The organism is Vibrio sp. 10N.261.51.F11 (assembly GCF_041471665.1).
Taxonomy (GTDB): domain Bacteria; phylum Pseudomonadota; class Gammaproteobacteria; order Enterobacterales; family Vibrionaceae; genus Vibrio; species Vibrio crassostreae_C.
The window spans coordinates 57186-114856 of record NZ_JBFROW010000031.1 but is presented as its reverse complement, the minus strand read 5'-3'; the positions used below and the strand labels follow the sequence as shown (position 1 = coordinate 114856).

The window sequence follows — 57671 nt, the reverse complement described above, 5'->3', positions numbered from 1 at the left end:
AACACATAGCCAAGCAACACCACAACCGCAGACATCGGATTAACAAATTGAAACAGCAGCGCCGTGCCTGCCAGCAACATAACTAACGCATAGATAAATGCGACGTCTGTGTTGATATTGCCCTGAACCAATTCACGGTTCTGGGTACGTTTCATTTTCTGGTCGATATCTCGATCAAAGATGTTGTTCACCACGCAACCTGATGCAATCACAAGCCCTACACCCGCTAAAGTCATCAGTAACAACATCGCACTGGCTGGTTCTGTTTTTGCAGCGAGGAAGAACCCCGCCGCAACAGAAATCAGGTTGCCGAAAATGATGCCCGGTTTGGTAATAGACAAATATTTTTTCAGCATACCTTGGCCTACAACTTCATGTTGACGTTCATGTTGTAGATGATCCATACCGAGCCAGCGATAAGAATCAATACAACAATGGCGGTAAACATCAATGACACCAAGTTCCAACGCCCATCGGGAGATTTCGCTTCCATGTGCAAGAAGTACTTAAAGTGGACAAAGATTTGCACCAGCGCACAGCCGAACAAGATCACGTAAGTTTCCGTACTTGGTAGCGCATGTGCCCACACAATGTAGAACGGAATAATGGTGAGAATTAGTGAAGCAATAAAGCCTTTCACGTAATCCGTTGCACCGCTGTCTAGATGCTGTTCCATTACATCACCCCCATTAAGTACACGATGGTAAATACACAAATCCAAACGATATCAAGGAAATGCCAGAACAAACTTAAGCACTGGAAACGCATCGACATGTTGTCGTTCAAGCCTTTGGTTGAAAGTTGGTGATACGCCACCGCCATCCAGATAAGACCGAACGTTACGTGCAAACCGTGTGTACCAACCAAGGTAAAGAACGCTGAAAGGAACGCACTCTCTTGAGGACCATAACCTTCTGCAATCAAGTGGTGGAACTCATACACTTCCATACAGATAAAGGCTAAGCCCAATACGAAAGTCACTTTGATCCAGCGCTTCAGTCCGGTCACGTCTTTGCGCTTCATCGCAATCATGCCAAAACCGAAGGTGATACTACTGAACAGCAGCATCATGGTTTCGACAAACACGAACGGCAGTTCAAAGATGTCTTTACCTGTTGGCCCTGCGATAGACCCACTCTCAAGCACGGCATACGTCGCGAAAAGCGTGGCAAACAGGACACAGTCACTCATCAAGTAAACCCAGAAGCCAAACAACTTATTCCCCGCAGCTTCGTGGTGATGATCATGCGAGTGTGCAAGATCATAAGTGTGTGACGGAGTATTAGCTTGCATACGTCGTCTCCAAGTCATCTTTATTGTCGTTGTTATCACTATCAGCATCACCGTCAGCGCTGTTACCACGACCAGAGTTGTCGCCTTTCACTGACTGTTTCTTTGCTTCTTCAAGCTGCGCACGTCGAGCCGCTTCAATCGCTTTGATCTCTTCAACTTCCACGTAGTAGTCCACATCGTCGTTGTAGCTGTGTTGAATACACGTCACCACGATGCCTACTAAGCTTGCAGCCGCTAGCCACCAGATGTACCAGATCATTGCGAAGCCAAATGCCAACGCCCATGCAGACACATAAATGCCTGTCGGTGTGTTCTTCGGCATGTGAATACGTTCGTATTCTTCTTCCTGAGTTGGATCAAACTCACCACTTTGCTTTTGATACCAGAACGAATCGATCTCATCGCCCTTAGGCAGTTTTGCAAAGTTGTAGAACGGTGGTGGTGACGATGTTGCCCATTCGAAGGTACGTCCGCCCCACGGGTCACCGGTTAGATCTCGGTTTTGGTCGCGGTCACGAACACTCACGTAAATCTGAACAAACTGACACACCACACCCATCGCAATCACGCCCGTACCTGCAGCCGCAACCGCCAGTAGAGGGAAAAACTCAGGGTTAATGTCTTGGCTCAAACGACGCGTCATGCCCATAAAACCAAGAGCGTAAAGCGGCAAGAACGCCATCAAGAAACCGATGATCCAGCAATAGAATGCGCGTTTTCCCCAAAGCTCGTTCAGAGTGAAGCCGGTCGCTTTCGGGAACCAGTAACCAATCGCAGCAAAACAACCGAAGACGACGCCACCGATGATCACGTTGTGGAAGTGAGCAATCAGGAATACAGAGTTATGCAGAATGAAATCTGCGCCCGGAACCGCCATCAATACGCCCGTCATACCACCAACGGTGAAGGTGATAAGGAAACCGACCGTCCACATCATTGGTGTGGTGAAGCGGATACGTCCTTTGTACATGGTGAATAACCAGTTGAAGATCTTAACCCCGGTTGGGATAGAGATAATCATGGTAGCGATGCCGAAGAAGGCATTCACATTGGCGCCTGAACCCATGGTGAAGAAGTGATGCAGCCAAACCACAAACGCTAAAATAGTGATAGCCACCGTCGCCCATACCAGTGAGGTATAACCAAACAGTTTTTTACGTGAGAAAGTCGCAGTAACTTCAGAGAACACTCCGAAAATAGGCAAGATTAGGATGTACACCTCAGGGTGTCCCCATGCCCAAATCAGGTTCACATACATCATCACGTTGCCACCAAGGTCATTGGTGAAGAAGTGCGTGCCGATGTATCTATCCAAAGTCAGTAACGCAATGGTCACAGTTAGGATCGGGAAAGAGATGATGATCAGGATGTTGGCACACAGAGATGCCCATGTGAACACTGGCATCTTCATCATTGGCATAGACGGAGTACGCATGCGCAAAATGGTCGCAAAGAAGTTCACACCCGTTAGTGTGGTACCCACACCGGATATTTGCAGTGCCCATATCCAATAATCGACACCTACTCCCGGGCTCGCCTCAATGCCAGACAACGGCGGATACGCCAACCAACCCGTACGGCCAAACTCACCCAAGCCAAGCGACATGTTGGTTAGGATAATACCCACCACAAACAGCCAGAAGCTCAAGTTATTCAGATATGGGAATGCAACATCACGAGCGCCAATTTGCAGCGGTACGATGATGTTCATCAAACCGATAACCAGTGGCATCGCGACGAAGAAAATCATGATCACGCCGTGAGCCGTGAAGATTTGGTCGTAGTGATGTGGCGGTAAATAGCCAGTTTCACCAGCTGCAGAAAGCAATTGCTGGCTACGCATCATGACCGCATCGGCGAAGCCACGAACTAACATCACCATCGCGACCGCAATGTACATGAAGCCTAGTTTTTTGTGGTCTACAGACGTAAACCATTCATTCCATAGGTATTGCCACTTACCGGCTTTTGTTACCGCATACACCACTAAACTACCTACTAAAGCGATCATGGTTAAGGTGATCAAAATAATGGGTTCGTGGTAGGGAATTGAGTCTAGAGTTAATCTTCCAAACATGACGATTATCCTTGGGTTTCCGGCAGACAGTTCATTGAACCAGGGTGCTGGGTCACGACATCAGTGAATAAAAATGGTGGGATACTAGAAAACAGCGTCACAGGCTCAGCCACACTTGGCGCGGCCAATGAACGGAACTGCTCCCAATCTTCAATACGATCAGGACTTGCTTTCACTTTCTCCACCCAGTTTAAAAACGCCACTTGATCAGGCATGGCCGATGCGGTGAATTTCATCTGAGAGAACCCTTTCCCACTGTAGTTCGATGCAAAGCCTTTGAAGTCACCTTCGTGGTTTGCAATCAAATTCAACTTGGTCACCATTCCCGGCATCGCGTAGATCTGCGAACCAAGACGCGGGATAAAGAATGCGTTCATGATGTTGTCTGAAGTTAGCTTAAACGTCACCGGTACATCTTTCGGGAACGCAACATAGTTAACCGTCGCAATGTTTTGCTCCGGATAGATGAACAGCCACTTCCAGTCCAGAGAGACCACTTCGATCACCATAGGCTTAACGTCACTCACCAGAGGCTTTGATGGCTCTAATTCGTGTGTTGTTCGCCAAGTGATGGTGGCTAGAATCGCGATGATGATGATTGGAATCGTCCATACCACCACTTCGATCTTGGTTGAGTGCGCCCAGTCAGGTGCATACTCTTCTGTGGTATTACTTTCGCGGTATCTATAGGCAAAGTAGATGGTCATCAGGATCACGGGGATGACGACAATCAGCATCAGCAACAGAGCCGTAATAATCAGCTCCTTTTCCTGAACGCCAACGCTACCTTTTGGGTCGAGCAATGCGGAGTTACATCCTTCGAGCATCAGGACGGTTCCCACCAAACCAATCCTCGACAGATTTGTCCTCGATAAAATGCGTTTATATCTTGAAGCTTCCATTAACTTTCTCGATGGTTATCCAGCCTCAGAACGAACGCCTAAGTACTGGTTGTCATGATCATTAGAATATTTATGTGTTGAGCATGTGAAACGCCACATCTCAAAAAGCAATGCAATAAAGCCCGTTACTGCCGGGTTAAAACCACACAGAAAACATGACTTAATTGTTACACTTTGAAATACATTGTTACATTTGGCGCATTATGAAGAGTTGAATTTGAAAGCTCACCAAACAAACTTGGAAACTAACCTTCCATTTATGAAGACGAAAACTAAGAAGCAGTAAGCGATTAAGACACACATCAATAGCGTGCTACACAGATGGAGCAGTACTGACAAGGGATTTAGAAAAAGTAGATAAACACTCGCGCGTCACCACTGCTCAGGGCAAGTTCAAGGTACATTAGAAAGAGCGAATAAATAGAAGTGTGACGCCCATCAAGATTGTGAATTCACATACCATTTACAAGGTATTCACTGGTTAGATTATTCAAAATACCCACTCATTCACCAGCAAGATAACCAAGCATTCATCGATGTACTACTGTGACGAATTGAAAGAATATTATGACTAACAGAAAGGATAATTTGACTAATTGAGGGCGTAATAGCGGTAAAAAGCACAACAAAATGGTAGGAATTGGGGTGAATTTATCGAGAATAACAACACCATAATCGAGCCAGATACGGCTCGATTATGGGCAATTAAAGAGTAGCCAAATTGAAGAGACGTTAAATCGAAAAACAGTTATGCCGCTTGAGTAGTCATGGATTTTCGCTGATTTCGAGTCATCAAATGATAAACCACAGGCACAAAGTAGAATGAAATAAGCGTGGTTAATACGGTACCGCCCACAATCGCGACCGCAAACGGAGGCCAGAAACCGCCTCCAGCAATAATCAACGGCATAAAGCCCCCAACGGTTGTAATCGTGGTCGAGCTGATATGGCGAGTACACGACATCACCGCCTCAACGACCGCATCAACATTCCCAGAGGAAGCCTCCTTGTCTAGCTTCAATTCGGTCAGAATGACAATGGCAGCGTTAATCGCTAAGCCCGCAATGCCGAGCATGGCGATGATCACCGTAAAGCCAAACGGATAACCGAAAGTCCACACCGACAACAGCCCTAGTCCACCAGCCAATCCTGCTACCATGAAGATGATGCTACTCATTCGGAACGAGTTGAACGACATCACCACCACCAACACCATCAATACCACCACGACTGCGACATTCGAAATGAGACTGTTGACTGAATTATCTCGTTCAGCGGATTCACCACCAAAACCAATCGTGTAGCCTGATGGCATCTGATAGTTTTCTAGGCGTTTTTGGAATTCATTGAGCACGGTTTGAGGCAAGACACCCGCTTCAATGTAGCCCTCAATGGTATTCACACGTTGCCCATTTCGGCGGGTTATCGCGCCGCGACTGGTCGTCAATTCCAGTTCTGCCAGAGTCGAAACATTGATCCCCGTTGAGTAGACATCAGAACTGATTGGCAAACGAATATTGCTTAAATGCGCTAAGTTCTCACGCGCCTCATCTGCGACACGAACACGGATTGGTACCGACTCACTGCCTTCAATCACAGAACCACTTTCACGACCTGTCAGCGTAGTTTGCAGCATACCTGCGAACTGGTTCAATGAAATACCGTTGAGTTTCGCGGTATCTTCATCGACCTTCAACCACACCTTCGGCGTACCCGGTTGCAGCGTTTCCCTTGTGTGCGTCACATGAGGAACACCCGCCAAAATCAATCGCACATCCTCACCAATCGCTTTCAACGTATCGAGGTTTTCACCATACACTCGCAGTTCAACGGGCGCGGTAAATGGAGGCCCTTGGTTAAGCTTACGTACCAAGATTTGTGCTTCCGGCACCTCTTCATCCAACACCTTTTGCAACTGTGGAATTAGCGCATTGGCTTGGTCAAAGTTCTCTGTTTTCACCATGGCTTGCGAGAAGTATGGCGCATTATTTTGCCTTGCTTGCAGGTTGTAATAGAAGGATGGGAAGTTTGCACCCACGAGCCAATCGATACGCTCCACTTCAGGGTAACGATGAATGATATCGTCGATTTTTTCAGAGGTGTTTTTAGTGGCATAAATGCTCGCTTGCGGCGGCATGTACACCTGGATCTCAAACATGTCTCGGTCTGATGGCGGGAAGAATTGCTCAGTCAGCTGAGACATACTCCAGTAACCGGTAAACGGAACCAACAACACCAAAGCAATCGTGATAATTGGATGCGTGACACCAAAGCGGACAGAAGACGAGAACCAGCGCGTCAAAGCCGGGATTCTTAAGCCGGTCATGTACCAATGGTGCTGTCCTTTCTTGTCGACATCACTGAGTTGTTTCGGCAGTAGCTTAGTCGCTAAGCCTGCGATTAAGGTGTGCGAGATGATGTAAGAGCCGATCAATGAGAAAGAAACGGTAATCGCAATACCACCGACGAACTCACCCGATGCACCCGGCATCAAGATAATCGGGGCAAACGCCAACACGGTAGTTAAAGTTGAGCCTAATAACGGCACCCATAAATGCTTCAATGCATTCATGGTCGCTTCTGCTCGTTGTTGCCCTTTCAAACGATAAGCTTGAATGGTATCGACCATCACCACCGCGTTATCAACCATGATCCCGAGCGCCACAATTAGGCCTGTCACCGACATTTGGTTAATCGGCACACCGGTCATTTTCATGATCGACAAGGTCAATAATGAGGTTAACGGCAGAGAAATGGCGACTAAGATCGCGGCACGCACGCCTAAAGTGACAAACAGCACAATCAAAATCAGACCGAAACCGATCATCAAGCTTTTGCCTAAATCGTCTAAGCGAGTCTCGGTATAACCTTGCTGATTAAAGAGCACGGTCACCTTAACGTTACTTGGTAACTCTTGCTCAAATTTACCAATCAGAGCATTAGCTCGCGACGTCCAGTTATCAACTCGCAGATCAGGGTGCATTCTTGCCGCGACAATCACACCCGGCTCACCATCAACAATAGCAATCTGGTCTTGTGGGGTTTTCTCACCACGTTTCACCGAAGCAATGTCTTCCATACGGATGATGTGACCTTTGCTATCAGTGGCTATTGGCACTTGCTTAATGCGTTCAATGGAATCAAGTTCAGATTTAATTTCTAAGCCAAAGCGAGAATAAGCACTGACCAGTTCACCCGCCGAGTTCTTGGCGTCTGCCCCTTCGAGCGATTCAGCGATATTGGCGCTTGAACGCCCTAGAGCAGCGGCATCGGCCGTACGTAAACTGATTTGAATCTCTTCTTGCGGCATCCCGTATTCATCAACGAATTCAGTACCCGACAAAGTTCTTAGTCGCTTGGCGAGCTCTTTGGCATAACGGCCCAGCGTTAACCTATCAGGCTCGCCTGCACCAGACCAAGTTAGAGATGCGATGGTCGTGAAAGCATAGGTATGGTCGCTATCGAGATCAGGCGATTGAGCACCCGCAGGCAAAATGGATTCGATATCAGATAACTTGTCGCGAGCTTGGGACCAGACGGGTTCTGGCTCGGTGATGGTGTCATTCAATTCTAAGGTGACAATAGACACGCCCGGCCTTGACGTCGAGCTCACGAGTTTAACTTCACTCAGCTCACGCAGCTTGTTCTCGATAACTTCTGTTACCAAGGTTTCAACACGCTCGGCACTGGCGCCGGGGAAACTGGTAGTAATGTTCGCGTAACGGTTGATGATCACCGGATCTTCTGCACGCGGCAACGTCATGAACGCCGAAATACCACTCACCATCAGCAGTGCGGTCATCAAGATAAGCAGTCGAGTGTTGGAAATAGTCTCTATTATTTTCATACTATTACCTACTCAGCCGCACTGACTGGTTTCACGATTTGGCCCGGAACTAAGCGATGTAAACCACTGGCGATGACCTGTTCACCGTCTTCAATCGCCCCACTCACATACGCTTGTTGATTGTTGGCAAACAACACCTGAACACTTCTACGTTCAACCTTATTGTCTTCACCAATCACAAAGATGTTCCACACACCGCGCAATCCATCAATCAAACCCGTTAATGGCACCCAGTAACCTGAGTCATCAATCTGCTCATCAAATTTAAGGTAGGCAAGTTGCCCTTCCAATACCGATGATTGTTCAGGGAATAGGTAACGCAAACCGACACTGCGAGATTGGGTGTCGACCATTGCGCCGGGATTCAATAGCTCCACGGCATAATCTGTTCTCCCAACTCGGATGTTAGGCGAAGAAAGTGAGGTGACTTTTTGCATTTGGTGAGCAGGAATACCGATGAAGGCTTCCTTCCCTTCAGAGGCAAGCAGTGTAAGAGTAGGATTACCGACATTCACCACATCACCCAACGACACAAAACGCGTTGCGATAGTGCCCGAATAAGGCGCACGAACCGTCGACTTAACCAACTTCAATTCATTGCCTTTTACCGAGGCATCAATACGCAATAAGTTCGCCTGCAACACGCGCTGTTCACTGGTTAACGAATCAATTTCCGCCTCAGCACTGAAGCCTTTTGCTTTCAATGAGCGCTGACGCTTTAAGTTCGCGGCCACAAGACTCAGTTGAGCTTTCACTTCTTCGGCTTGTGCTTTCAATTGGCTAGATTCAGTCTGCAGCAATTGAGTATCTAACCGGATTAACGGTTGACCTTCGGTTACTGTGTCACCGACATCCACTAAAATCGCATTTACTTTTCCGGCCAACTCGAAACCTAAATTGGCCTGCTGACCCGCCTTAACCACACCCACATATTCACGCTGCACTGCATAAGAGGAAGACAGCGCCAAGGCCATCGTTTCTACAGTTAAAATGGTTTGGACGCTCGAAGCCGTTTCAGCGGTTGAATCAACCGACTCTTGGGCTTGTTCCTTTTCGCCACATCCAACAAGAAAAGCCGATAGAGACAACGCCACCGCACTTCCCTTCATCAATTTATACATACTCACTGTTCCTATGCAGTACTCAATCATGTTCTTTTTTTAGACTAACCAAACCAAACTAGACTGTCTAGTTTGATTATGTTAAAAGTAAGTTTCATCGTTAATGATTGATAAAACCATCACAAAAAGCATAATGCTTAGCGCAGAACGAAATGCATTGAACTGAGCAAAGCCAAGTACCAAGCAAGTAACGAGAAACAGCACGTGACAAAAATCATCAAGAGTGAACAGAAGAGATCGCAGATCTTAACCGCAGCCAGCCAACTTTTCTCTGAACATGGCTTCAAGATCAATATGGATCAAATAGCCAAAGCAGCGAACGTTTCCAAGCAAACGGTCTACTCTCACTTTAAAAACAAAGACGAGCTTTTCGAAACCTGCATGCAAACTAAGTGTGCCGAGCGCGAACTCAGCCCTTCTGCTTTTGATATGAATGCCACTTTGGAAGACGAATTGGTGAAGTTTGGTGTGAAGTTTCAAGATTTGTTACTTGATGAGCAGTCCAGACAGACCTTTCAAAATGCTGTGAGCCAATCCAACACGCACCCAGAGATCGCCTCTATCTATTTAGAAACTGGGCCTCAGAAAACCACCAAATTACTTGCTGATTATTTGCAGTCGAAAATAGACTCTGGTGATCTCACACTGTCGACATCAAGCTCGCCAGTCATTGCAGCACGCCAACTGTTGCTGATGTTTCACGGCAAATCGGCGTATTGGTCATTCTTCGGTCACGATAGCGGAGAATCCGAAGAAGAAAGGCTTCACTACACTCGCGAATGTGTCGCGCTATTCTTGAACGGCAACCAGCCTCGTTAATTGTAGCTCTATCTTTGAATAAAAAAGGCACAGAGAAATTCATCCTCTGTGCCTTATCAATCTTCAGTCACTCTCAGCAATAACAGCGATCGGTTTATTGGGTATGTTCCACAACGATCAGCTCATCGGTATTGAAGCCACGCTCTTTCGACATGGCTTTAAACTTCTCCATCACTTCTGGTGCGACTTCAGGCGTTCTTGCGAGTAGCCATAAGTAATCAGTGTCGGGCCCAGAAACAAACGCGTATTGGTAGCCCTCTTTGTCTAATTCAAACACGACATAAGCGCCGTAGAAAGGGCCAAAGAAAGACACTTTCAAATAGCCTTGTTCAGAGCCCTCAACGAAGTACGCTTTTCCTTCCGCTTCGTTCCACTCACCTTCTTCCGCCGAATAACCACGGTTAATCACCTTCACGCCGCCATCATCACGAAGGCTGTATTCAGCGCTGATGTTGTCTAAGCCACGCTCAAACGAGTGATCCAAACGAGCCACTTCGTACCATTTCCCTAGGTATCGTTCCAACTCAAACTGTTGAACAGGCTTTACCGTTTCGGGCATGCCAACACAACCACCCAATAAGATCACGCTAAGCAGCAATAATATTTTTTTCATCCTAACCTCGACTTGTTTTTATTAGTAATGCGAGTAAGTCTCTTGAAAACATAAACTTACATCCTTGGTAATACGTTAAATCCATTTTTATAGCTCACTTAACTGTAATTTATTCAGAACCTTATGTGAATTGTTTAGTCTGCGAATGGATTCGCAATCCTTTATTGACGAGCTGTATTCCCACAACCACCTCAAAAGGCACTGGAATTACATTCAAACAAGAGAGCAACCAAGGACACTTTATTATTAAAAATTCACGATATGATTCTCGCCACTCGCTTTCTATACTTACTAAACCGTGGAACATGGAAGACATAATAATGAATAACAAGCTCACTCTGCCACGTACTGCATGGATAGCATCACTCACAAGCTTATCGGCCGTAGCGCCGGTGCTTGCACAAGCCAACACTATTGTTCAAACACAAACACCAGTTCAAGCGCAAACATCTGTTCATAACCAAAGTGCTGACCAGATCTTTATCAATGCTGATATATACGGGCATCGTGAGTCGGACTCGATCGTTACCCACAAAGGCAAGATCATCTTCATTGGTAACCAATCACAGGCGCAAACTTTTCAAGGGCAAAGCACTGATGTCATTGATTTAGACAATGCCTTTGTCCTTCCGGGATTTATTGATAACCATAACCATGTGTTTGAAGCCGCCTCAGAGCTGGGTGGCAATTGTGAACTCGACTCTGAAGCAACGTTAGAAGAGCAAATCCCCTACTTAGAAGCGTGTAAGATCAATGCTGATACCGATGGCAGAGGTTGGCTTATGGGCTATGGTTTTTCTTTGGAAGCGACGCTCGATAGCGACTCTGACTACACGCCACTAGAGATCATCGACAGTGTCTTCCCTAATCGCCCCGTGGTGCTTATGGAGCAGACTTCACACTCGATGTGGGTCAACTCAAAAGCACTAAAAATCGCTCGAATCAGCCAACAATCTCCAGCCCCACAAGGCGGTGTTTATTTAAAAGACCAAGACAGCAGCAAGCTCAATGGCATCTTGCTAGACAATGCTGGCGATCAAGTGATGGAGATGGCTTGGAATAGCCAAAGTGAACTGTTTGAGCAAAGCTACCAAGGCTTAATGTTCGGGCTTGAGGAAGCGGCAACCCACGGCATCACCACCATTGGCGACGGTCGCATGTATTGGAAACGAGGTTGGTATGACGTTTGGCTAGAGGCCGAGCAAAATCAAGACTTAACGGCGCGAGTATCGCTACGCCCTTGGGTGTACCCATCGATGGTGATGTCTTCTCAATTAGAAGTCTTTGAGAAAATGCATTCCGACGATAAAAGCCATCTGTTACTTGTCGATCAGGTGAAAATGTACAGTGATGGCATCTTTATCAATGGCACCGCCAAAACACTCGCGCCCTACTTAGATACTTATCTACCCCAGTCTCCTAATGGCTTGAACTATATTCCGCCAGAACAAATGAAAGAATGGTTAACTGCGCTCGAGAAAATCGGCTTTAGCGCCCACATTCATGCGATTGGTGATGGAGCGGTTCGTGAATCTCTTGATGCGATAGAAAGTATTCGCAAACAAGGTTCAACCAAACCCTACACCCTAACCCATGTCGAATTAATCAATGATGAAGATGTGCCACGCTTTCGCCAGTTAGATGTAACTGCAGATTTCCAAGTTGGCTCTGATTACGTTGCAAGGCATCAACACCAATGGGCTGAAGCTTTCCTAGGTGCTCGCCGTGCTAAAGCCATGATGAACCTCGATGCAATACTCAAGACCGACGCGAATATCACCTTAAGCAGTGACTGGAACGTACACGACATCAACCCTTTAGTCGGCATCGCGAACAGCTTAATCATGGGCCAAACCGGCCTAACCGATATCTACACAGCCATCGACGCTTACACGCTCAATGCCGCCAAAAGTCTTGGAATTGAAGATGTAACAGGTTCTATTGAGGTAGGCAAATCCGCTGACTTCGCCATTCTCGACCGCGACATCACCACAGTATCAGCAAGACAAATCGCTAAGACTCAAGTGTTGATGACGGTGTTACGCGGGGATGTGGTTTACGAAAAATAAAGCCAATTCGCGTATCGAATTGGTTATCGCAACTCAAACGAAAACGAGCCAGCTTATTCAGCTGGCTCGTCTGTTATTCACATCTGTATTTTATGTTGTGTTACGCGTTGGTGTCTTTAAGCGCGTTCACATTTGAATCTTGCTTTTCATCCAGAGCAAAGTAGATCTTCGATACAATCACTTCAGCAACCAGAATCGTAAATACCACAGCGAAGAACGCTACTACACCGCCCCAAGGGCCTGTGAAGCTCACCTTGTCACCGAACATAAGGTTTATCGCTTCTAGCATGACGAATTTTGAGCCAACAAGAATAATGTATGTCGACAGCGCTCGATACACCTTAGGTGCCGTTCCAGATTTCTGTTTGAAGTAATCCGCTACCTTGTGTTCTAAGCCAATAGAGAGCTTCAACAATAACTGCAGCAACAACGCCGCTATCAAAGAAATAGTGAAAGATTCAATGTTGACGAAGTCCCAGTACTCATCGAAAAAGTTAAGTACTACTAAGTCCACCAGCACGGCTAACGTGTAACCTACGAATAGACGTTGTGGTGTGTTGAACCCGTAAACTTTGTCTGATTTAGTCATTCTGTCTCTCTCTAATTTGATAAGTAGCCTTGATTTGAAATACATCTTAGCGTTCGAATCGAAGCAAAACTTACCATTTCATGACACCACTCAAAATCATTCACGACATTAATGAATCGCCATGGTGTCCTCGCGCCTCCACCTTTAATAATCCTGATCGCCCACGTATCACTGTAAAGTACAATGGCACTATCGAGTAAAGTGCCACTATCGAGTGATCTGCTACTACCAAGTAACCTGCCACTACCAACTAAGGAAAGAATAAAAACGCTAAATGGATGACCCTTATTTAGGCAATGAGTGTGTTAATTGAAATCTTGCGTCCAATAAGACATCTTCGATGCATCTGACTTACTGGCTTTGTATCCAATCCCCATCTTTGTGTGTCGGCTATTCATCACGTTTTGGCAGTGACCTTCGTGACCAGCCCAACTATTAAGACCAGCATTGTTAACTTGCCCATCACTTCGCGGGCTGGTGTAACCAAAAATAGGAATCACAACAGAATTGGATGAGAGGACAAACGCATTCTGACCAGAACTGTTCACAACAAAGGACCTTGAGCATCTCTTCGGTACTGCTCATCTGAGTTCAACTGAGCATTACTCGCCGTGTTATTGTCCCAAGCGATAGGAGCTGCTGGTGGGTAGTTACCACTCGAAAACGATGAACCAAAGGCATCACAATAACGTTGTGTCGACCTCGCACAATTTGTCGAGATAACAGATTGGTACTTGATACTGTTCTGACTTAGATCTTCTGGAATATTCACAATTCGGCACCATTTATCATCGGCAACGCCTTGACCGGGCATCCCCCAAATCGCACCGTTCAATAATTGATTTGTATCTAGTGAAGCGAAATCGATGAGAGTGTCGCTATTAAGCTGACCTAGATCCAAATCGATCTTTCCAGATGAAGTGTTCAACTCAAAGATCGAGGCCCCAACCTCCTTAGCTGCTGCGTTAATTTTGTCGCGCTGTAATAATTCCCAAGAATCACCAAACCGCTCTTTTGACTGCTCTCCATAAGCTTGAGCGATAAAATCGTAAGTAGGTAAATTAGACTCTATCCCGCTCCCATCTTTGGAAACTACGCTGCCAACGGTTTTAAATTCCAACGAACTGTCGAACACCGCATCGTTAAACACATACGATCCCAATTGCTCACTAGAACAAGAGTTACTTTGCATATCGTATCGATATTCAGAAATTGTACCGTCCACAAGTAACTGATGATTCTTCCTTTGCGCGCTTAATCCTGTGGTTTCGTAACAGTGCCAATCGTTAACAAAGTTGCTGCCATTATCGATAACGATTGTTGGTACAGCGATAGTCACATCAACCTTCTGAGTATCTCCACTCTTGAACGCAGGCAGCTCGTTTTTGACGGTAATAGATGAGAAATTTCTGATTGGATCCGTTTCTTCGATAAAACCTTCGATCGCAAAAATCATATTGTTGCTAAGAGCTTTAATGTCAGGCTGCTGAGAGGTAGATGATGAGCCGGTATTACTTGGATTACTTGGATTACTTGGATTACTTGGAACATTAGCGTTATTAGACGTTGTGCTGTCACCTCCTGATGAACTTTCTCCGCCACAACCTGTAATAATCAGTGCTAAAAGGGCGACTGCCGAGATATTTTGTTTTTTCATGAGTTAATCCTTAACCATATATTTTTCTTGATGTAAGGATGTTGCCTCATAGAACGAACTTAAATTTCAGACCAATGTCAGAGCCCCTAAATACTGACACCGATTTAACATTTTATAAGATCTTGTCAATTTAACGTTCGACCTATAAGCAGATGAACTCATTCAGTATTTTCCTTAGGCCTTCCGTTTTAGAGCCAGTTACAGTTCGGTAAATTGATTCTCAACACAAGGTGACGACGATTTGAAATACACCTTAACGTTCGAATAGGAAAAACTTAGAAATATAGAAAAGCACCAAAAGATAAGTCTCGTCATTGCTTGTCACCAAATGGCCATTCTTCAAATGCTGCGCCCCATAAGATGACTCCATCAGCGACACACACTCATTTCCAAAAGGTGCAGACTATGAAAAAGCTAATCACTAACGCGAACGTATTTAACGGTGTTGATAACAACTTAATCGAGAACGTATCAATCTTCATCGAAGATAACTTGATCACTCAGATTGGAGAGATTGACCCAACGATTGCCGATGAAACGATTGATGCTCAAGGCGGTACGGTCATGCCAGGCCTGATTGATGCGCACGTTCATATCACGCTCTCTGCCTCTTTTAATGTGATTGATACCATGACGCGTGAAGAAGTGGCGATTCGCTCAGCGAAGATTTCAGAAGAGATGTTAATGCGCGGTTTTACTACCATTCGCGACGTGGCGGGTAATACGCTTGGCCTTAAAAACAGCATCGACAAAGGCTATGCCACTGGCCCACGTATTCTTCCTTCAATGGCGGCTATCTCGCAAACTTGTGGTCACTCCGATTACCGTCAAAACCAAGCACAAGAGCGTTTAGCTAACGGGCATGAAGATTCACCTATGATGAAGCTTGGCGCAATGAAAGTGGCAGATGGTCGTTCAGAAGTATTAAAAGCTGTGCGTGAACAACTGTTTATGGGCGCTTCTCAAATCAAGATCATGGCGGGTGGTGGTGCATCTTCAACGTTCGACCCACTAGACACGTTGCAATTCACATCAGAAGAAATGAAAGCCGCGGTTGATGCCGCTTCTGATTACGGCACTTATGTTGCCGCGCACATCCACACCTCTGATGCAATGCGCCGAGCCGCTGAAGCGGGCGTGATGTCTTTCGAACACGCAACTATCATGGACGACGACATTGCAGAAATCATTAAAGAGAAAGGCATTTGGGTTATTCCTTCTTACTTTACCTCTTCATTGATTGCAGAGCGTAAGATCCCGCTGCCAAATGAAGAGACATACCGCAAGACAGAACGCGTAGGCAAAGCGATGTTCAAGTCAGCAGAACTGATTAAGAAATACGACATCCAGAACATCGCTTTTGGCACTGACTGTGTGGGTGAGACCAACGTTCATGCGACACAATTGAATGAGCTTGGTGCGATTGAGCAAGTATTCGATACCATCACCGCACTTCGCATGGCGACATCAAACTGTGGACGCTTGTTCGAGATGTCGACCTATCAACACCCATACCAAGAAGGCAAGTTAGGTCAGATCGTTGAAGGCGCGTATGCCGACCTATTGATCATCGATGGCAACCCACTGGAAAGTGTTGCTTGTGTCGCTAACACAGAGACACAAAAATTGATCATGAAAGACGGTAAGGTGTACAAAAACACGCTTTAACCTCGAAAAGCGCTCGTCCATTCACCATAAAAGCAACAAATCTAAAGCAAATAACCGAGATGACTAACTTGGTTGTTTGCTTTTCTTTGAATCGCCTAAAACTGATCTCGCTTTCGACCAACAAACTCTGACAACAACTCGATTCTATTTTAGAACAGCATAAACTGTGGTTGGAAAACCAAGGCGGCGAACGGGCACAATTAGGTAATACCGATCTAAGTAATCTAGCGCTTCAAGATGTTGACCTTCGTTGCGCCAACCTGATACGTACCGATTTTAGTGGCGCCAATTTATCAGGCTCCAACATGAATGAGGCTGACATCACCTACGCCAATTTCAGCCATGCGAACCTCAACAATACAAGCTTCCGCGATGCTGACCTACGTAACTCCAACATGAGTCACGTCCAAATGCTCAACGTCGATTTACTGCGTGCCGACTTGTTTCGCACTGACTTCAGCAATGCTCAAGTTAATGACTCTGCTTTCAAACGAAAAGACACAGGCAATACCATTATTGAGTTGCGCGATCCTACCCGACAGTGTCTCTCTGCCAAGTAGGCTCAAACAGCGATGATCTCCAATGCGCTGATGTTGTTGCATATTTATTCGATTGTTCAATAAATACCGAATTGGACTGGGCACTCTCCTACTGAACTCAGGTCGTAACAGCAAATCTCGCACCCCATATAAGTAAGCATCGAACGACATTCTTCTTACTTGGTTTTTGTTCTTACATATTTTCGATTCTCATGTATTATGTGCGCCCATAATTGTATGACAAATATGTAGCACTGTTTCTGTATGACCAAAGCCACCAACCACGCGATTTTGCTCTTAGTATTCGCAAACCTGCTCGCCTCCTTTTCAGACGTCTCACTCAAAGTGCTGAACGGTGAAGTGCCCACGTTCCAATATGTGTTTATCCGCCAGCTATTGAGCGTGATGTTGCTGCTTCCTTTTTGGCTAAAGCTACCCAAAGAGACGCGCATGCAAGGTGGTTGTCGCATCAATTTCTTGCGGGCTCAATTCATCCTAGTGGGCAGCGGCTGCGCAATGATTGCCATCACACACCTCACCTTGGCGACTGCAAATGCGATGTTCTATGTTGGGCCCATTCTTATGCTCCCGCTTTCTATTGTTTTACTGAAAGAGAAGCCGACATCATCAAAAGTGGTGGCGACACTGATTGGTTTCGTGGGTGTGTTAATCGTGTTGCGTCCAGAGCAATTTCACTGGGCCGCTATTGCAGGCTTAGGCAGTGCGCTCGCGATGGGTGTCGGCAATATTTTGATTAAACGTCTTCACGCAGAACAACACATTATCTCGACACTATTTTGGACCAGTGTGATGACTCTACCGCTGGCGTTGGCTCTTGCTCTTGCTCTGCCTGCATGGGCGGCGATTGAATGGCGTCATGTTGGGTGGATTATGGCAATCAACCTATTCGTTCTGGGATACCATGCCCTTGTGGTGGTCGCTTATAAAAAAGCGCCAGCAAACCAAATTGCTCTCGCGGAATACTCGGGGTTGGTGTTCGTGACCCTATTTGGCGTGATGTGGTTTGACGAGATTCCAGACATGTTGACCCTTGTCGGCATCAGCCTAATCGTCATTCCTATGATGCCAATAAAATGGAAGAAGTATTTCAGTAGGTCAAATCAAACGGCGCTTGATGTAGAAACCAATCAGCCTAAGCCTTAATCGTCGGCAGCATCATTACTGCGCATCGAGCTAATCCACTTTCGACCTATTCAAATGAGAAAAGGGACCGGTATTTCTACCCGTCCTTTTTTATTTTCGTTTGTGTAAGGTGTTACTTAAGCTTGAACACCAACACTTTGTTGTATGCCGTTACCATCAGTAAATCTTGCTGTTTCCCGCCAATTTCTAGATTGCTGATATGGCCCGCATCGATAGCAATGAAGTCTATTTGCTTACCGTCTTTATCGAACACACCCACGCCACCATGCGCTGCAACAAAGAGGTTGTCATCGGCATCAACAGCAACGCCATCAACCATAGGTTCAGAGCCAGACTCCGCCTTCACCTGGGCAAACTGCGTCTTGTTGCTGAGTGACTGTCCATCAACATCAAATCGGTATACCCAGCCATCAGATGTGTCGGCAACGTATAACGAAGATTCATCAGAAGAAAAAGCGATGCCGTTTGGTAGCTTGAACTCTCCAGAGATCAACTTTAGATCACCATCTAGGTAACGATAAACGCCGTTAACCGGTTGCTCTGGTTCTGCCTTTGCTGGGCCGTAACCTTGGATACCAAACGGAGGATCGGTAAACCACACGCTGCCATCGCTGTTAACGGTTAAATCGTTCGGGCTATTGAGCAGCTTGCCGTTATACGTTGCAGCGACAATCACTTTCTCTCCGTTACCCTGACGGTACGACAGCTTTCTATCATGGCGGGCCGCCCAAAGGTTGCCTTTCGCATCGATATCGAGACCATTGGCATAGCCAGAATTGTCATCAAAAACGCTCAGCTTGCCGTTAAGATCGTAAGAATAGGTTGTGTTATTTGGTATATCGCTAAACAAGAAACGTTGATGTTCCACATCCCATATTGGGCCTTCAACAAAGCCGAATGAGTCTCCAACCAATGTTGGGTTGCTTTCTACAACAGAGGCAGCTGAAACATTCATAGAGGCAGCCATTGCAGCGGTAATAAGTAGTAATTTGTTCATTGTTCTCTCCTTTCTGTTTACGTTTTGAATCTTAGTTTCTTGAAGGAGTGAGAAAAACAGTACAAAATGACTTCACTGTTTACTAAATGGTGTTAATGATGAATTTGATTTATATGCAGACCTTCTTGACTGTCGCCGAAGAGCAAAGCTTCACCAAGGCAGCTGAAGTATTGGATGTGTCAAAAGGTTTGGTGTCTCGGCATGTACAACGACTCGAAGAAACATTGAATTCTAAACTGTTTCACAGAACGACTCGTTCTATCAGCCTCACGGAAGTAGGTGAAGAGTTGTATTCGAAAGCGAAGCAAATTCAACTATTAGCAACCGAAGCGGAAATGCGTGTCTTAGACATGACGCAGGAAGTGGCAGGCGATTTAAAAATTACCGCACCGATAGAGTTTGGGCGTGCGCTTTGTCGTCACATCATCCCTACCTTCAAGCAAGAATACCCAAAAGTGGATTTGATTCTCGACTTTGGGCCGATGAAAAAGAAGATAGAGTCTGGAGACTTTGACATTGCTTTCCGAGCCTACGATGAACTCCCTAATGATGTGATTGCCAACGATCTCGGGCACATCCGCAATGTTCTCGTTTGCAGTGCGGGTTACGCATCAACTTACCCACTCGCCACCACCAAAGACATCCATAAATGCAGCTTCATTCTTAACAGTCAAAATGAACGTTGGAATCAGCTGGAGTTGATCAATGGCGAACAAACCTACCATGTTGAAGTAACCGGAAGTGTTAGCTCTAATACCTACAGTTCAATTTTGGAGTTAGCAATGCAAGGGATAGGTGTCGCCAGCTTGCCGTTCTATCAAGTTGAAGAGCAGCTCAAACAAGGTGAGCTTATTCACGTATTCCCAGAATGGTCGATAAAAGCCCAAAAACTAAGTCTTATCTATGCTCAAAGAAGAGTAACACCGCAGAAGTTGGTCACTTTTAACCGAGCGGTAAAAGAGTGGTTGGAATCGAATAACGCTTATACGTTGTGAGTTTTAGAACGCTGAATCTTTCAATTGGAATGCATGTGCGTTCCATTCATATCAGGGTCAATCGCAGTGCTTTCAATAGCTGATAGGCTGCCGTGTTTTCGTCGATTTTTAAACAGCCTCCCCCTCTAACTCCCCCTCAAGTTGAGTTCATCACTCCCCTCTAGATTGACGACCGAGGGGGAGAACCTTCTTTGGCGCTGAATGTGTAAATGCACATGCCGCCATCGGTATTCAGTTCCTCCCCTTTCCACGAATCATAATGGATCGAAGATGCGGATTAAGGGGAGGTTAGGAGGGGATTTGAGGTTGGGCTAACACGGATTTGCCCCAAAGTTTGTTAGATAGTTGAACCACAACACCTAACTCTTCATTGAATGTGCCAATTAGCAATTCATTTGATAATTCGTTCATAAGGGCTGTTAATGTCACCTTTGATAGGAGCAATTCAAACTCTCAGATGGCTATGACCTTGAGATAGGTATAGATATTAAAATTGTGCCTTGTTACAAAGACTGATGTATATGAATCTGATATCATCGCTCTAATAAACTTAATAAAAAGAGTTGGTTAGATGATTCTGTGTGCTAGTCAAGTAATCGAAAAATATAAAAAGTACGGGTTTGAATACAAAAAGCCTTACTCAAACAGTTCGTACCTTACATTTACGTTTAGGTCAGGTTTCTTCCATAATGCAGAGGTTGTTAAGATAGCGAATAACCCTGACGATAAGATACAGATTGAAAAAAAGATTAAGAACCTTAATGAATTAGGTGTTTCAGCAAAGGTTACTGAGTATTCAACGTTAAATGATATTGAAGTTGGATTATTTAACGGATTTTTTGATGTTGAGGCTTGGCGAAATCGTATTACAAGTGAGTATGATGAATACGTTAAGTCAGTAATGCTTGCATACCCAGAAAAAGATGAAGACCTATCCTATCATTATATTAATGCCCCATATACCGTAGCTAAGTCTAGTCACGAGCCATCAAACGGCATCATTGAAGATATTACATCTAGATTAAATGATGATTCTGCTCAGTTGATTCTCATTGAAGCACCAGCTGGATTTGGTAAAACATGTACATCATATGAGCTGATAAATAATCTGGTTTCAGACTCTAATAATCCTATCCCTTTCTTTACGGAATTCTCTAGAGACAGGCAAGCGAGGATTTTTAGTCATGTTTTTGTACGTGAAGTCGACAGAGCTTTTAATCAGGTAAATTCAGACATAGTTGAATACGAGCTAAAGAATGGTCGAATTGTCATGGTTCTTGATGGTTTTGATGAATTACTTTCGGATACTCAAAAGTCAGAATCTAGTGAAGACTATGAAAATGCAGAACCAATGCTTGAGACTATCAGTGAGTTGCTGGAAGGAAAGGCAAAAATTATCATTACGTCTCGAAAGTCAGCGATGTTTGATGGTGCTACTTTTAGTGATTGGGTTGATAAGTTTGATGAGAAGTTCAAATTTGTACGTTACAGAATTGAGCGCCCAGAAGTATGTGATTGGTTAGGCTCTGAGAGACAGAATAAAATAGAGAGCGTTGGCTTGAATCTTACAGAAGTATCTAACCCTGTACTTCTGTCTTACTTACGTTTTGTGGCAGACGATAAGTTTCAAGAACTGTGTGATTCCCCTTACGAATTGGTAGATAGATATTTTAATAGCATGCTGGAGCGTGAACAAGAGCGTCAAAAGCTACATATTACCCCTGAAAATCAAAGTGCTCTCTTGACTATGCTTGCGGAAGATATGTGCGAACGAAACTATACGTCTGAATCTAAAGAAAAATTAATAGAATTTTTTAAGTCGAAGAAGTGCTTAGGTATTTTAGAGCAGGCAAGAAAGTCATATGGGGTAAGTGACCGCCCTTCAATAGACTCGTTAAGTAACACTTTATCGAACCACGCATTTTTTGACCGAAGTAATCAAGGCGAAGGTCGAATTGAATTTGTAAATGAGTTTGTGTTTGGGAACTATATAGCTGAGAGTGTCTTGAATTGTGAAGATGAATGGATGGCAAGTGATGAAAGATTTGTCGAACCAGCTGTGCTTTCATACGCACCTAGGCAGAAAAAGGATAGAGCAAAACTCTGGGGTGCATTAGAACCGATGAACGAGTTTCTAACTGCTTCGGATAGATTTAAATATGAGTTAAATATGTTAGGCGAGATTTGCTCCGAAGATTACGACCAATGCTCAATAATGTCTCTAAACATACAACAATACAAACTATTCAAAACTAGCAAAGTAAATGAAATATCATTTAGTGATTGTGTATTTAGTGATATCGAGTTCACAGCAAAAAACATCCAAGAAGTAACATTTCTCAACTGTAAATTTTATGGATGTACTATTGATGGAGAACTGGTAGATACCGAGTCTTTCCTTTTCTTAAACTGTATCGATAACAATGGGCTTATTAATGATATTGAGGGGTATAAGCCACATAATGATGATGAAGAAGAGATTGATGAGCTTACTCGCTTGATTTTAGAGCGTTATTGGCGTGTAGGTTCAGCCCAAATTGATAGGTTGCATATCCCTATGGTAAGTATTTATAAAGTGTGCCAACAGCAAGGGTATACAAAACGTCAAATTACATTAGAAATTAAAAGAATGAAGTCTAATCAAATTTTAGAAAATGCAGATGACGGTGAATACATTGCAATTAATAGGAATAGCATTGTTCTTATTAAAGAAATGCTAGGGAAAGTATAATGAAACAAAATCTCCCTACATTAATTGAGAAAGATCTTGTACAAGGTATATCAAAGTCGCTTGATAAAATTGGAATAATGTATCGTATTTTTTCAAGAGCGAAAGATTCTCGTTCCTTAAGCAAGAAAATAGCCTCTAAAGCTAAATACTTAGAAGGGCTCTCAAAAATACAGGACTTAATAGGTATTAGAGTCGTACTGTACTTCCCCGATGATATAGGGCTAGTGCATAAAGTTATGAGTACGACTTATAGCGAGAGAAAAAAAGATGCGAGCATTGATGACCTTGATGATAATACATTCAAGCCTGTTCGTTATAACTTAGTGTATGAGTTACCCAGTGAAACAAGATTTACTTTAGATTGTGATAATTCACATTGTATTGATGATACGTTTGAGCTTCAAATTAGAACTGTGCTTTCAGAAGGCTGGCACGAAGTAGAGCACGATTTGAGATTTAAGTTTCAAGATGATTGGAAGGATAGTTCTACAGAATCTAGAAAATTGAATGGCGTCTATGCTTCTTTGGAAACAAGTGAGTGGACTATGATTCGAATTCTTGAAGACGTAGCGTATAAGCATTACAAGCAAAAAAACTGGGAGGCGATGCTTCGGCAAAAATTGAGGTTGAGGATTCAGGACTTTGCTCTTTGTGAGGATATCATTCAAATTTTCAACACGGATGTGGAGTTGGCAAAAAAGTTTTTCCGTGTAGACAGGGAAGATTTTATCTCTGAATTGTACAATAAAGGTTTTGATTACCCTTTGACTTTGAAAAATTTGATTTGGTTTGCCAATACAGTGTTTGTTAGAAATACTCAAATATTAGAAGGAACTCCAGAGGAGTTTGTTGAAGAATATTCTTGATATGTACTAGGTATTATTTTAGCTCTTAAGTTTCCTTGCTTGTTTAACTGGCGACAAAAGTAATGATAGAATATTTATAAACCTAATTATCAAGAAAGACAAGTTCTTGATTTTCCGAGGTATTTAAGGCTAACCTTGGACGGTGGTGTATGGTTTTTGTATCGAGAGTACGAATCCATTAAAGAGGTCTATATGACCTCTTTTTCTATATCTAGCGGTGGTTTCTCTAACTCAGAAATGTCCAGAAACGTTTTTAAAATTGATCAAACTCTATTGTCCTCCGACAACAATGGCTAGATATAGAGCGAGCATAGGGTCAGATAGAGTTTAAAAGTAGGTAGTGTTTAGGGGGGAATTGGTGATCTTAATTACACATCCCTGTGTAACGTATTCTGAATGTCAGCTGGCTTTAAAGCGCTTCATAAATTGACTAAAGCGTGGAATCAGGTTTTGCACAGTCGGCGCATCTGGAATCTCATTTACAAAAATCATAAAGCGCTGTGCTTTACTTTTATCACCTTGAGCAGTCCCTGCTAGTATTGCTTGAGCTAAAATTACATGCTCAGCGGTAACGTCCTTATTCGAAAATTCGTGAATCAACATAGAAAATCCTAATAAGTATAAATACGGATATAATAATACAATATGTTGATGTTTATATCGATAGCTTATGGCATTCATCAATGTCAGATTTGTGTAAAAACAAGACAGTGATGTGCACAATCAATACTGGACAGTGCCTTAAACGTTTCATTAGGTATGGCACGAGTAATACAACTAGCTAATGTGAAAAACAGGCACATTGCTCACCAAACAGCGATAAAAAAAATTCGTTTCCAAATTTTGAAATAGACCCAGTAAAGCGCAGTGTTATTTTTTGTTATTGTGGATCTACATGCCCAGAACAAGTATAGGACTGACCATCAACACCACGAATAGCGATCTGGTAGTTCAGCGCTAACCCATTATCAACGATGTCTGACAGGCCCTCAGTTTCTGGATTGTTCATGCGATCGTGGTACATCTGACAAACGTGTTCTTCACCATGCCATTTTGATTGCACCTCTTCGATTCCATCAGCCTCGATGTCTACGCGAGCAACTCCATTTGTGCGCTTGGCTGCTTTGGTCGTGATGATCGTCGTCGTCATTGATGTATAACGGATACCATCGATTTTCGAACTGGCTTCGGTAAGTTGGTCGTGGTCTGCGTGTTTGATAATTGGGTCAGACACGAATACGTTCGCAGCCTTTACCTTTAAGCTGGTACAGCCAGTAATTGTCATAAGTGCAAGTGCGATAGCTGTTAAACCAATGGTTTTGATTGAGGTCATTTCATTGTCCTGTTAGTCATTCTGTCTGGGATTTACTATAAACAATAAAACACTGTATTATTGGTTCAAACTATGAATACTAACTTACCGATAATGGAAATCCGCGACTAGCATTGGTTACTTGTTTAAGACCACTCTAAGTCTAACTCTTCACGTGGTTGGTCGTGAATGTCCTTTGGGATTCGTATCATAAAGGGCTATGTTAGATCCGGGTTATCCATAAACTTTGTCAAATTAGAAAAAACGTAACTCAATTTTATCCAAATCTAATTCAGCACACCCAAAAACAAAAAGGGATTGGTATCTCTACCAATCCCTTCACTACTTATTTATAAAGTAACGGCTCTTACTCTCTACAAACTCTCAATTGCCTTTTGTACCGCAGGGCCAATCTGACGCTTGCGTGAAGTGACGCCTTCTAGGGTCAGCATATCGCTTGTTGGTTCGGCATTGAAAGCAGATTTGATGACTTGGTAGTCACTTTCATCCACCCAAAGTAAGTTTGCCTCTTTGTTCTTGGTGTCTGTGATGGAGAAGAACAGATAGTCTAGCCCGTTCTCTTCTTTGTAGGCTTTCATAGCTGCCAAAAGCTCACCTTTACGGTCAATCAGTTGTTGAGCCGTTAGCGTTTCAGCCACACCAATACCCACCTGTTTGCCACCGTATTTAAAGTTTTTGTAATCCAGCGTCAGAATGGTTTCAGAAGAAAGGTGACTGAGATCTGACTTAGCAACCAACATCTGTTGACCGAAGTCTTCGATATCTGAAATGCCTGCAACCTTCGCCAGCTTCTCTGCGTATTCACGATCATGATCTGTTGTAGTTGTTGATTGGAATACCACTGTGTCAGAAAGAATCGCACCCAAGCCAACACAAGCGAGGTGTTTAGGTAATGTCACATCGAGCTTTTCAGCATTGTCAGCCAGTATAGTTGCAGCTGAACCCCAACCTCGGATATCCATCTCGACAATCTGCGGGGTGTTAATTGGAGAGCCACCAATCGCATGATGATCGACCACTGCCACAATGGATGCTTGATCAATAGTTGGTGCTAATTGAGTCACTTGGTTGAAGTCAACCAGCCCCACTCGGTATGAAGAGTAATCTGTCTCTACACGTGGAGATTCTGCATTACAGTAGTTCAAGATAAACGTCGATTCAGGATTAATCGGCTCAGGCACTGTCGCCGTACCACCATAAATATGAGCCGCGAGCATCGCAGACATTACCGTGTCGCTGTCTGGGCTTAGGTGCCCTGTCCATACGAGATCTTCACTGTTTTCATTGGCAGATTGTTGCAAGCTAAAAGCAAAACTTGCTGAACTGAAAGACATAATTACGGCTGCAACGACAGGGGTTAGCTTCACGGGTATTTCCTTATTTAAATGCGATATAGAAGCCCATAAGCTAAACACCAAAAATTTCAGAACCGTGTAACTAATATTTCAGTTTTACTTCAGTAAGTAACTAAATGTAATTGCCCTTAGGCTTTCACTGTTAATCACACCAAAGCTCAACTTGGATTAGGTTAGCTTTTCATTATTTCACAATGAATTTCAATGAACCCTAATGATAAGAAAGCTAAGACACTGATTTATTGACCACATAACATCATCAACCCACATACTAGAAATGAGATAATCTTATTGAAATGAATTATCGAAAGGCACAAAAAGGCTACTAAGTAGCCTTATTGAGTAAGCGTAAATGAGCTATTGATTCACCGATATCGAGATTCTGTTTCTCCCCTTCCCCACTACAGTAAGGGATCGTAGATGTCAACCAAGGGAAGGTTATGAGGGGATTCTAGTGCTTGTATCGAAAGGTGTTACTGTCATCAATGATCTCAATTTTGACTTTTACTACGCCTTTCTTAACGTCACCAATTTGAGAAAATGCTTTGTGGGAAAGGTCAATCACTCGGCCTTTTACGTAAGGGCCTCTATCGTTAATTTTGACATCGACTGACTTGTTATTGGCTGTATTGGTCACTCTCACGATAGTCCCAAATGGCAAGGTTTTGTGAGCGGCTGTATAGGCGTTTTTATTATACGTTTCACCACTTGCCGTCAGTTTTCCATGGAATTTATCGCCATACCAAGAAGCCACTCCCACAAGCGCATGTGAATTGGCATAGCCCTTTGTTTTTGAAGTATCGACGGCCGCATGTGACGAGCATCCGGCAAGCAAAGTAATAAGAAAAGCGGCAAAGATAAGGTTTAGTTTTTTCATGCTATTTCAGTAGATCTTCTTCATGTAATGTTTATCTATTTTCATTGTAGTGCGGTTCAGCAGTATTGAACTGAGTATTATGAGTTCTCAGCGAAGGCTATCACTAGTGTGATTGCGCAATGTTTTCATGAAGCACGCTCGCTTCAGTCATATTCATGAAAGGTTTTATCTTCAAAACGTCAACTTTAACAACGCCTTAAAGTTGTTGATTTATTAACCACCACCACATGATGGAGCACTTAAAAAGCACACAAACACAAAAAAGGATTGGTATCTCTACCAATCCTCTTTAGGGGGTGTTTCGGTTTATCTACCTTATGGAAGGTAGTAACGCGATTACTCGTAATCAGTCGCGTACGTGTCTTCGTATGTGTGCGAGTAGAACTCGAACAGGTTGCCAAACGGGTCTTCTAGGTAAACCATTTGTGCTTGTTTTAGTTCGTCTTCTGGGTGGTAAGGCATGATGTCCATACGAACCTTACCGCCAAACTCTTCAACACGCTTAATCGCTGAATGAAACTGCTCTTTAGGAAGCTGTAGACAGAAGTGGAAAATGCCCAGGCGAGAGAAATCAACGTTGTGACGCTCTTCACGGTCAACCATTTCGAACATCTCAACACCGATACCATCAGATGTTACTAGGTGAGCAATGTTGAAACCTTTAAAGCCTTCACCAAATACTGCAATACACATGCGGCCGATTGCTGATTCGCGCTCTTCCATCACTTTAGTGTTGTTCATTACGATTCTTAGACCTAGCGCTTTTGTGTAAAACTCGACTGCTTTGTCCATGTCGCCAACCATGATGCCTACGTGATTCATTTTCATAACTTTCTCCAAATTCTCTTTAATTCTGTATTTTTCGAAGACTCGCTTCGGTGTTTCGTTTCGATGGAGAGAGTATATGGAGATACGACGATTAACTGAAATTATCATAATTTATATTAATGATAATTTTATGTTATTTACCAAATTAAGTGAGATGCCAACACGTCACACAATAAGTTAAAGTTGAGAGCCACATATGTCATGTGGCTCTAGTTAAACATCCTTAGTTCAGCACGAAGAAGCCCGTTACGCTTTACTGGTCTGTACGACGTTCGAAATCTGCTTGGCTTTTGTTTCAGGCACCAAAGACATCAACCCGGTAGTCACAAGCGCGGCAATACCAGACATGGTTACAGGTGACCCAAATATGCTTTGCACTAGCTTGGGTGCTTCTTTCAATAAATCCGGCACTAGCATCACCCCAAGCCCTAAGCCTAGTGAGATGGCAATCGTCATAATTCTGCGGCGATCCAGTTTTTCATTGGCGATGATTTTGATGCCCGCCGCAGCAACCGTACCGAACATCACTAATGTCGCCCCGCCCAATACTGGCTTTGGAATCGTCATTAAAACCGCACCTAAGATGGGAAATAACCCTAACAGAAAAAGAATCGCGGCAATGAAGTAGCCGATGTAGCGACTCGCGATCCCCGTAAAATGGATCACACCGTTGTTCTGGCTGAAAGTCGTGTTCGGAAAAGTATTGAATACCGCTGCGATGAGCGAGTTCACACCGTCACCTAGCACGCCAGCCTTGAGTCGATTGATGTATTTTGGCCCCTTAACTGGCTGCCCTGAGAACATACTGTTGGCGGTAAGGTCACCCGTGGTTTCAATAACGGTAATCAAGTAAATAAAAGCGATAGGCAGGAAGGCTTGCCAATCAAAAGCGAAGCCATATTTAAATGGGACAGGAATACTCAATAGCGGTTGAGAAGCAAAAGAAACCATAGACGCTTTACCCATCAAAATGGCAACGCCCCAGCCAACTACCAACCCAACTAAAATCGACGACAGCCTAACCATATTATTGTTACTCAGGTTAAGCACGACTATGGTTCCGAGGACGATGGCACCCAACATCAGATTGCTTCCAGAGCCAAAATCTTCGGCGCCAACGCCACCCGCAATATCAGTAACACCGACTTTAATCAAAGAGATACCTATCGTCGTGATAACGATTCCAGTCACAACGGGAGTGATAACGACTTTGAGCTTTTCGATAAAGCGCGATAGTACGATTTCAACAAATGCACCAAAGAAGCAGACACCGAAAATGGTAGCGAGCATTTCATCTGGCCCACCTCCATTCGCTTTAACCAGAAAACCTGCACCTAATACAGATCCCAAGAACGCAAAGCTGGTTCCTTGGACACAGATCATCCCTGCGCCAACTGGCCCTATTTTTCTCGCTTGAATGAAGGTACCGACCCCAGACACCATGAGTGCCATGCTGATCAGATAAGGAATGTGCTCACCCAACCCAAGCACACCGCCAATAATGAGTGTGGGCGTGATAATACCAACGAAACTGGCTAATACATGCTGCAACGCTGCGTAACTGGCAGCTCTGAATGATGGTCGATCGTCTAATCCGTAGATCAATTCACTGTTCTGTTCCATGTGACTTCCTTTATGTATTTTTTATTGTATACAATTTACATAAAGACAATAGAGCAACATATATGCCAATGGTTTAACATCATACTTATCAATCAGTTAAGTTTCATCTCTAGCCAATGCTGCACTATAGAGCAACACAGTCGGCTTGTTTTAGTGCAACGAAGAACACACAAAGCACTCGTTTGCTCTAGTTTACTCGTTACCTCTAACCAAATACCGCAGACACAAAAAAAGGATTGGTATCTCTACCAATCCTCTTTAGGGGGTGTTTCGGTTTTTCTACCTTACGACAGGTAGATGGCGTCTATTACTCGTAATCAGTCGCGTACGTATCTTCGTATGAGTGAGAGTAGAACTCGAATAGGTTGCCAAACGGGTCTTCTAGATAAACCATTTGTGCTTGTTTTAGTTCGTCTTCTGGGTGGTAACGGTGAATGTCCATACGTACCTTACCGCCAAACTCTTCAACGCGCTTAATAGCTGAATGAAACTGCTCTTTTGGAAGCTGTAGACAGAAGTGGAAAATGCCTAAGCGAGAGAAATCAACATTATGACGCTCTTCACGGTCAACCATTTCGAACAGTTCAACACCGATACCATCAGATGTTACTAGGTGTGCGATGTTGAAGCCTTTGAAGCCTTCACCAAATACAGCAATACACATACGGCCGATTGCTGATTCACGCTCTTCCATCACTTTAGTGCTGTTCATTACGACTCTTAGACCTAGCGCTTTCGTGTAAAACTCTACTGCTTGGTCCATGTCGCCTACCATGATGCCTACGTGATTCATTTTCATAACTTTCTCCAATTCGTTTTTTATTCTGTGCTTTTCGAAGTCTAACTTCGGTATTTCGTTTCGATGAAGAGAGTATAGGGAGAAACTATGATTAACTGAAATTATCATAAATTATATTAATGATAATTTTTCGTTATCTGCAAATTAGTAGGAGATCTCAGCTCACTTAAAGAAACACTGTCTACATCAATGTTCACGCTATACATAAATGTTCTCGCTATACATAGATGCTCAAACTGTAAATAGGCGCTCTACGGTAATAGAGACAAACCTAATATAGAGAACAACCTAAAGAGCATAGCTACTGAAATTAGGTATTGCCGACCTTTGATAGCTTTTGTCGATAGCTTTCTCCTTTCGAAGATAGGATTCGCCTATTGAATCTATAGAAATGTCCGATTTCACTAATTTTCGGTGGCAATGCAATATATCTACATCGACGCGGGATAGCGTTAAACACTATAAATTAGAAAGAGAGTCAAAACATGATCAACACAGAAATCAAACCATTCAACGCAACAGCATTCAAAAACGGCGAATTCGTAGAAATCACTGAGCAAGACGTTAAAGGCAAGTGGGCTGTATTCTTCTTCTACCCAGCAGACTTCACGTTTGTATGTCCAACTGAGCTAGTTGACCTACAAGACAAATACGCAGAGCTTCAATCTCGCGGCGTAGAAGTTTACTCAGTATCAACTGACACTCACTTCTCTCACAAAGCATGGCACGATACTTCTGACAAAATCGGCACTATCGAATACTTCATGGTAGGCGACCAAACTGGCAACATCACAAATAACTTCAACGTTATGCGTGAAGGTCAAGGCCTTGCAGACCGTGCAACGTTCCTAATCGACCCTGAAGGCGTTATCCAAGCAATGGAAATCACAGCTGAAGGCATCGGCCGTGACGCAGAAGACCTACTACGCAAGGTTAAAGCAGCACAATACGTAGCCGCTAACCCAGGTGAAGTTTGCCCAGCTAAATGGAAAGAAGGCGAAGAGACTCTAGCTCCATCTCTAGACCTAGTAGGCAAGATTTAATCTAAGCCTAGCTAACAAGAATAGCTAAACGGTTCTACAGGCGCGCTTCGCCCCCCTCCTAAAGGGCAGTCGCGCGCCACCCTTTCAAAACATCAACACCACAATATTTGCCGACTTGCGCCCCCTTTTTATTTTCCTTTTTCAGCAAGAAGGTATTGGTCAATACCAAGACACAGAATTTAAGAGCAGGCACGATTATGTTAGATCAAGCAATGAAGCAGCAGCTAAAAGCATACCTAGAAAACCTAAAAACCAATGTTCAGTTAGTGCTTAGCCTGGATGGCAGCGACACCGCGAACAAACTTCAAGATCTGGCGAATGACATCTCGTCTTTAACCGATAAAATTGAAGTGACTCGCGATGACAGCGCAAGCACTCGCAGCCCTATCATGCAGGTCGTGAACCAAGAGAAATGCACCGCGATCGGTTTTGCCGGTTTGCCAATGGGTCACGAATTTACGTCACTGGTTCTAGCACTGCTTCATAGTGGTGGTCACCCTATCAAGCTTGAAGCGGACGTAATCGAGCAAATTAAAGAACTCGATCAAGAGCTTAATGTAGAGATTTTTATCTCGCTCTCATGCCAAAACTGTCCAGAAGTGGTTCAAGCCTTCAATATGATGTCGGCGATTAATCCTCTGGTTAAGACAACGATGATCGACGGCGCAGCATTCCAAGATGAAGTGAAGTCTCGCGACATCATGGCAGTACCAAGTGTATTCGTTAATGGTGAGCTATTTGGTCAAGGCCGTATGTCACTGGCTGAAATCCTTAACAAGGTTGATTCAGGCGCAGCGGAAAAGAAAGCAGCAAACCTAAACCAACAAGCACCGTTTGATGTATTGGTTGTGGGCGGCGGCCCTGCAGGTTCTTCAGCGGCAATTTATGCTGCACGTAAAGGCATTCGCACAGGTGTGGTTGCTGACAGATTCGGTGGCCAAGTGATGGACACTATGGCGATTGAGAACTTTATCTCAGTGAAAGCGACCACCGGCCCTAAGTTAGTGGCAAGCCTTGAAGAGCACGTAAAAGAGTACGGTGTTGAAGTGATGACTGAGCAGCGCGCTGCAAACATCATTGCGGCAGAAGACACTGAAGACGGTTACATCCACGTTGAGCTAGAGAGCGGCGCAACATTACGAGCTCGCACGGTTATCACAAGTACCGGTGCTCGCTGGCGTGAAATGAACGTTCCGGGTGAGCAAGAGTACCGCAATAAAGGCGTCGCTTACTGCCCACACTGTGACGGTCCATTGTTCAAAGGTAAGAAAACAGCGGTTATCGGTGGTGGTAACTCAGGTATTGAAGCGGCAATTGATTTAGCGGGTATTGTGGAACACGTAACCGTACTTGAATTTGCAGATACACTGCGTGCCGACCAAGTGCTTATCGACAAAGCAAACGCAACACCAAACATCGAAATCATCAAGATGGCGCAAACGACGCAAGTAATTGGTGATGGCAACCGTGTAACCGGTCTGGAATACAAAGACCGCAACACCGATGAACTTAAACAGATAGAACTCGCGGGTATCTTTGTTCAAATCGGCCTGATGCCAAACAGCGAATGGTTGAAAGGTTCAAAAGTTGAGCTTTCACCACGCGGTGAAATTGAAATTAACGCTCATGGCGCAACATCAATGAAAGGTGTATTCGCGGCGGGTGATGTAACGACAGTACCTTACAAACAGATCATTATTGCGATGGGTGAAGGTGCAAAAGCAAGCTTAGGTGCATTTGACCACCTAATTCGTAACTCAGCTCCAGTTAAAGAGGCTGAAACCGCTTAACCTTTACACTGAAAAGCTCAAAGCTTTTAACTCAAGTTCCTTAAATATTTGTTAACTTAATTCTTTACTGTTAACGACTTAGTCGACATTTAGACGCCACTCCTATAGATTTAGGAGTGGTTTTTTTCTTTGTGATTTATGCAGGTTGATAAAGCATGAAGGCAACCACCATCGCTAAGCTTCCACCCAAGCAACGGTTCACAAACATCATCTGTTTTGGTGATTGCAGCAACTTTTTAAGCATGGTGCCGCAATACGCCCACACCAACATGCACGGTACACCGGTAATCACCATACCCGCGATAATAGTCACGACTTGAATCAAGTAATCTGCGTTCGGAGTAATGAACTGTGAAAACACGGTTAACGAAGCAATCCAACCTTTAGGGTTTAACACCTGCACCAACACACCAGACATAAAACCTGAACGATTGTCGGTAGTGCTTTCTTCGATCTGCATATTCGCAATCGACCATGCCATGAACAGCAAATAAGCCGCACCCGCGTATTTCAAAATGTTGTATAGCTCTGGGTAAAGGGTAAATAGGCTAACCAAACCGACACTAGAACCCGCCAATACGATGATGATGCCAACAGCGTTCCCAGAGATAAAAGGTAAAGTCGCAGCAAATCCATAACGACTTGAAATCCCAAGTAATGCGATATTGCCTGCCCCAGGGGTAATTGCTATTGATGTTGAAAATAGCAAGAACGCCAGCATTAATTGAGAGCTCATTTCCTCTCACTCCTAATAAGTAAAGTATTTATAGGGGGAGAGTTTACAGATTCGACTAGGAATTAAATTGCTATATAGGCTAATATTAATCCAAATTTGAGCAAGACTTTTCTAAAATAGCCATGAAACAGAAAGAATCCACCAAAGAAGTGTTAGATGACACAGATATCGCCATCTTAGAGCATATCCAGCAAGACGGACGCATGAGCAACAGCAAGCTCGCAGAGAAGGTCAACCTCAGCGAAACCCCATGCTGGCGTCGTTGGAAACGCATGGAGGAAACTGGCTATATCGATGGTTACGCCGCTAAGCTGAATCGTAAGAAATTAGGCTTTCATGTGGCTGGTTTTACTCTTGTGACCTTGGGTAACCATGAAGTTGAAAACACAGAACCATTCGAAGAATTTGTCGCGGTAACCGATTGGATTCCTATGTGTCACTGCATTGCAGGCGGCGCCGATTACATGGTGCAAGTGTTGGCCAAAGATTTGGAAGAGTACTTTGAGCGTATTAGCTCGATCAGACGAGTCAAAGGCGTGAGTGCGATTCAGTCGAACATCTCAGTAAAAGAGTTGAAAAACAGCTATCGATTACCGCTTTCAGATTAGCTCCCTAAAACACATAAAACAAAAAGCCCAGCCGCGATAGATTTCTAAAGTCTAAGGCTCTGGGCTTAACGTTATTATTTACTGGGTTAACTGGCTTAGCTATTCACAAGGATGAGCTAGATGGATCAAGGCTAAACCACCGAGTGATGTTTCACGATATTTCTTGTTCATGTCTTTACCGGTTTGGTACATGGTTGCGATGACCTTATCGAGTGAGATCAAAGACTTGCTGTTTCGCTTCAATGCCATGCGAGATGCATTAATTGCCTTCATCGCACCCATCGCATTTCGCTCGATACACGGCACTTGAACCAAGCCGCCAATTGGGTCACAAGTCATACCCAATGAGTGTTCCATCGCGATTTCCGCCGCAATACAGATCTGCTCATTGCTGCCACCGCGTAGTGCCGTTAATCCCGCAGCCGCCATAGAGGATGATACGCCTACCTCACCTTGGCACCCTACTTCCGCACCAGAGATCGAAGCGTTAGTTTTGTACAGAATACCAATCGCGCCCGATACCGCTAAGAAATCTTTTAACTGCTTAGTATCCAACTCTTTAATGAAGCGATGGTAGTACATCAACACAGCAGGAATAACGCCCGCCGCACCATTGGTTGGTGATGTTACCACTTGGCCACCAGCCGCATTTTCTTCGCTAACCGCAAACGCAAACAAGTTAATCCAATCCATGATTTCCATTGGGTCATTTTCAACCGCCGCATTCGCTTCTAACTTTTTCAGTAGGTTAGGCGCACGACGAGTTACGTTCAAACCACCATCAAGAATGCCTTCGGTTTCAAAGCCACGCTCCATACAACGACTCATCACTCGCCAGATTTGATCCGCTTTCTCTGAAATAATGTCAGCGCCTTCGAACTCCGCTTCATTTTTTAGAATCATACCACCGAGGCTCATCCCACTATTGTCAGCTTGTTGAAGCATTTCATCGGCGTTTTTGAACGGGAAAGGAACTTCTACCGCTTGGGTTTGAGTACCATTTTGCAGTTCATCAGCAGTTGCGATAAAACCGCCGCCAATCGAATAATAAGTTTCATCGACAATCACGTTGCCACTCTGGTCAAACGCAGTAATCATCATGCCATTTTCATGCAGAGGCAGATTGTCTTTGTGGAACAACATGTCGGTTTCGTAGTTGAAGGCAATGTGCTTGGTGCCCGCTAAATCCATCTCACCACTGTCTACGGCATGACGCATTGCTTGGTTTGCGCTGGTGATTTTGATGGTGTCTGGTTTATTGCCGAGTAGCCCCAATATTGTAGCTCTGTCGGTGTGGTGACCTATGCCAGTCAATGACAAAGAACCGTATAAATCCACCTGAATACGCGTCACTTCTGCGATTTTATCAGCGATTAATTGTGTGAAATGGAAACCCGCAATCATTGGGCCGTTGGTGTGAGAGCTCGATGGCCCAACACCAATTTTGTAGATATCAAAGATCGATAACATAGATATACCAGTAAAAAATCGGTCAATTAAGAAAGAGCGGCATAAAGCCAATCAGGGATAACAGTACAAGCAGCAATCGTCACAACAGCGAACACCAACAAGCCATAATGACTCGCGGTAGGCTTTGCAAACAAATGCTTTTGCTTTTCTATAAATTCATTTTGTTGCTCGGTTACCTCTCCCCAGAAGCGGCTCACAACAACACCTAACACTAAGAAAACCACAGTGCCAATCAAGGCAAACCAAGGCCAAGCTATTCCGCTGTATTTGGCGATGAATACGAAGGCCACACTGCCAATACTGCCCGCAATTACGCCTTTCTCGTTTGCTTGTTTGAAGAACAAACCCAAGATGAAAGAGCCAAGGCGAATACCAACAAAAATAGAGGTTAAGCTCGCAATCGTTTTAAGCACTGATTCATTAGAAACAGCCAGTAACGCAGGCACAACAACCGACGCTGCAGCAACCAGGCTCATTTTTCTAGCCACTGATTCATAGTGCGCGTCAGAGGCTTGCTTACGGAAGAAGCGCTTATAGAAATCGAACGTTGCGACCGTCGCCATTGAGTTATAGGTGGAATCCAATGTCGACATTGCCGCAGCCGAAAGTGCTGAGATCACCAAACCAACAATGATTGGGTTGGTATGGTTAAACACAAAATCGAGAATCACTTCGTTGCTGTTTTCAAAACTGCTGTCTTGATAAAAGACACTTAACAGCACCCCCATCACAGCAAAGAACAGATAAACAAAAATGCGCCGTAGCCACAAAGCAACATCGATTTTTGCGCTGTTTTAACACACTTAGTCGCCAATGTTCTTTGAATAATCAGTTGGTTAGTGCCATACACACTCAGGTGCAAGAAGCTCACAGCCACTACGCCGGCCCACAATGTGGTATCGACGCCTAAGTCAAAATCGAGATTGATGATATTCAAATGTTCAGGAGACAACATCTCGCCCGCATCGATTTTCATCAGCAATAAAACAAAGATCGCAATGCTGCCGATAATCAACACTGCTGACTGAAGCATGTCAGTCCAGATTACAGTCGAGATACCACCCGCATAGGTATACAACGCAGTAAATACGCTGATGTAGATGATCGCCTCAGAGATACTCACTGGCAGCACTTGCACTAAGATCAGGGCTACCGCATACAGAATAACCCCTGCCGAAATACACTGAACCACAATGAACACGATGGAATTGATCGTGCGAGCAACAACGCCAAAGCGGTGCTCTAGGTATTCGTAAATCGAGGTTAGGCCGAGCTTGTAAAACACCGGAACAAAGAAAAGCACAGTGAAAAAGATCACTATTGGATAGTTCAAATGTACGCTCATCGCTTCCATGCCTGAGCTATAAACCCAGCCCGGCATGCCAACGAACGTCATTGCGCTGATGTAGGTTGCAAGAATCGACACACCTGCCGTAAACCAACCAAACTGTTTTCCACCAGTCGAAAAGTCGCCACCGACGCTATAGCGCCTATTAACTAAGTAGCTGATAAACAAAGTAGTTAGCACATAAAGAGCAATAACCACTAAACTTGAGTACGTAACCATTTTTAGATTCCGTTTATTGTATGTCGCAATTAATTCGCTGCCAATAGTACTCAAAAATGGATGTTTTCCCTAAAAAACCCACAATAAGTGTGACTATTATCACTAAGATAGACGATTAAACACTCAAATCGCCCCACAAAGCACAAAAACCCAGTTAAATGAGATCAAGATCACTAAAATGCACAAAATGGGTACGCACTCATTTTAAAATTGACTTTGATCACGGATCTAATAACCACAAAAATTCTATTATCTCTCCCGAAATGAAGACGGTGTGATGAAGCTAAATAATCAACACACAATAATTAAAACCAAAACCACCCTATATAAAATAAAGGTTTATCGGTCATGACCATTAAAAAACACATGAGCGAAGTTCCTATGATTCAAAGGGTAGCCGCATATCTAGCAATTCTAGTAGGTTACTTTTTTTATTGTTATAACTTTGTAATTATTGACTACGTACGCCCATACATTGTGGAAGAATATGCTGGTATTAGCCTTTCTGATACCGCTCAGTTCTACACTTGGCAGTCTGTTGGTGCTCTGATTGGTGCACTGAGCTGTGCATGGTTCGCAACCAAGTTCGGCAAAAAGTCCACGCTAGTAGCAATTACGGCATTAAACGGTGGTGCAACCATCATCAACATGATGTTTACCGACTACGCCACTTGGGCCGCAATGCGTTTCATCATTGGACTGTCTTTAGGCGGTTACTTCACTGTATCTGTATCTTTGATGATTGGCCTATTTACACCAACGGTTCGCGGTAAGTTGACTGCTTTTGCTTCTTCAATGTTCTCTGTTGCTTTAGTGGCAATGGGCGCTTACGCAGCCTTCATTACAAGTGTTGATGCACCTTGGCAGAGCCTAATGTGGGTAGGTGGTATTCCACCGCTTGTAGCAGCAGCGTTAATGATCTTTGTATTACCAAGCGACAAAACAGTGATCGCCTACGGTGAAGAAGATCAACAAACCACAACCAATGCAGCTGGTGAAGTAACCGAAGCTGAAAAAGGTTCTTGGGGTGAGATGTTAAGCAAGCCTTACCGCAAAATTACGATTACTTGTTTACTTCTTTCTGGTCTTAACTTCTACGGATTCCAATTCTTCGGTGGCTTTGTAACTACCTACCTGAAAGATGTTCGTATGTTTGATGGTGCAACCATCGGTTTGATCTTCTCTATCTCAGCATTTGGTTCACTCTTCGGTGCTTGGTTCTGGGGATGGGCAGCAGATAAGTACGGTCGTAAGATCAACGCGTTCGGCTTCATCCTCGCAGGTATCATGGTTTCTATCTTCTTTGTCGCACCTGGTGACATGATGATTGGCGGCCTAAACATGCTGGCTCTTCTAGGTCTTATCTACAACTTCGGCCTGTCTGCTTCTGCAGTATGGGGCGGTTACTTCTCTGAATTGTTCCCAGCACGCTTGCGTAGCTATGGTGCAGCTTTATTCCATGGCGGTCGTATTATCGGCATGTGGGCACCAATGGTTCTTATCTTCATCCAAGAGCGTACCGACCTACAAACAGCAATGTGGGGCTCACCAATCGTATGGATTATCGCCGGCCTACTATGGCTAACACTGCCTGAAACTCTAAAAGGTGGCGTCTTCGATAAGAGCAAAAAAGCTGAAGCAGCAAAAGCTTAATTCGACACTCATACGCTGAAGTTCAAATACGAAAAGTTTAAAGCCGGCTGATAAATCAGCCGGTAACAAAATCCAAATCGAGTCCTGTTCCGAATGTTGACTCGACAACACAAAGAGAAATTATTATGTCTAAATATCAAGAAGCGAAACGCATTGTTCGTGAATACTTCGATGCAATGGAAAACGCAACTCACGAGAACGTTGCTGAAGTTTTAAAAGCACACACTTCTGAAGATTACTTGTGGCGCGGTGTTTACCCATTCCGTGAGCAAGAAGGCGCACAAGCAGCAGCTGACGTATTCTGGGCACCAATGATGAAGTCAATGACTCGCATGCAGCGTCGTCAAGACATCTTCATCGGTGGTAACAACGAAGTTAACCCAGATGAGATTTGGGTAATGAGCATGGGTCACTTCATGGGTCTATTCGACGCTGAATACCTAGGTATGCGCCCAACTGGCAAGATCATGAACGTTCGCTACGCAGAATTTAACTGTGTTGTTGATGGCAAAATCACTAAGACAGGCCTGTTTCTAGACCTACTAGGCATGATGGATCAAGCGGGTTGCTACCCACTTCCACCATCAACTGGTAAGCACTTCGTATACCCTGGCCCACGTAACCACGACGGTCTGCTATTCGAAGACGCGGCTCCAGAAGAAGGTGTTGCGACACTGGCTCTAGTAAACAAAATGGTTGATGACCTGTCTGCTCTTAACGACAGCGGCGCAATGGGTTGCCCACCAGAAGTACTCGCGAAGAGCTGGTCAAAAGACATGATTTGGTACGGCCCATGTGGTATCGGCGCGTCTTACACTATTCCTCGTTACCAACAACAGCACCAACTTCCTTTCCGTAATAACCTGAAAGACAAGAAGTTCAACGGCCACGTTTGTCGTTTCGCTGAAGGTAACTTCTCTTGTTTCTTCGGTTGGCCAAACCTATCAAACACACCAACAGGTGGCTTCCTAGGTATGACTGGCGGCGAAGTGCGTGCAAACATGCAAGTGGTTGACGTTTACTACCGCGACGGTGACAAACTGTCTGAGAACTGGGTTCTTATCGACCTTCCTTACTGGCTACAACAGCAAGGTCTAGATGTGTTCGAACGCACTTCAAGCATCATGAACCCAACGCTGTAATCGATACGCTTTAATCCAAAAGATTGAAACGAAATAGTGGCAACCTAAATAGACATCTGATTTAGGTTGCCACGCTTACTGGGGGACCCTTCTCGCTCCTAGTAAGTGCTCCAACCAATTCATTATTGCTCCACTAATAACTGAATCTACTAGTGCCTCATGGATGGGGTACACCCTGCCAAACCATTACCAATATAACGGGCTTGAAAGCACGGTGGCTTTCTACGGCCTGAATAAAGAGAATTACAATGAAAAAGTCGATTCTTTCAGCAGTGATCCTGACAGCACTTACCTCAGGTTCTGCTTTTGCTGCACACACTTTTACCAATGACGCGGGCGATAGCCTTACTTTAGACGGTCGTTTCGACGTTCGTTACCAAGATAAGGGCGGCGACCACAACGGTGAGTGGAACAGCGGTAGCTCTCGTTTCGGCCTTAAAGGTCAAATGGGACTCGATAACGGCTGGACTGGCTTTGGCCATGCTGAATGGGGTTACAACTCAGGTGCTAACGGCGACAATATTTACGACCGACTTCTATACGCAGGCGTAGAGCACGACAAATACGGCAAGATCGCAGCAGGTACTAAGCAGTGGTCTACTTTTTATGACGTCGCATGGTACACCGACTTAGGTCGTGTCTTCGGTACTCGCGGCTCAGGTGTTTACAACCTTTCTGACTGGGGTATTGCATCTGGTACAGGTCGAGCAGAAAACTCCATTACTTACCGTAACTCAATCAACGACCAAGTAAGCTACGGCTTCACTTACCAAACGACACGTGAAGAAGTGGCACTAGCGAGTAATGCGACAGCTTCATTGAAAAACGGAATGGGTGCGTCAATCACTTACAAACCGGTTGATGGCGTAACACTAGGTGCAGCTTACCACCAAAATGAAATTGCAGACCTAGACTCAGGTGTGGTTGGCGTAGAAAATGGCGACAACATGCGCATCATGCTATTGGGTGCGAACTACAGCAACGGCGGCTTCTACGCAGGTGCCACTTTCCATGTTGGCGAAAACTGGGAAGCTGTAAGCCAAGGCGGTACGGATGTAATGTTCGATACCCTAGGTGGTGAAATCTACACGTACTACCACTTCGACAATGGCCTACGCCCTACGTTGAACTACAACTACATGGAAGATCGTGATGACCAAACAGATGGCTATGAGCGTAACCTGCTTATCCCTGGTGTTGAATACCACTTCCAGAAGAACAAATTCCTAGTTTGGACTGAATACCAATTCGACCTAGGTAAAGATCAGCTCGTTGGCAATAAATTCGAAAACAGAGATGACCAATTCGCTGCAGGTATTCGTTACTACTTCTAACGCCCAGTTAGTCGATTCATAAATTCTTTAAACAAAGCTCTGCTCTTACGCAGAGCTTTTTTGGGTCATACCCAGAATAATATTCAACACTCTCTATTAACCCTTATTTTTCATCCAATCATGGCATATTGTATTTTTGAGTACGTACCTAATTATGTTACTCTATGCACAATCAATTTGGTTCAAAAGTATGGTCTATGAGCTCTCCAAAACACTCCACGGCGTCAAAGCCAACCGTCACCTCTAAAGATGTCGCTAAACTTGCTGGCGTTTCTCAATCAACTGTATCTCGTGTATTTGTCCCGGGCAGTTCAGTGTCTGAAAAGACCAAGCAAAAAGTGTTCGATGCAGCAAAATCGTTGAACTATCGTCCCAATGCCTTTGCCCGCAGTCTGACGACAAATGAGTCCAAATTGATTGGCTTAGTTTTCCCAGATGCCGACTACCCTATCCACATGAAAACTCTGCAGCTTATCTCTACTGAGCTACAAAAGCAGGGTTACTCTGCGGTATTGATTCCTTGGCAAGTGGATGGAAACGACAACCACTCGATTCCTAATATATTCCAATACCGAGTTGATGGCGTAATTGCTGCTTCGGCGACCTTTAATAAGTCGCTTTATGAAGAGTGTGAAGAGTTCAACATCCCCATTGTTCAGTATGCTCGTGTAGTTGAGGGGACTAAGAGTAGCCATGTAATAAGTGACAACTACGCCGCAGGCCAAGTCGCCGCTCAACATTTACATAGCGTAGGAACAAAGTCAGCGGTTTACCTGACAGGTAACGTGCCAACCTACACCAACGGCGAGCGTGAATCGGGCTTTTGCTCAGAATTCGAAGATCTAACAGGCAAGCAAGCTCGTGTTATTGAAGCTGACTATGACTACCTTGATGCTCTAGATACCATTCGGACTCTGTTTTCAGAACCCACACATCCTCAAGCGATTTTCTGTGCGACAGATAACCTCGCGATGGCAGTAATGGATGTGGCGCGCTTAGAATTTAACCTGCGTATTCCAGAAGATCTTCAAGTGATTGGTTTTGACGATATCCCACAGACTCAATGGTTGAACTACCAACTCACTACCTTCAAGCAAGATTTCAGACGCCTTGCACGTGAATCAGTGAAAATTGTCGTTAGCCAGATTCAAGAGCAAGACACAAGCTTGGTTAAGCTGATGGTGCCAGTGAAGTTCATTGAACGAAACACGACGCTAAAACAGAACCAACGTTAAGACGCTTTCAAACAAAAATCCCGCTCAGTGTGAGCGGGATTTTTTATGATATTTAACTAGTTACCTACACCACCGGTCTTCTCTGCCGGAGAGTCAGGCGTCACTGGAGGCCACTCTTGGAAGGTTGCTAGATGTTGTTGGACAGCCGCTTGTGCCGGGCCAAATGCCCACATTTTTTGTCCCATCCATTTTAGGTACATGCCCGACTCTTCCGCCGCTCGCTCGTATGGGTCACGACGTAAGTTAAACAGCAATGGTGCGTTTAGCTCTTCTTTAGGGCCACTCCAACCGTGGTTTTGCACGATGAAATGCGCCTTCCAATCACCAACACGAACCGCTTGCAGCTTGTCTCGTTCGTAGTAGTAGATCTCTTTACGGTTTGACTCGCCTTTCTCGGTCAGCATATCCACTTGGTTGTAACCATCAAGGTGCGCTTTAAAGCCATCGTGACCTTTCAGCAGTTTTTCTTTTAGATCCGTTGGACCACCAGCCGCAGCGACAAGAGTGGGTAACCAATCCATACCATCAAAGATGCCATTGCCTACAGTACCCGCTGGGATTTTACCCGGCCAGCTAACCAATGCAGGGGCTCTTACGCCACCTTCCCAAGTTGTGCCTTTCTCACCGTGATAAGGTGTCATACCGCCATCTGGCCAAGTCATGATCTCTGGGCCGTTATCGGCAGTGAAAATAATAATGGTATTGTCGGCAATACCGAGTTCTTCCATTTTCGCCATCATCTCACCAACATGGTCATCAAGATCTTTCATGACCACTTCTTGAAGTCCCCAACCGTTTTGGCCAAGCATGGCTTCGTATTCAGGTGACAGGTGCGTCCAAACGTGACCACGTGATGGACAGTACCAAGTAAAGAATGGCTTATCCGCTTCAACCGCCCTTTCGATGAAGTTGATCGCGTGTTTATTCACTTCATCATCGAGTGTACGCATACGCTCAATCGACAATGCACCATCATCTTCGATCGTTTGACCACCTTTGCCATCTGATCTTGCGTAAATGACATTACGAGGTGCAAAGGCATCCAAAGATCCATCTTTTGGCCAATCTGGATCTTCTGTGTATTCCATTGCATTCAAGTGATACAACCAACCCCAATACTCATCAAAACCGTGCATTGTCGGTAGGAATTCATCTCGATCACCAAGATGGTTTTTACCAAACTGACCCGTAACATAACCCATGGTTTTAAGAATCTCAGGAAGCGTTGGCGTGTCGGCACTTAAACCAACTGGGCCACCTGGCAATCCGACTGAGTGCATGCCTGTTCGAACAGGGAGTTGACCCGTTAAGAATGCAGAACGACCCGCCGTACAAGAGGGTTGAGCGTAATAATCGGTCAGTAGCATGCCCTTTTCAGCAATACTATCGATGTTCGGTGTTTCGCTGCTCATCACACCATTGTGATAAGCACTCAGGTTTGATATCCCAATATCATCCGTGAAGATAACAAAAATATTCGGTTGCTCTTGGGCTGACCATGCTGATAGCGAAAAGCTGCTCAACACACTCAGAACAACAAGGTGGAAAATCCTTTTCATAGAATGTCCTTATACTGTTTCAGATTGCTCTTTGTGAACCATTTTTATTCCTACCAAACCAAAGCCAAGCTCCAATAGTAGATAGACGACAAGTAGCCAGTGAGGCATGCCATCCACCACCAAACTGATGACTCGTCCGGCAGCTAAACCCAACATGAATACCACCAAACTATAGAGCGCTGGCAGTCGATACTTTTTGAACAGTGCGCCAAACACCCAAAACAACGCCAGAGCTAAATAAAGCCCCATCACTGCACGAAAGATATGAGTAACGTTGATGGGTGTGGCGTCGATACCAAATAGATAGTCAAGAGAGACTACGGGGGCATAACCATAAGACAGTGCAATAGGTGTTAAACCTAAAACTGCAACGAACAAGAAAATACTCTGTGGCTTCATACCCTAACTCTTTTAACTTGGCTCATTTCAAAAAACATAGTCTACAATCAGCAATATACAAGTTGCATATATGAAAATTGCCCCCCGGAAGGCACATTCATAAACTTGCTACTTCACACAAAAGATAAGGATATCAATATGGCTAAATGGCATTACCTACTCGCATCAGCATTGGCTGCCAGTTCAACCGTAAATGCTCAGGAAGCAAGCACACAAGCGGATACAAAAAAGTGGCAACATAGCTTCGAAATTTACGCGCTCGCACTCAACATCCGCGGAGACAGCACCATTAGTGATTTGTCTGCTGATGTCGATGTTGATCCTGCATTCATCATGGATCATCTTGATATGACCGCAATGGTGCGTTTAGAGGGTATCTATGACAATCAGTGGGGCTATTACATTGACTACAGCTTCATGAAGTTAAGCGGAAAAACAAACTCAGTGTTAGGTAGCAACCTAGAGGTATTGAGGGGCAACCTTGATATCCGACAAGGTGTTTTAGATGTGAAGGGTTTTAAGCGCTACCAGTACGATTTTGGCACGATTGATTATCTGTTTGGGCTTCGTTGGTGGGATAACGACATCGATGCCAAGCTTTACGGTTCAGGTGGCAATCTAAGTGCAGACCGATCACTCGATGAAGATTGGGTTGATTACCAAATAGGTGTGAGATGGATAACGCAGATCAATAAGGATTGGAAATTTCACGCAACCATTGATGCAGGGCTTGGCAGTGACACCGACTTTACCTCGTCTCTGTTAACTGGCGTGCGATACCAGATAAACAGTTGGTCTGACTTAAATGTTGCCTACAAATCCACTTGGGTTGATTACGAAAACAAAGGTACCTTTGAATACGATACCGCATCGCAAGGGTTCCTGATTGGTTGGGCTGCTCACTTTTAATTAGAGAGTCAGGATATTAGAAATTTAGGTAAGCCAGATTCATGGCTTACCTTTCAAACGAAGTCTACCTTTCACGAAAAGCTGCTGGTGACTTACCTATGGATTCACAGGGTGTGGCACAATACATTCTTTCTTCATGATAGTTAAGCCAGCTTCGAGAGTTTCTGTCCAAGCTTGTTCAACGCTTTCATCATAGTGAGGATCGTATTTCTTAACCGTATTGAGTAACGAATTGAACCACTCGTTGAGCTCAATCTCGGAAATATCCAGCCCTAGGTCTTTATGCCTTTTACCCAATTTCTTTACTGAGTTACGCACGCTTGGTAGACCAGCAGAGTTATAGATAAGAATGATCGAGGCTTTAAGCATCTTGGTTTGATGCTCTAATCCTATCTTTTCAAAACGTTCTGAAAATCTTGGATTATGCTCGCAAAAATCCGCCAGAAAGCTCTCCAAAAATTCTTGGTCAATCCGGCAGCGCTCAAAGCTTTCATAAAACAGTTCGTTCGGTTTCATCTAGCAAGTCCTTTGCAATAGTCAGCAGGTTTTTAAAATAACAGGTTAGTTCAGAGCAGCGATAAACTAACTCCAAACTATCAACACACTCTAATTATACGCCATCGTTGCATATCTTGAACGATGACATAAGGCGAACTGTGGCATAACGTAAACTACGGCATAAAGTGCGTTGCACAAATCTTGTTTCCATCAAGATCTCGCAAATAAGCCATGTACAAGCGACGCTCGTCAGAACCTCTCGCTCCGGGGCCATTTTCAATGCTGGTACCGCCATTTTCGACGCCAACTCGATGCCACTCATCTACAACTTCAGGAGAAGACGCAAGAAAACCCACCGTCATACCGTTGCCGTGAGTCGCAGGCTGACCATCAATCGGCTTCGTTAAGCCCAACACACCCGTTTGGCTAACGTAAACACAGCGCCCTTTGGGATCAACAGAGCCTTCGCTATAACCAAGCACTTTCATGATTGGGTCATAAAAAGCCTTCGCGCGTTCAATATCATCGGTACCGAGAAAAACATGGCTGAACATAACTAACCTCTTCTTTTATTGAAAGAACCATCTAAACTAGACCTATAATTCGTGTTTGTCTAGGCACGCTATTCGGTCACAACTGTTGCTTAACCCATTGAGCAAACACCTGAAACTTAGTTCGCTGTTCCATGCCTTTCGGGAACTCAGTTAGTCTGATCAACGATCCGTTGTGCGCCCTGCCCTTGGTCATGCAGAATATCTTCAGGGTTCAACAAGTGGCATTTCTGCATACTCAAACACCCGCAACCGATACAGCCTGTTAAGTTTTCTTGTAGCGATTTAATCTGCGCCATTTTGCTATCAAGTTGACCCTGCCACTTCTTAGCAACGCGCTCCCAATCTCGCTTAGTCGCGGTATGGTTCATCGGCAGTGTCGATAACTCTTCGGTGATCTCTTCCAGCGTGAAGCCAATCGACTGTGCGACTTGTATCAAAGCAATTCTTCTCAACATCGCCGACTGATAACGGCGCTGATTTCCGTTAGTACGAATTGAAGCAATCAACCCCTTGGTTTCGTAAAAGCGTAAGGCCGAAGGAGCCACGCCACTGCGCTCAGCCAACTGGCCTATGGTGAGGTATACGATGTTTCTCATGATCTTTCACTTCCTGTTTGAATAGCCGTTTCTTCCTGATAATAACCAGTATAATATAGTTCACTTTAACTTGAAGTTTGCGTTCAAACTTAGGTTTGGGCTAGATTACAAAATACGCGCAACAAAGCAACCTAACGTATTGATTTTTTTGAGCTATGATTTTGTTCGCTGATTGCCATACATGTCGTCAAACCCGGGAATGCCTTGCTCCCACACAGGTTTATCTTCACCGACAATGGTTTTCAATGTATCAATGAAGAGCTTGGTTTTTATGGGTGCATCTCGATGTGGGTACACCGCATAGAAAGTGCCAAAGTCATCCAAGTTTAAGTGAGTCATAATAGGCACTAACTCTCCACTGAGCACTTCATCTTCAATCATCTGCGCCGTGACAACCGCGAGAGTACTGCCAGTTAGCGCGCTCTTGGAAATCATCTCAACGTCATTCACTTTATAAGCGGCATTAAGCTGGAAATGCTGCGCTTGCCCCTCTTGATCGACATAAGAAAACTTATCAATCAACAAACCCGGAGCGGCATAGATAGTCGCAGGTAATGACTCTAACTTTTCGATGGTGTTGATCTCGCCATGCTGAGCAATGAACTCAGGTGAAGCGACAATCAGCAATCGACTTCTGGCTATCTTACGGCTGATTAGGCTGGAGTTTTTGGGCTTACCAATACGGAAACCAATATCAAACCCTTCTTTAACCATATCGACGATTCGGTCTTCGAGTCTCAATTCAAAATCAACATCTGGATACTGCTTCTGGAAAACCGCAATCGCCTGCTGAACATATTGTCGACCGAACATGGTCGAGCTGGTGATTCTTAATAACCCTCGAGGCTCTGCATGATAATTTTGCGCCAAGCGTCGAGTATCGTTCAACAGTGCACGAAGCTGATGCGCTTGATTGACCATCTCATTGCCTGCAGCTGTCAGAGATAACGAACGAGTGGTTCGATTGAGTAACCGAACATCCAGCTCTTCTTCAAGACGGCTGATCTGTTTAGAGATAACGGAACGGTCGACGTTTCTTTGCTCCGCCACTTTGACAAACGAACCCAGCTCAACCACTTCAAGTAACAATAATAAACGACTCGATATATCCATAACGCCCTTTGTTGCATTTAAGGCACCAATCAAGTGCCAATATGACTATTTTTCTCATCTTATTACAAATCTATAGTAGCTGCACATAATGGAGACAACATTCAGTCCCGACCTAATAGAGGAACACCCCATGACACTACTATCTGTGACTAACCAAAATGGCATCGCAACAGTATCGATCAACAACCCACCAGTGAACGTGCTGACTTTCGACTTGATCAACGAGATCAATGCCTTTGTACTTTCATTGAAAGATGATCGTGATACTAAGGTTGTGGTCTTCAAATCATTACATGAGAGCTTCTTTCTGGCTCACCTAGATCTCAATGTGATCAACGGTACACAAGGTGGACAAGCTGGTTCGATTGAATTCAACCACATGATTGAGAACATTAAAGCGATGAAACAAGTCTCTGTCGCGGTAGTTGATGGCGTAGCTCGTGGGGGCGGTAATGAATTTGTGATGGCGTGTGACCTTGCTTACGGCACTGAAAACTCGGCGTTCGCACAACCAGAAATTCATGTAAACATCCCAACGGGTGGCCAAGGCGCAGTTCAATTTGCAAGACGCATGGGCAAAAACAAAGCGCTACAAGCTTTGCTGCTTGGTAACGATTTTACGGCTCAACAAGCAGAAGAGCGTAACATCATCACGCAGTTTGTACCGAAGGCAGAGCTAGAGGGTTTCTTAGCAGCGACACTCGGTGTAATCAGCCAATTAGAAGTACGTGATATCGTGATGTACAAAGAGATCATCGCTGCCTCAATCAAAGATGAGCAAGCGGGCGCTGAACTAGAACTTCGTTACTTCTTAGAGCGCGCAAAAGAGCAGAAAACCGCAGCAATTATCGGTGCGTTTCTAAAACACGGTGGTCAAACTGAGCGTGAAGCGAAAGACATTCAAGGTATCTTCGTTGACACCGCAGCAGAGTTATCACAATAGACAATGACGCAATTAAATGGCCATCGCTTGATGGCCATTTATGTATGTATCTACTTATTTATCTATTTATCTGTGCACCGATGTAGTAATTCTCTCACTCACTGAAGCAGTTAGATCTGACTCATGATCGATTTCAGGCTCTCGGCCATTTCGGTATTGATGATCTCACCCGTTTCTACATTAAAGTTGTCGTAGAAACTTGGCACCGACATCGACCCCTTCACATCTGCATCAAAGTAAGGTGCGGAATTTACCGCAGACGACAACACAGAGCTTGCGCCACCGGGGCCTGGTGATGTGGAGAGCATAACCACAGGTTTACCTTGATACACTTTCATGTCGATTCGTGATGTCCAATCAAACACATTCTTAAAAGCTGCGGTGTATGAACCGTTGTACTCTGCAAAAGAGATGACCACAGCATCAGCTTCGCCAATCTTGCTGAAAAAGCGCTGCGCGTGTTGATGAACGCCGGACTCTTTTTCTCTGTCTTCACTATAAATAGGCATCTCGAAATCATTAAGATCGAGCACCTCTACTTGCGCGCCCTCAACTAAGCTTGCGGTGTACGCTGCCAATTGTTGGTTAATCGATGCTTTACTGTTGGTTGCGCCAATTGCTAATACTTTCATTGTTGATCCTTGTTCAGTTTTCTCACCTTTATGCACTCATGACTTCAATTACGGAGCTCAAAGTTCATAACTGAAGATTCGTAACGTCTGTTTGATAACATCAAAACCTGCACTAGGCGACAAGGTGATAGATTGTGTTTTTAGATTGGGGATGATGATAAAACCTCAAGTTAACTTGAGGTAAATCTATATTTTCAAAAAATAGGAAATAATTTAAAAACACTTATAAAGCAGTTAATTATGAAAGGTTAAACATAGATTGGCATTACACAGACAAAAATAAGCACACCCAAAATACAGTGAGTGTGCTTTATCGAAATACTATTTACTTAAGTTGATTTAATGGACTGACACCAGAGTAAGCGACTCCGGATAGCTCGGCCATTTCGCGATTCCATGTTGCCAAATCGTGAGGATTAAACTGATTCAAATGATCATGACCACACGCTCTCGCCATCACTTGCATCAACTCAGTCGAGGCTTCGAAGAAGTTCTTCAATTGATTCGATGCCTTCTCGACATTTAACCGTTGGCGTAAATCGGCTTTTTGAGTCGCGATACCCGCCGGGCAATTATTGGTGTTACACATTCTCGCCGCCACACAACCTATCGACTGCATGGCACTGTTCGAGATAGCGACACCATCTGCACCAAGCGCCATCGCTTTTACGAAATCCATCGGCACGCGCAAGCCGCCCGTGATGATCAATGTGACTCTGTCACTGACCCCTTGTTTATCGAGATACGCTCTAGCGCGAGCGAGTGCTGGAATAGTGGGAACACTGATATGGTCACGGAACATTTCTGGCGCCGCCCCTGTACCGCCACCACGCCCATCTAAGATGATGTAATCGGCACTGGCATCAAGCGCGAACTGAATGTCTTCTTCGATGTGATTGGCACTTAACTTAAAGCCAATCGGGATACCGCCTGTCACCTCTCGAACACGGTCGGCGAACTTTTTAAAATCCTCGACCGTGTTAAGGTCGACAAAGGTGGGTGGAGAAATCGCTGCCGTGCCCGCTTCAATGCCACGCACCTCCGCGATCTTGCCTATGTTCTTCGCGCCCGGTAAGTGCCCGCCCGTTCCGGTTTTGGCACCCTGCCCGCCTTTAAAGTGGAAGGCTTGAACGTTTTTGAGCTTAGCTTCATCGTAACCAAACTGAGCACTGGCTAATTCATAAAAGTAGCGAGAGTTCGCCGCTTGCTCTTCGGGTAACATACCGCCCTCACCGGAGCAGATACCCGTCCCTGCGAGTTCGGCACCTTTCGCCAATGAGACTTTTGCTTCTTCAGATAGCGAGCCAAAACTCATATCAGACACAAACAAAGAGATGTCCAATTTGAGTGGCTTCTTCGCTTTGGGGCCAATAATCAGTTCAGTTCCAACGGGCACATTCTCCAGCAAAGGCTTGGTGGCCATTTGCGCGACCATCACTTGAATATCGTCCCAGTGAGGCAATAGATGTCTTGGAACGCCCATGGAGGTCATTGGCCCATGATGTCCAACCTTGGATAAACCATCACGCGCCAGTTGATGAATAAACTCGACGGTAGGTTCTTCTTTGGTTGCGCTCGCAGCTGGCGACAAATCTGGCGCAGCCGCTTGAATGTGAACCTCCGGGCCTTCTTGCCCAACTTGTTCCGCTGTGAACTGTTTATGAGTGCCATCGCAGAAAGGAAGGTTGTTGGAATACTTACAGCGACAAAGGTAGGCGTCTCCGCTCTCTTCGGCGACAAAGCTTTTCGGTTTGAACCCCGTACCAGCATGAGAACCGTCACAAAACGGTTGGTTTTTCGACTTCCCACAGGTACAGAAGTAATACTTCTCTCCCTTCGTCAGCTCTACTTTAACGGGTTTGTTATCCGCAATTACTGGACTCTTCATAGTTCGCTCACCTTTTCTTTCTTATGATTTGATGACTGAAGCGATGACTTGCTCACAAGAGTAAAGTAAAGGTGAGATACCCAGCGAATTCAATAAACGGATGAAGTAAAGCGACTCCAGTCTAAAGCCTGAATCACCATCAAACCGATAGCCATCGTGCTGATATTCATATCTTGGTTTTATGCCTCAACAATATCTATTCTGTCTAAATAATGGAAAACCACTTTTAAAGACCAACACCAAGGCTCTCATCATCAACTCAAGTTTTAAGTTTGTAGGGTTAGATCAGACAAACTGAAATTTTGTTATATAAAAATTGAGCTAGAATTATCTCAGCTTCCAAAGGTAAGCCAGAAATACAAACGGCAGTACGACAATTAATTTCAGCTGAAATAGGTAAACACTTTAACCTTTCCAGCAACAAAGAGAGAAATCATGAAAGAATCATTCAAGAAAGGCCGCATAAGCGGACTTGTTAGTATCGCATTGTGCCTAGGTGCGTCAGGTGCTTTTGCCGCGGATTACGACCTAGTTATCGAGAATGGACGAGTGATGGACCCTGAAAGCATGCTGGATGCTGTATTAAACGTCGGGATCAAAGATGGTCAAATCATCAAAATCACGGCAGAAAAACTCGACGGTGATGAGACAATCGATGCAACAAATCAAGTGGTTGCCCCAGGTTTCATTGATACCCACTTTCACTCGCTAGATGGTTTATCTATCAAGCTTGCAGCCCTAGATGGTGTAACAACGGGTATGGATCTGGAAGTCGGTGCGATTCGCGTCGGTGAGTGGTATGAAGAAAAAGCGGGTAAATGGCCACTGAACTACGGTACTGGTGTCAGCCACGAAGGAGCTCGTCTTCAAATCCTAGATCCTGAAGTGAAAATTACAGGCCCACATGATGCAACTACGATTCTTGGCTCGCTTCGAACTGAAGCGGCTAAAGACGGTGTGAGTGGCTGGTCTGAGACCAAAGCTGATATCGAGCAGATGAACCAAATCCTTTCTGTTCTTGATCAAGGCTTTGCAGAAGGTGCATTGAACCTAGCTTCAACAACCGCTTATATGAAAGATGGTTTGACGGCATTTGAGATGTACGAGTCCATGAAAGTCGCAGCAAACTGGGACCGATTTGTATCATCACATACCCGTTTTCACGCTAACCCTTCAAATCCAGAAGCACAGCTGGGTTTTGACGAAATCTTTACCAATGCGATGCTTCTCGACTTACCATTTTTGATGCTCCACAACAACGACTTCGGTTGGTGGGAAGTAGAAGAAAAGCTAAAGCTTGCACGAGAGAAAGGCTTAGTGATGTGGTCTGAATACTATCCATATGATGCGGCATCCACTGCGATTGGTTCATCTTTCCTTGTACCGGAGTCTGTGGAAGGGATGTACAACGCGAAGTATGAAGAAATGATGTACGACCCAACACGCGATAAATTTCTGACCAAAGAAGAGTATCTGGTCATTGCCGCTGAAGAACCGGGTCACTTGGTGGTTCTGTTTAGCCCTGCACGTAAAGATTGGATGAAATACTGGCTACAAATTCCAAACATGACCGTTGCAGCAGATTCTATCTATTCAGGTTTAGGTACTGATTCTTGGGATGCCGATCCAACAGAATATCAAGGTCACCCTCGAACTGCGGGTACTCGAGGCAAAGTATTACGTATGGCACGTGAAGAAGGCGTACCATTGTTATTCACACTTGCTCAAACGTCTTACTGGGCAGCAAAGCATCTAGGTGATGCGGGGGTTGAATCAATGAAAGTTCGTGGTCGTATGCAAGAAGGCATGGTTGCGGATATCACCATTTTCGACCCAGAAAACGTAACCGATAATGCGACTTACAAAGCCAAAGAACAAGGCAATCCAACAACCGGTATTTCTTATGTCATCGTAAATGGTGAGCAAGTGGTTAAAGAAGCTGAGTTCCAAAAAGTATGGGCAGGCCAACCCATTCGTAACACACCATCGGATGAATCGCGATTTGAAGGATTGAGCAAAGAAAAGTTCTTGGAAAACCTAACAGTACCAACGATTTCTATCGATGACTCGGGTGCCTCTGGCAATCCGCAACTATAGAAAAAAGTGAGGTAATCATGATCAAAAAGGCTATATGTGCATTGCTACTCACGGGTTCGTTTTCAGGAACGACAAGTGCAACTAGCATCGATGATATGGGATTTGATGTGTCTAGTTTTAAACAAACAGGACAACAAATATCTGTCAAAGAACCGAAAGCGCCAACGTTAGTTCAGGAGAGTAAACTGGCCTCATATGTAAGCGAAGTCGGCGTAGATGTCGCCAATTTGTCTCAGGTGCAAGTTGATGATTTGATCGGAAGTTATGACCAATTGCCATCAGCGATCTTTTGTGATGAACATCAAGAGTTCGAGATTCAGATATCAAGGACGAATATCTGGCAAAGAACGAAACTGATGAAGTTACGACAAGCGATTGGAGACGATCTACCTAACGCGCACTAATATGCCCTCATAACAGCCAGTGATTTTTACTGGCTGTTTTTTCATCTAATAAACCCAAGTTAGAAGTATTCATCATAAACGTGTTGGATGTATTCATTAGCAGCAGTAACGATAGATTCCCTTATCCCTTCAATATGTAAAGAATGTGGGCTCCATAAAGAAATGGGAACCTCTAAACCTTTTTTAATCTCAGTAGGCTTGAGCTCAACTAAATTCTGCTGCACAAATTCAGAGTAAATAACAGAGCGAGGAAGTAACGCCCAACCTAAGTCTAGCCGAACCAATTGGATCACAAGCGCAAGTTGGTCAACAAGCTCATAGTTAGCAGAAAGGGTGACTTTATCTGCCATCCCTTCATCGATTAATGATTTCAAGATTAACTGCTTAGATATTTTTAACTTAGAGAACAGTTCGTTTGGTGGCGTTTTACTCAGTTCACTGCCTTTACTTGCGAATGGGAGCAGCGTAAGGGTTTCTAGGTAAACCGCGTGAAAGCTATTCATCGCCCTACTCTCATGAGTATTCAAAAAACCGAAGTGCAGTGTCCCATCTTCAATCCCCTGCTCAATCTCCTTTTTATTCATGACCAGCATATTGACTCGACAACCTGGAAAGTCTTTTTGTAATTGCATTCTGATATCAGCCAAAATGAGCTGTGGCATAAAGCTTAGATAACCGATATTGATGGTTTCTGGTTCGCCTTGGGAGATGTTGAGCGCTATTTTATCAAAGACTTTTAGCTGCTCAACGGCTTGCTTGGCATAGCGGTAAAGTAATTTACCTTCTTGTGTTGCTTCAACACTGCGACCTTTGCGCTCAAAGAGTGCGACATCAAGAATATCCTCTAAATTGACAACAACTTGCCCGATGGTACTACGGTGTTTATCTAGCTTAGCGGCAGCCTTGCTAAAAGATTTTTGCTCGTAAACCGTCACAAAGGTGGAGAGTTGCTCGAGGCTGAAATTCATAGATGACTCCAATATTCAAATAATGCTTTATTACTGTCAAATCAATCACTTTGACGTGATGAGTATAGACAGAACATGCATAGGTTACGACTTCCACCTCAAAAAAAACCAACAAGGTTCAAATAGTTTGTCTGATCACGTCAGACAATAGCAATTCTGAGTTTCCATTAAACGTTTATATCATTCCGGCTTATCTAAACAACCTATGTGAAATACCGATACGAATACAAAGAAGACTTTATCCAAAGCGGTGGATTTGGCATCAACAACCAAACCGCGATTGGTGGTACTGCTGCGGCATTCCTGAACGTTAAAAACTGGCGACGATGGCACTTTTTTCACCTTCAATCCGGAATACACATATATCGACGGCGATCTTGAAAGCAGCACCTTGAAAACAACACTCCGTCTAGCAACACCTTTATCACAAGATAAATCTCGCTGGGGAGAGCTTAGAGTTGAGAACACTTATGGCGAAGTAACAATCAAGTTCAGTCATCCAATCCTAAAGTAGATACATCATTATTTTTGCACTCAGCGTATTTGATTAACCAAGCTGAGTCGTAATTACTAAGAGGTTAAAATGAAACATCTTTTGAATATGTCAACGATTGCTCTGATATTGGCATCAGGGGCAACAACCGCTGAAGTAATGTCAGTAGAGTCCTCGACTTCGCGTTCACATTACGATTCATGGAATGAAACCAAGCAAAACCTTCAAAAAGAGTATGGCTTACAGTTGGGCATGGATTACAACATGCTGAGTATGGGAGCGATTGATCCTCTTGGGGATGCATCTGCTGCGGCAGGAGCATTAAGAGTCTTTGGTCAATGGGATCTTATAGAGACAGAAGATGGAGACAAAGGCGGAATTGTATTCAAGTTTGAGCATAGACATAAATACACAGAAAACTCCCCGAAAGAATACGGTTTGGCCGATCTCGGTTACTTAGGTTTTGCTCACTCCTTATATGGTGATCAAGGCTTTAGAACCACTCATTTATTTTGGCGTCAATCTCTACTGCAAGAACAGATGGTGGTTTACGCCGGTTTCTTAGACATGACGGATTACACCGATTTTTATGCGTTAGCTAGCCCATGGAATGACTTCAACAGTGGTGTGTTTACTTCCGGAAGTGGAACGATTGGTGGATTGCCTGATGGTGCACTGGGTGTTATGGCCGGCGGTTTTTTCTCAGATAGCATTTATGGCTCGGCCAGTATTCTTGATGCTAAAGGCAACGCTTCTGACTTAGTTGAAGGAGCCAAAGAGCTCTTTGACACAGGGGCCACTTGGAAAAGCTTAGAACTCGGTTGGACACCAAGTAAAGATATGCTGTTCATCAGCAATGCTCATATCAGCCTATGGCAGCGTGACGCAGTTGGAAACGATGATGAAGGTTACGGTATCAACCTGTCTCTATCAGGTTTAGTGGCTGAACGTTGGTTGCCTTTCATTAGGGCTGGATGGGCTCAAGATGGCGGAGCCATGTATGACGCCTCAGTAAGCGCCGGCTTTGGTTACATTCCTGCACAGAGAAACCAAGACATGTTTGGACTGGCAGTTAACTGGGCAAGCCCAATGGAGAGCACAACGCAAGGGTTGGACTTAGACGACCAATATACAACTGAAGCGTATTACCGAGCTCAAATCACACCATGGCTGCAAATTTCTCCAAGTGTGCAAGTTCTGAATCACACCGCGGTTGATCTGACCAATGGCTTCGACAACATCAATTTAATCCAGAATAAAACCGATGTGGTATTTGCC

At 44.4% G+C, this 57671-nt stretch carries 48 protein-coding genes and 2 pseudogenes (2 of these 50 cut by a window edge); 20 read left to right on the top strand and 30 right to left on the bottom strand.

Annotated elements, in window-relative coordinates; translation table 11 throughout:
- The 7 genes from cyoE to AB4351_RS10540 form a co-directional block, all read right to left on the bottom strand.
- On the bottom strand, positions 1-404 hold the start of the coding sequence (cyoE, locus tag AB4351_RS10570; RefSeq protein WP_372125921.1) for a heme o synthase. It extends 517 nt beyond the left edge of the window; only the first 404 of its 921 coding nucleotides appear in the window; its start codon is at positions 402-404; its stop codon lies beyond the left edge, outside the window.
- A complete protein-coding gene (gene cyoD / locus AB4351_RS10565) occupies positions 365-676 on the bottom strand; it encodes a cytochrome o ubiquinol oxidase subunit IV (RefSeq protein WP_017066633.1) in 312 nt (103 codons plus the stop codon). Before cyoD ends, cyoE begins: the two co-directional genes overlap by 40 nt.
- Positions 676-1293, bottom strand: coding sequence for a cytochrome o ubiquinol oxidase subunit III (cyoC, locus tag AB4351_RS10560; protein ID WP_010439790.1), 618 nt, complete (start codon positions 1291-1293; stop codon positions 676-678). The genes cyoD and cyoC overlap by 1 nt, the downstream gene beginning before the upstream one ends.
- On the bottom strand, positions 1283-3370 hold the full coding sequence (cyoB, locus tag AB4351_RS10555; RefSeq protein ID WP_108112117.1) for a cytochrome o ubiquinol oxidase subunit I: 2088 nt from the start codon (positions 3368-3370) through the stop codon (positions 1283-1285). The genes cyoC and cyoB overlap by 11 nt, the downstream gene beginning before the upstream one ends.
- Positions 3371-3375: 5 nt before the next feature.
- Complete coding sequence (gene cyoA, locus AB4351_RS10550) at positions 3376-4272, bottom strand: ubiquinol oxidase subunit II (protein ID WP_080544732.1); 897 nt, start codon at positions 4270-4272, stop codon at positions 3376-3378.
- Positions 4273-5020: 748 nt separating this feature from the next.
- The gene (locus AB4351_RS10545) at positions 5021-8119 is read right to left on the bottom strand and encodes an efflux RND transporter permease subunit (RefSeq protein WP_372125918.1); all 3099 of its coding nucleotides are present in this window, start codon (positions 8117-8119) and stop codon (positions 5021-5023) included.
- Positions 8120-8127: 8 nt separating this feature from the next.
- The gene (locus tag AB4351_RS10540) at positions 8128-9240 is read right to left on the bottom strand and encodes an efflux RND transporter periplasmic adaptor subunit (RefSeq protein WP_372125917.1); all 1113 of its coding nucleotides are present in this window, start codon (positions 9238-9240) and stop codon (positions 8128-8130) included.
- Positions 9241-9444: 204 nt separating this feature from the next.
- Here AB4351_RS10540 and AB4351_RS10535 point away from each other — a divergent pair, with 204 nt between their 5' ends.
- Positions 9445-10059: a TetR/AcrR family transcriptional regulator gene (locus tag AB4351_RS10535; RefSeq protein WP_102393158.1), complete on the top strand. Its 615-nt coding sequence runs from the start codon at positions 9445-9447 to the stop codon at positions 10057-10059.
- A gap of 94 nt (positions 10060-10153) precedes the next feature.
- On the opposite strand, the gene AB4351_RS10530 is transcribed toward AB4351_RS10535, so the two are convergent.
- Positions 10154-10672 (bottom strand): lipocalin family protein, encoded by a 519-nt coding sequence (locus AB4351_RS10530; protein WP_017060193.1) that lies wholly within the window; start codon positions 10670-10672, stop codon positions 10154-10156.
- Positions 10673-10992: 320 nt separating this feature from the next.
- Between AB4351_RS10530 and AB4351_RS10525 the strand changes: the two genes are divergently transcribed.
- Positions 10993-12741 (top strand): amidohydrolase, encoded by a 1749-nt coding sequence (locus tag AB4351_RS10525; RefSeq protein ID WP_372125915.1) that lies wholly within the window; start codon positions 10993-10995, stop codon positions 12739-12741.
- Between the two features lie 100 nt (positions 12742-12841).
- Here AB4351_RS10525 and AB4351_RS10520 read toward each other — a convergent pair whose 3' ends face one another.
- A complete protein-coding gene (locus AB4351_RS10520; RefSeq protein ID WP_050644589.1) occupies positions 12842-13330 on the bottom strand; it encodes a hypothetical protein in 489 nt (162 codons plus the stop codon).
- Positions 13331-13635: 305 nt separating this feature from the next.
- Positions 13636-14987, bottom strand: a pseudogene (locus tag AB4351_RS10515) (CAP domain-containing protein).
- 405 nt (positions 14988-15392) lie between these two features.
- Here AB4351_RS10515 and AB4351_RS10510 point away from each other — a divergent pair.
- The 3 genes from AB4351_RS10510 (at position 15393) to AB4351_RS10500 (ending at position 18358) form a co-directional block, all read left to right on the top strand.
- Positions 15393-16655 (top strand): amidohydrolase family protein, encoded by a 1263-nt coding sequence (locus tag AB4351_RS10510; RefSeq protein ID WP_372125913.1) that lies wholly within the window; start codon positions 15393-15395, stop codon positions 16653-16655.
- Between the two features lie 164 nt (positions 16656-16819).
- Positions 16820-17215 (top strand): pentapeptide repeat-containing protein, encoded by a 396-nt coding sequence (locus tag AB4351_RS10505; RefSeq protein WP_372125935.1) that lies wholly within the window; start codon positions 16820-16822, stop codon positions 17213-17215.
- A 243-nt stretch (positions 17216-17458) separates the two neighbouring features.
- Positions 17459-18358, top strand: coding sequence for a DMT family transporter (locus AB4351_RS10500; protein WP_372125912.1), 900 nt, complete (start codon positions 17459-17461; stop codon positions 18356-18358).
- Positions 18359-18470: 112 nt separating this feature from the next.
- Here AB4351_RS10500 and AB4351_RS10495 read toward each other — a convergent pair whose 3' ends face one another.
- Positions 18471-19355, bottom strand: coding sequence for an SMP-30/gluconolactonase/LRE family protein (locus tag AB4351_RS10495; RefSeq protein ID WP_372125910.1), 885 nt, complete (start codon positions 19353-19355; stop codon positions 18471-18473).
- A gap of 98 nt (positions 19356-19453) precedes the next feature.
- On the opposite strand from AB4351_RS10495, the gene AB4351_RS10490 reads away from it, so the two are divergent.
- The 3 genes from AB4351_RS10490 (at position 19454) to AB4351_RS10480 (ending at position 23947) form a co-directional block, all read left to right on the top strand.
- Entirely contained in the window at positions 19454-20350 is an 897-nt protein-coding gene (locus tag AB4351_RS10490) for a LysR family transcriptional regulator (protein WP_108192839.1), read from the top strand.
- 571 nt (positions 20351-20921) lie between these two features.
- Positions 20922-23081: an NACHT domain-containing NTPase gene (locus tag AB4351_RS10485; RefSeq protein ID WP_372125908.1), complete on the top strand. Its 2160-nt coding sequence runs from the start codon at positions 20922-20924 to the stop codon at positions 23079-23081.
- Positions 23081-23947, top strand: a complete 867-nt coding sequence (locus AB4351_RS10480) for a RelA/SpoT domain-containing protein (RefSeq protein WP_372125906.1) — start codon at positions 23081-23083, stop codon at positions 23945-23947. Before AB4351_RS10485 ends, AB4351_RS10480 begins: the two co-directional genes overlap by 1 nt.
- Before the next feature lie 399 nt (positions 23948-24346).
- Here AB4351_RS10480 and AB4351_RS10475 read toward each other — a convergent pair whose 3' ends face one another.
- From AB4351_RS10475 to AB4351_RS10445, 7 genes are all read right to left on the bottom strand, one after another.
- A complete protein-coding gene (locus AB4351_RS10475) occupies positions 24347-24550 on the bottom strand; it encodes a hypothetical protein (protein ID WP_004736343.1) in 204 nt (67 codons plus the stop codon).
- Between the two features lie 277 nt (positions 24551-24827).
- Complete coding sequence (locus AB4351_RS10470) at positions 24828-25280, bottom strand: hypothetical protein (protein ID WP_372125904.1); 453 nt, start codon at positions 25278-25280, stop codon at positions 24828-24830.
- Positions 25281-25633: 353 nt separating this feature from the next.
- Positions 25634-26647 carry a manganese-dependent inorganic pyrophosphatase gene (locus tag AB4351_RS10465; protein ID WP_372125902.1) on the bottom strand — a complete coding sequence of 338 codons (1014 nt, stop codon included), beginning with the start codon at positions 26645-26647 and terminating at the stop codon, positions 25634-25636.
- A gap of 439 nt (positions 26648-27086) precedes the next feature.
- Entirely contained in the window at positions 27087-27512 is a 426-nt protein-coding gene (locus tag AB4351_RS10460; protein ID WP_017068116.1) for a septal ring lytic transglycosylase RlpA family protein, read from the bottom strand.
- A 336-nt stretch (positions 27513-27848) separates the two neighbouring features.
- On the bottom strand, positions 27849-28340 hold the full coding sequence (locus tag AB4351_RS10455; protein ID WP_017069627.1) for a VOC family protein: 492 nt from the start codon (positions 28338-28340) through the stop codon (positions 27849-27851).
- A 246-nt stretch (positions 28341-28586) separates the two neighbouring features.
- Entirely contained in the window at positions 28587-29963 is a 1377-nt protein-coding gene (locus AB4351_RS10450; RefSeq protein ID WP_372125900.1) for a uracil-xanthine permease family protein, read from the bottom strand.
- 307 nt (positions 29964-30270) lie between these two features.
- A complete protein-coding gene (locus AB4351_RS10445) occupies positions 30271-30762 on the bottom strand; it encodes a VOC family protein (protein WP_372125898.1) in 492 nt (163 codons plus the stop codon).
- A gap of 485 nt (positions 30763-31247) precedes the next feature.
- Between AB4351_RS10445 and ahpC the strand changes: the two genes are divergently transcribed.
- Complete coding sequence (gene ahpC / locus AB4351_RS10440) at positions 31248-31805, top strand: alkyl hydroperoxide reductase subunit C (protein WP_016798107.1); 558 nt, start codon at positions 31248-31250, stop codon at positions 31803-31805.
- Between the two features lie 197 nt (positions 31806-32002).
- Positions 32003-33595 (top strand): alkyl hydroperoxide reductase subunit F, encoded by a 1593-nt coding sequence (gene ahpF / locus AB4351_RS10435; protein ID WP_372125896.1) that lies wholly within the window; start codon positions 32003-32005, stop codon positions 33593-33595.
- A gap of 136 nt (positions 33596-33731) precedes the next feature.
- Here ahpF and AB4351_RS10430 read toward each other — a convergent pair whose 3' ends face one another.
- Positions 33732-34331: a LysE family translocator gene (locus AB4351_RS10430; protein ID WP_016798109.1), complete on the bottom strand. Its 600-nt coding sequence runs from the start codon at positions 34329-34331 to the stop codon at positions 33732-33734.
- Between the two features lie 122 nt (positions 34332-34453).
- Between AB4351_RS10430 and AB4351_RS10425 the strand changes: the two genes are divergently transcribed.
- Complete coding sequence (locus tag AB4351_RS10425) at positions 34454-34939, top strand: Lrp/AsnC family transcriptional regulator (protein WP_017065258.1); 486 nt, start codon at positions 34454-34456, stop codon at positions 34937-34939.
- A 99-nt stretch (positions 34940-35038) separates the two neighbouring features.
- Here the strand turns inward: AB4351_RS10425 and AB4351_RS10420 are convergent, their stop codons facing one another.
- Entirely contained in the window at positions 35039-36409 is a 1371-nt protein-coding gene (locus AB4351_RS10420) for an L-serine ammonia-lyase (protein ID WP_017065257.1), read from the bottom strand.
- A 26-nt stretch (positions 36410-36435) separates the two neighbouring features.
- Positions 36436-37976, bottom strand: a pseudogene (locus AB4351_RS10415) (sodium:solute symporter family transporter).
- Between the two features lie 348 nt (positions 37977-38324).
- Between AB4351_RS10415 and AB4351_RS10410 the strand changes: the two are divergent.
- From AB4351_RS10410 to AB4351_RS10395, 4 genes are all read left to right on the top strand, one after another.
- Positions 38325-39629 carry an MFS transporter gene (locus AB4351_RS10410; RefSeq protein ID WP_372125894.1) on the top strand — a complete coding sequence of 435 codons (1305 nt, stop codon included), beginning with the start codon at positions 38325-38327 and terminating at the stop codon, positions 39627-39629.
- 125 nt (positions 39630-39754) lie between these two features.
- Positions 39755-40771: a nuclear transport factor 2 family protein gene (locus AB4351_RS10405; protein WP_017065254.1), complete on the top strand. Its 1017-nt coding sequence runs from the start codon at positions 39755-39757 to the stop codon at positions 40769-40771.
- Positions 40772-41019: 248 nt separating this feature from the next.
- A complete protein-coding gene (locus AB4351_RS10400) occupies positions 41020-42105 on the top strand; it encodes a porin (RefSeq protein WP_017065839.1) in 1086 nt (361 codons plus the stop codon).
- A gap of 197 nt (positions 42106-42302) precedes the next feature.
- The gene (locus AB4351_RS10395) at positions 42303-43340 is read left to right on the top strand and encodes a LacI family DNA-binding transcriptional regulator (protein WP_017065252.1); all 1038 of its coding nucleotides are present in this window, start codon (positions 42303-42305) and stop codon (positions 43338-43340) included.
- A gap of 56 nt (positions 43341-43396) precedes the next feature.
- Here the strand turns inward: AB4351_RS10395 and AB4351_RS10390 are convergent, their stop codons facing one another.
- Both AB4351_RS10390 and AB4351_RS10385 read right to left on the bottom strand, forming a co-directional pair.
- The gene (locus tag AB4351_RS10390) at positions 43397-44899 is read right to left on the bottom strand and encodes an arylsulfatase (protein WP_102393688.1); all 1503 of its coding nucleotides are present in this window, start codon (positions 44897-44899) and stop codon (positions 43397-43399) included.
- A 9-nt stretch (positions 44900-44908) separates the two neighbouring features.
- Positions 44909-45298 (bottom strand): DUF4345 domain-containing protein, encoded by a 390-nt coding sequence (locus AB4351_RS10385; protein ID WP_372125892.1) that lies wholly within the window; start codon positions 45296-45298, stop codon positions 44909-44911.
- A 138-nt stretch (positions 45299-45436) separates the two neighbouring features.
- Between AB4351_RS10385 and AB4351_RS10380 the strand changes: the two genes are divergently transcribed.
- A complete protein-coding gene (locus AB4351_RS10380) occupies positions 45437-46207 on the top strand; it encodes a DUF481 domain-containing protein (protein WP_280603525.1) in 771 nt (256 codons plus the stop codon).
- Positions 46208-46303: 96 nt separating this feature from the next.
- Here AB4351_RS10380 and AB4351_RS10375 read toward each other — a convergent pair whose 3' ends face one another.
- The 4 genes from AB4351_RS10375 to AB4351_RS10360 all read right to left on the bottom strand — a co-directional run bounded on the left by AB4351_RS10375 (position 46304) and on the right by AB4351_RS10360 (position 48968).
- Positions 46304-46723 carry a globin gene (locus tag AB4351_RS10375; RefSeq protein WP_372125889.1) on the bottom strand — a complete coding sequence of 140 codons (420 nt, stop codon included), beginning with the start codon at positions 46721-46723 and terminating at the stop codon, positions 46304-46306.
- 155 nt (positions 46724-46878) lie between these two features.
- Positions 46879-47259 (bottom strand): VOC family protein, encoded by a 381-nt coding sequence (locus AB4351_RS10370; protein WP_372125887.1) that lies wholly within the window; start codon positions 47257-47259, stop codon positions 46879-46881.
- Between the two features lie 146 nt (positions 47260-47405).
- Positions 47406-47855 (bottom strand): redox-sensitive transcriptional activator SoxR, encoded by a 450-nt coding sequence (gene soxR / locus AB4351_RS10365; RefSeq protein ID WP_102320544.1) that lies wholly within the window; start codon positions 47853-47855, stop codon positions 47406-47408.
- Positions 47856-48008: 153 nt separating this feature from the next.
- Positions 48009-48968: a LysR family transcriptional regulator gene (locus AB4351_RS10360; protein WP_012604456.1), complete on the bottom strand. Its 960-nt coding sequence runs from the start codon at positions 48966-48968 to the stop codon at positions 48009-48011.
- 130 nt (positions 48969-49098) lie between these two features.
- On the opposite strand from AB4351_RS10360, the gene AB4351_RS10355 reads away from it, so the two are divergent.
- Positions 49099-49911, top strand: a complete 813-nt coding sequence (locus AB4351_RS10355) for an enoyl-CoA hydratase/isomerase family protein (RefSeq protein ID WP_136975921.1) — start codon at positions 49099-49101, stop codon at positions 49909-49911.
- 110 nt (positions 49912-50021) lie between these two features.
- Here AB4351_RS10355 and AB4351_RS10350 read toward each other — a convergent pair whose 3' ends face one another.
- Together AB4351_RS10350 and AB4351_RS10345 are read right to left on the bottom strand one after the other, a co-directional pair.
- Entirely contained in the window at positions 50022-50543 is a 522-nt protein-coding gene (locus AB4351_RS10350; protein WP_102320546.1) for an NADPH-dependent FMN reductase, read from the bottom strand.
- Positions 50544-50868: 325 nt separating this feature from the next.
- Positions 50869-52431 (bottom strand): glutamate synthase-related protein, encoded by a 1563-nt coding sequence (locus tag AB4351_RS10345; RefSeq protein WP_372125885.1) that lies wholly within the window; start codon positions 52429-52431, stop codon positions 50869-50871.
- A 435-nt stretch (positions 52432-52866) separates the two neighbouring features.
- Between AB4351_RS10345 and AB4351_RS10340 the strand changes: the two genes are divergently transcribed.
- Positions 52867-54528 (top strand): amidohydrolase family protein, encoded by a 1662-nt coding sequence (locus AB4351_RS10340; protein WP_017071822.1) that lies wholly within the window; start codon positions 52867-52869, stop codon positions 54526-54528.
- A 17-nt stretch (positions 54529-54545) separates the two neighbouring features.
- Entirely contained in the window at positions 54546-54932 is a 387-nt protein-coding gene (locus AB4351_RS10335) for a hypothetical protein (protein ID WP_017071821.1), read from the top strand.
- Between the two features lie 59 nt (positions 54933-54991).
- Here AB4351_RS10335 and AB4351_RS10330 read toward each other — a convergent pair whose 3' ends face one another.
- A complete protein-coding gene (locus tag AB4351_RS10330) occupies positions 54992-55900 on the bottom strand; it encodes a LysR family transcriptional regulator (RefSeq protein WP_372072970.1) in 909 nt (302 codons plus the stop codon).
- A gap of 583 nt (positions 55901-56483) precedes the next feature.
- Between AB4351_RS10330 and AB4351_RS10325 the strand changes: the two genes are divergently transcribed.
- Positions 56484-57671 carry the 5' portion of a carbohydrate porin gene (locus AB4351_RS10325; protein WP_372125882.1) on the top strand. The gene runs 24 nt beyond the window's last position, so 1188 of the gene's 1212 nt are visible here — the first part of the coding sequence; its start codon is at positions 56484-56486; its stop codon lies beyond the right edge, outside the window.

Bases quoted from the DNA above. Each gene is read 5' to 3' on its own strand.
- AB4351_RS10485 (WP_372125908.1), top strand. From the start codon at position 20,922: ATGATTCTGTGTGCTAGTCAAGTAATCGAAAAATATAAAAAGTACGGG.
- AB4351_RS10400 (WP_017065839.1), top strand. From the start codon at position 41,020: ATGAAAAAGTCGATTCTTTCAGCAGTGATCCTGACAGCACTTACCTCA.
- AB4351_RS10450 (WP_372125900.1), bottom strand. From the start codon at position 29,963: ATGGAACAGAACAGTGAATTGATCTACGGATTAGACGATCGACCATCA.
- AB4351_RS10460 (WP_017068116.1), bottom strand. From the start codon at position 27,512: ATGAAAAAACTAAACCTTATCTTTGCCGCTTTTCTTATTACTTTGCTT.
- AB4351_RS10405 (WP_017065254.1), top strand. From the start codon at position 39,755: ATGTCTAAATATCAAGAAGCGAAACGCATTGTTCGTGAATACTTCGAT.
- AB4351_RS10475 (WP_004736343.1), bottom strand. From the start codon at position 24,550: ATGTTGATTCACGAATTTTCGAATAAGGACGTTACCGCTGAGCATGTA.
- AB4351_RS10445 (WP_372125898.1), bottom strand. From the start codon at position 30,762: ATGAAAATGAATCACGTAGGCATCATGGTAGGCGACATGGACCAAGCA.
- AB4351_RS10340 (WP_017071822.1), top strand. From the start codon at position 52,867: ATGAAAGAATCATTCAAGAAAGGCCGCATAAGCGGACTTGTTAGTATC.
- AB4351_RS10545 (WP_372125918.1), bottom strand. From the start codon at position 8,119: ATGAAAATAATAGAGACTATTTCCAACACTCGACTGCTTATCTTGATG.
- cyoC (WP_010439790.1), bottom strand. From the start codon at position 1,293: ATGCAAGCTAATACTCCGTCACACACTTATGATCTTGCACACTCGCAT.
- AB4351_RS10370 (WP_372125887.1), bottom strand. From the start codon at position 47,259: ATGTTCAGCCATGTTTTTCTCGGTACCGATGATATTGAACGCGCGAAG.
- AB4351_RS10390 (WP_102393688.1), bottom strand. From the start codon at position 44,899: ATGAAAAGGATTTTCCACCTTGTTGTTCTGAGTGTGTTGAGCAGCTTT.
- AB4351_RS10380 (WP_280603525.1), top strand. From the start codon at position 45,437: ATGGCTAAATGGCATTACCTACTCGCATCAGCATTGGCTGCCAGTTCA.
- AB4351_RS10430 (WP_016798109.1), bottom strand. From the start codon at position 34,331: ATGAGCTCTCAATTAATGCTGGCGTTCTTGCTATTTTCAACATCAATA.
- AB4351_RS10500 (WP_372125912.1), top strand. From the start codon at position 17,459: ATGACCAAAGCCACCAACCACGCGATTTTGCTCTTAGTATTCGCAAAC.
- ahpF (WP_372125896.1), top strand. From the start codon at position 32,003: ATGTTAGATCAAGCAATGAAGCAGCAGCTAAAAGCATACCTAGAAAAC.
- AB4351_RS10330 (WP_372072970.1), bottom strand. From the start codon at position 55,900: ATGAATTTCAGCCTCGAGCAACTCTCCACCTTTGTGACGGTTTACGAG.
- AB4351_RS10525 (WP_372125915.1), top strand. From the start codon at position 10,993: ATGAATAACAAGCTCACTCTGCCACGTACTGCATGGATAGCATCACTC.
- AB4351_RS10425 (WP_017065258.1), top strand. From the start codon at position 34,454: ATGAAACAGAAAGAATCCACCAAAGAAGTGTTAGATGACACAGATATC.
- cyoA (WP_080544732.1), bottom strand. From the start codon at position 4,272: ATGGAAGCTTCAAGATATAAACGCATTTTATCGAGGACAAATCTGTCG.
- AB4351_RS10490 (WP_108192839.1), top strand. From the start codon at position 19,454: ATGAATTTGATTTATATGCAGACCTTCTTGACTGTCGCCGAAGAGCAA.
- AB4351_RS10520 (WP_050644589.1), bottom strand. From the start codon at position 13,330: ATGACTAAATCAGACAAAGTTTACGGGTTCAACACACCACAACGTCTA.
- AB4351_RS10495 (WP_372125910.1), bottom strand. From the start codon at position 19,355: ATGAACAAATTACTACTTATTACCGCTGCAATGGCTGCCTCTATGAAT.
- AB4351_RS10540 (WP_372125917.1), bottom strand. From the start codon at position 9,240: ATGTATAAATTGATGAAGGGAAGTGCGGTGGCGTTGTCTCTATCGGCT.
- AB4351_RS10420 (WP_017065257.1), bottom strand. From the start codon at position 36,409: ATGTTATCGATCTTTGATATCTACAAAATTGGTGTTGGGCCATCGAGC.
- cyoD (WP_017066633.1), bottom strand. From the start codon at position 676: ATGGAACAGCATCTAGACAGCGGTGCAACGGATTACGTGAAAGGCTTT.
- AB4351_RS10345 (WP_372125885.1), bottom strand. From the start codon at position 52,431: ATGAAGAGTCCAGTAATTGCGGATAACAAACCCGTTAAAGTAGAGCTG.
- AB4351_RS10480 (WP_372125906.1), top strand. From the start codon at position 23,081: ATGAAACAAAATCTCCCTACATTAATTGAGAAAGATCTTGTACAAGGT.
- AB4351_RS10355 (WP_136975921.1), top strand. From the start codon at position 49,099: ATGACACTACTATCTGTGACTAACCAAAATGGCATCGCAACAGTATCG.
- AB4351_RS10375 (WP_372125889.1), bottom strand. From the start codon at position 46,723: ATGAAACCGAACGAACTGTTTTATGAAAGCTTTGAGCGCTGCCGGATT.
- soxR (WP_102320544.1), bottom strand. From the start codon at position 47,855: ATGAGAAACATCGTATACCTCACCATAGGCCAGTTGGCTGAGCGCAGT.
- AB4351_RS10410 (WP_372125894.1), top strand. From the start codon at position 38,325: ATGACCATTAAAAAACACATGAGCGAAGTTCCTATGATTCAAAGGGTA.
- AB4351_RS10530 (WP_017060193.1), bottom strand. From the start codon at position 10,672: ATGAAAAAAATATTATTGCTGCTTAGCGTGATCTTATTGGGTGGTTGT.
- AB4351_RS10335 (WP_017071821.1), top strand. From the start codon at position 54,546: ATGATCAAAAAGGCTATATGTGCATTGCTACTCACGGGTTCGTTTTCA.
- AB4351_RS10350 (WP_102320546.1), bottom strand. From the start codon at position 50,543: ATGAAAGTATTAGCAATTGGCGCAACCAACAGTAAAGCATCGATTAAC.
- ahpC (WP_016798107.1), top strand. From the start codon at position 31,248: ATGATCAACACAGAAATCAAACCATTCAACGCAACAGCATTCAAAAAC.
- cyoB (WP_108112117.1), bottom strand. From the start codon at position 3,370: ATGTTTGGAAGATTAACTCTAGACTCAATTCCCTACCACGAACCCATT.
- AB4351_RS10395 (WP_017065252.1), top strand. From the start codon at position 42,303: ATGAGCTCTCCAAAACACTCCACGGCGTCAAAGCCAACCGTCACCTCT.
- AB4351_RS10360 (WP_012604456.1), bottom strand. From the start codon at position 48,968: ATGGATATATCGAGTCGTTTATTATTGTTACTTGAAGTGGTTGAGCTG.
- AB4351_RS10510 (WP_372125913.1), top strand. From the start codon at position 15,393: ATGAAAAAGCTAATCACTAACGCGAACGTATTTAACGGTGTTGATAAC.
- AB4351_RS10470 (WP_372125904.1), bottom strand. From the start codon at position 25,280: ATGACCTCAATCAAAACCATTGGTTTAACAGCTATCGCACTTGCACTT.
- AB4351_RS10385 (WP_372125892.1), bottom strand. From the start codon at position 45,298: ATGAAGCCACAGAGTATTTTCTTGTTCGTTGCAGTTTTAGGTTTAACA.
- AB4351_RS10455 (WP_017069627.1), bottom strand. From the start codon at position 28,340: ATGAAAATGAATCACGTAGGCATCATGGTTGGCGACATGGACAAAGCA.